The 55,138-nt window shown below is 57.1% G+C and carries 56 protein-coding genes, 1 other RNA gene and 1 riboswitch (2 of these 58 only partly in view); of the genes, 22 read left to right on the top strand and 35 right to left on the bottom strand.

Translation table 11 applies throughout. The features are described 5' to 3' along the window. On the bottom strand, positions 1 to 993 hold the 5' portion of the coding sequence (locus tag KFJ24_RS13035) for an acyl-CoA dehydrogenase family protein (RefSeq protein WP_250831524.1). It extends 147 nt beyond the left edge of the window; only the first 993 of its 1,140 coding nucleotides appear in the window; the start codon lies at positions 991 to 993; its stop codon lies beyond the left edge, outside the window. 141 nt (positions 994 to 1,134) lie between these two features. Then, on the bottom strand, positions 1,135 to 1,815 hold the full coding sequence (gene rpiA, locus KFJ24_RS13030; RefSeq protein WP_250831523.1) for a ribose-5-phosphate isomerase RpiA: 681 nt from the start codon (positions 1,813 to 1,815) through the stop codon (positions 1,135 to 1,137). 136 nt (positions 1,816 to 1,951) lie between these two features. Here rpiA and ilvA point away from each other — a divergent pair, with 136 nt between their 5' ends. Beyond that, positions 1,952 to 3,487, top strand: coding sequence for a threonine ammonia-lyase, biosynthetic (ilvA, locus tag KFJ24_RS13025; protein WP_250831522.1), 1,536 nt, complete (start codon positions 1,952 to 1,954; stop codon positions 3,485 to 3,487). A gap of 193 nt (positions 3,488 to 3,680) precedes the next feature. Beyond that, positions 3,681 to 3,845, top strand: a complete 165-nt coding sequence (locus tag KFJ24_RS13020) for a hypothetical protein (RefSeq protein WP_250831521.1) — start codon at positions 3,681 to 3,683, stop codon at positions 3,843 to 3,845. Here KFJ24_RS13020 and KFJ24_RS13015 read toward each other — a convergent pair. Beyond that, the gene (locus KFJ24_RS13015; RefSeq protein ID WP_250831520.1) at positions 3,815 to 4,462 is read right to left on the bottom strand and encodes a 5-formyltetrahydrofolate cyclo-ligase; all 648 of its coding nucleotides are present in this window, start codon (positions 4,460 to 4,462) and stop codon (positions 3,815 to 3,817) included. The genes KFJ24_RS13020 and KFJ24_RS13015 overlap by 31 nt on opposite strands. A gap of 158 nt (positions 4,463 to 4,620) precedes the next feature. After that, positions 4,621 to 6,303, bottom strand: a complete 1,683-nt coding sequence (locus KFJ24_RS13010) for an AAA family ATPase (protein WP_250831519.1) — start codon at positions 6,301 to 6,303, stop codon at positions 4,621 to 4,623. Positions 6,304 to 6,641: 338 nt separating this feature from the next. Between KFJ24_RS13010 and KFJ24_RS13005 the strand changes: the two genes are divergently transcribed. After that, positions 6,642 to 7,235 carry a recombinase family protein gene (locus KFJ24_RS13005; protein WP_250831518.1) on the top strand — a complete coding sequence of 198 codons (594 nt, stop codon included), beginning with the start codon at positions 6,642 to 6,644 and terminating at the stop codon, positions 7,233 to 7,235. A gap of 165 nt (positions 7,236 to 7,400) precedes the next feature. Here KFJ24_RS13005 and KFJ24_RS13000 read toward each other — a convergent pair whose 3' ends face one another. From KFJ24_RS13000 to KFJ24_RS12975, 7 genes are all read right to left on the bottom strand, one after another. Continuing rightward, positions 7,401 to 8,063: a hypothetical protein gene (locus KFJ24_RS13000; RefSeq protein WP_250831517.1), complete on the bottom strand. Its 663-nt coding sequence runs from the start codon at positions 8,061 to 8,063 to the stop codon at positions 7,401 to 7,403. 541 nt (positions 8,064 to 8,604) lie between these two features. Next, positions 8,605 to 9,024, bottom strand: coding sequence for a DUF6538 domain-containing protein (locus KFJ24_RS18265; RefSeq protein ID WP_350455575.1), 420 nt, complete (start codon positions 9,022 to 9,024; stop codon positions 8,605 to 8,607). Between the two features lie 82 nt (positions 9,025 to 9,106). Continuing rightward, positions 9,107 to 9,286: non-coding RNA, 6S RNA (gene ssrS / locus KFJ24_RS12995), on the bottom strand. Positions 9,287 to 9,361: 75 nt separating this feature from the next. Continuing rightward, positions 9,362 to 9,658, bottom strand: a complete 297-nt coding sequence (locus tag KFJ24_RS12990; protein ID WP_250831516.1) for a cell division protein ZapA — start codon at positions 9,656 to 9,658, stop codon at positions 9,362 to 9,364. Next, complete coding sequence (locus KFJ24_RS12985; protein WP_149598343.1) at positions 9,658 to 9,864, bottom strand: TIGR02449 family protein; 207 nt, start codon at positions 9,862 to 9,864, stop codon at positions 9,658 to 9,660. Before KFJ24_RS12985 ends, KFJ24_RS12990 begins: the two co-directional genes overlap by 1 nt. A 102-nt stretch (positions 9,865 to 9,966) precedes the next feature. Beyond that, complete coding sequence (locus tag KFJ24_RS12980; protein ID WP_250831515.1) at positions 9,967 to 11,241, bottom strand: ABC transporter permease; 1,275 nt, start codon at positions 11,239 to 11,241, stop codon at positions 9,967 to 9,969. Next, positions 11,238 to 11,954, bottom strand: coding sequence for an ABC transporter ATP-binding protein (locus KFJ24_RS12975; protein WP_250831514.1), 717 nt, complete (start codon positions 11,952 to 11,954; stop codon positions 11,238 to 11,240). Before KFJ24_RS12975 ends, KFJ24_RS12980 begins: the two co-directional genes overlap by 4 nt. 67 nt (positions 11,955 to 12,021) lie before the next feature. On the opposite strand from KFJ24_RS12975, the gene KFJ24_RS12970 reads away from it, so the two are divergent. Continuing rightward, a complete protein-coding gene (locus KFJ24_RS12970) occupies positions 12,022 to 12,543 on the top strand; it encodes a DUF3299 domain-containing protein (RefSeq protein ID WP_434968014.1) in 522 nt (173 codons plus the stop codon). 2 nt (positions 12,544 to 12,545) lie between these two features. Here KFJ24_RS12970 and KFJ24_RS12965 read toward each other — a convergent pair whose 3' ends face one another. After that, positions 12,546 to 13,079: a ZrgA family zinc uptake protein gene (locus tag KFJ24_RS12965; protein WP_250831513.1), complete on the bottom strand. Its 534-nt coding sequence runs from the start codon at positions 13,077 to 13,079 to the stop codon at positions 12,546 to 12,548. Positions 13,080 to 13,217: 138 nt separating this feature from the next. Here KFJ24_RS12965 and KFJ24_RS12960 point away from each other — a divergent pair, with 138 nt between their 5' ends. Genes KFJ24_RS12960 through KFJ24_RS12945 form a run of 4 tightly spaced genes read left to right on the top strand, consistent with a single transcriptional unit; the run spans position 13,218 to position 17,664 of the window. Next, entirely contained in the window at positions 13,218 to 13,817 is a 600-nt protein-coding gene (locus KFJ24_RS12960) for a UPF0149 family protein (protein WP_250831512.1), read from the top strand. Between the two features lie 26 nt (positions 13,818 to 13,843). Continuing rightward, positions 13,844 to 15,163, top strand: coding sequence for a Xaa-Pro aminopeptidase (gene pepP, locus KFJ24_RS12955; RefSeq protein WP_250831511.1), 1,320 nt, complete (start codon positions 13,844 to 13,846; stop codon positions 15,161 to 15,163). A 4-nt stretch (positions 15,164 to 15,167) separates the two neighbouring features. Next, positions 15,168 to 16,448 carry a 2-octaprenyl-6-methoxyphenyl hydroxylase gene (ubiH, locus tag KFJ24_RS12950; protein WP_250831510.1) on the top strand — a complete coding sequence of 427 codons (1,281 nt, stop codon included), beginning with the start codon at positions 15,168 to 15,170 and terminating at the stop codon, positions 16,446 to 16,448. Further along, positions 16,441 to 17,664: a UbiH/UbiF/VisC/COQ6 family ubiquinone biosynthesis hydroxylase gene (locus KFJ24_RS12945; protein WP_250831509.1), complete on the top strand. Its 1,224-nt coding sequence runs from the start codon at positions 16,441 to 16,443 to the stop codon at positions 17,662 to 17,664. The genes ubiH and KFJ24_RS12945 overlap by 8 nt, the downstream gene beginning before the upstream one ends. Here the strand turns inward: KFJ24_RS12945 and KFJ24_RS12940 are convergent. From KFJ24_RS12940 to KFJ24_RS12925, 4 genes are all read right to left on the bottom strand, one after another. Next, positions 17,661 to 18,605, bottom strand: a complete 945-nt coding sequence (locus tag KFJ24_RS12940) for an FAD:protein FMN transferase (protein WP_250831508.1) — start codon at positions 18,603 to 18,605, stop codon at positions 17,661 to 17,663. The two genes, KFJ24_RS12945 and KFJ24_RS12940, sit on opposite strands and share 4 nt — an antisense overlap. 62 nt (positions 18,606 to 18,667) lie before the next feature. After that, on the bottom strand, positions 18,668 to 20,020 hold the full coding sequence (locus KFJ24_RS12935; protein ID WP_250831507.1) for a DUF3570 domain-containing protein: 1,353 nt from the start codon (positions 20,018 to 20,020) through the stop codon (positions 18,668 to 18,670). Further along, positions 20,011 to 20,265, bottom strand: coding sequence for a DUF4266 domain-containing protein (locus KFJ24_RS12930; protein ID WP_250831506.1), 255 nt, complete (start codon positions 20,263 to 20,265; stop codon positions 20,011 to 20,013). The genes KFJ24_RS12935 and KFJ24_RS12930 overlap by 10 nt, the downstream gene beginning before the upstream one ends. A 42-nt stretch (positions 20,266 to 20,307) precedes the next feature. Further along, positions 20,308 to 20,832, bottom strand: a complete 525-nt coding sequence (locus KFJ24_RS12925) for a TlpA family protein disulfide reductase (protein ID WP_250831505.1) — start codon at positions 20,830 to 20,832, stop codon at positions 20,308 to 20,310. A gap of 121 nt (positions 20,833 to 20,953) precedes the next feature. Between KFJ24_RS12925 and dsbD the strand changes: the two genes are divergently transcribed. Together dsbD and KFJ24_RS12915 are read left to right on the top strand one after the other, a co-directional pair. Then, positions 20,954 to 22,789: a protein-disulfide reductase DsbD gene (gene dsbD / locus KFJ24_RS12920; protein WP_250831504.1), complete on the top strand. Its 1,836-nt coding sequence runs from the start codon at positions 20,954 to 20,956 to the stop codon at positions 22,787 to 22,789. Between the two features lie 61 nt (positions 22,790 to 22,850). Further along, positions 22,851 to 23,765: a DUF808 domain-containing protein gene (locus KFJ24_RS12915; protein WP_250831503.1), complete on the top strand. Its 915-nt coding sequence runs from the start codon at positions 22,851 to 22,853 to the stop codon at positions 23,763 to 23,765. A gap of 1 nt (position 23,766) precedes the next feature. Here the strand turns inward: KFJ24_RS12915 and KFJ24_RS12910 are convergent, their stop codons facing one another. The 9 genes from KFJ24_RS12910 to ubiE form a co-directional block, all read right to left on the bottom strand. After that, positions 23,767 to 24,486, bottom strand: coding sequence for a 16S rRNA (uracil(1498)-N(3))-methyltransferase (locus KFJ24_RS12910; RefSeq protein ID WP_250831502.1), 720 nt, complete (start codon positions 24,484 to 24,486; stop codon positions 23,767 to 23,769). Continuing rightward, positions 24,483 to 25,268 carry a twin-arginine translocase subunit TatC gene (tatC, locus tag KFJ24_RS12905; protein WP_250831501.1) on the bottom strand — a complete coding sequence of 262 codons (786 nt, stop codon included), beginning with the start codon at positions 25,266 to 25,268 and terminating at the stop codon, positions 24,483 to 24,485. Before tatC ends, KFJ24_RS12910 begins: the two co-directional genes overlap by 4 nt. Then, positions 25,265 to 25,738 carry a Sec-independent protein translocase protein TatB gene (tatB, locus tag KFJ24_RS12900; RefSeq protein WP_250831500.1) on the bottom strand — a complete coding sequence of 158 codons (474 nt, stop codon included), beginning with the start codon at positions 25,736 to 25,738 and terminating at the stop codon, positions 25,265 to 25,267. The genes tatC and tatB overlap by 4 nt, the downstream gene beginning before the upstream one ends. Positions 25,739 to 25,749: 11 nt before the next feature. After that, on the bottom strand, positions 25,750 to 25,995 hold the full coding sequence (gene tatA, locus KFJ24_RS12895; protein WP_284709189.1) for a Sec-independent protein translocase subunit TatA: 246 nt from the start codon (positions 25,993 to 25,995) through the stop codon (positions 25,750 to 25,752). 91 nt (positions 25,996 to 26,086) lie between these two features. Next, on the bottom strand, positions 26,087 to 26,416 hold the full coding sequence (locus tag KFJ24_RS12890; RefSeq protein WP_250832642.1) for a phosphoribosyl-ATP diphosphatase: 330 nt from the start codon (positions 26,414 to 26,416) through the stop codon (positions 26,087 to 26,089). A 10-nt stretch (positions 26,417 to 26,426) separates the two neighbouring features. Further along, positions 26,427 to 26,843, bottom strand: coding sequence for a phosphoribosyl-AMP cyclohydrolase (gene hisI / locus KFJ24_RS12885; RefSeq protein WP_250831498.1), 417 nt, complete (start codon positions 26,841 to 26,843; stop codon positions 26,427 to 26,429). A 27-nt stretch (positions 26,844 to 26,870) separates the two neighbouring features. After that, a complete protein-coding gene (ubiB, locus tag KFJ24_RS12880; protein WP_250831497.1) occupies positions 26,871 to 28,514 on the bottom strand; it encodes a ubiquinone biosynthesis regulatory protein kinase UbiB in 1,644 nt (547 codons plus the stop codon). Continuing rightward, complete coding sequence (locus KFJ24_RS12875) at positions 28,511 to 29,152, bottom strand: ubiquinone biosynthesis accessory factor UbiJ (RefSeq protein WP_250831496.1); 642 nt, start codon at positions 29,150 to 29,152, stop codon at positions 28,511 to 28,513. Before KFJ24_RS12875 ends, ubiB begins: the two co-directional genes overlap by 4 nt. Next, positions 29,152 to 29,943, bottom strand: a complete 792-nt coding sequence (gene ubiE, locus KFJ24_RS12870; protein ID WP_250831495.1) for a bifunctional demethylmenaquinone methyltransferase/2-methoxy-6-polyprenyl-1,4-benzoquinol methylase UbiE — start codon at positions 29,941 to 29,943, stop codon at positions 29,152 to 29,154. The genes KFJ24_RS12875 and ubiE overlap by 1 nt, the downstream gene beginning before the upstream one ends. 126 nt (positions 29,944 to 30,069) lie before the next feature. Between ubiE and KFJ24_RS12865 the strand changes: the two genes are divergently transcribed. Continuing rightward, positions 30,070 to 30,348: a polyhydroxyalkanoic acid system family protein gene (locus tag KFJ24_RS12865; protein ID WP_250831494.1), complete on the top strand. Its 279-nt coding sequence runs from the start codon at positions 30,070 to 30,072 to the stop codon at positions 30,346 to 30,348. An 18-nt stretch (positions 30,349 to 30,366) separates the two neighbouring features. On the opposite strand, the gene KFJ24_RS12860 is transcribed toward KFJ24_RS12865, so the two are convergent. Next, positions 30,367 to 31,116 carry an FFLEELY motif protein gene (locus tag KFJ24_RS12860; protein WP_250831493.1) on the bottom strand — a complete coding sequence of 250 codons (750 nt, stop codon included), beginning with the start codon at positions 31,114 to 31,116 and terminating at the stop codon, positions 30,367 to 30,369. A 73-nt stretch (positions 31,117 to 31,189) separates the two neighbouring features. Next, complete coding sequence (locus KFJ24_RS12855) at positions 31,190 to 32,113, bottom strand: alpha/beta fold hydrolase (RefSeq protein ID WP_250831492.1); 924 nt, start codon at positions 32,111 to 32,113, stop codon at positions 31,190 to 31,192. Positions 32,114 to 32,435: 322 nt separating this feature from the next. Here KFJ24_RS12855 and KFJ24_RS12850 point away from each other — a divergent pair, with 322 nt between their 5' ends. From KFJ24_RS12850 to KFJ24_RS12835, 4 genes are all read left to right on the top strand, one after another. Further along, entirely contained in the window at positions 32,436 to 33,848 is a 1,413-nt protein-coding gene (locus KFJ24_RS12850; protein ID WP_250831491.1) for a WS/DGAT domain-containing protein, read from the top strand. A gap of 171 nt (positions 33,849 to 34,019) precedes the next feature. Further along, positions 34,020 to 35,126: a porin gene (locus tag KFJ24_RS12845; RefSeq protein WP_250831490.1), complete on the top strand. Its 1,107-nt coding sequence runs from the start codon at positions 34,020 to 34,022 to the stop codon at positions 35,124 to 35,126. Between the two features lie 238 nt (positions 35,127 to 35,364). Further along, positions 35,365 to 36,534 carry a nitric oxide-sensing protein NosP gene (gene nosP / locus KFJ24_RS12840; protein WP_434968013.1) on the top strand — a complete coding sequence of 390 codons (1,170 nt, stop codon included), beginning with the start codon at positions 35,365 to 35,367 and terminating at the stop codon, positions 36,532 to 36,534. After that, a complete protein-coding gene (locus KFJ24_RS12835; RefSeq protein WP_250832641.1) occupies positions 36,512 to 38,791 on the top strand; it encodes a hybrid sensor histidine kinase/response regulator in 2,280 nt (759 codons plus the stop codon). Before nosP ends, KFJ24_RS12835 begins: the two co-directional genes overlap by 23 nt. Before the next feature lie 48 nt (positions 38,792 to 38,839). Here KFJ24_RS12835 and KFJ24_RS12830 read toward each other — a convergent pair whose 3' ends face one another. Continuing rightward, positions 38,840 to 39,517 (bottom strand): response regulator, encoded by a 678-nt coding sequence (locus KFJ24_RS12830; RefSeq protein WP_250832640.1) that lies wholly within the window; start codon positions 39,515 to 39,517, stop codon positions 38,840 to 38,842. A 272-nt stretch (positions 39,518 to 39,789) separates the two neighbouring features. On the opposite strand from KFJ24_RS12830, the gene KFJ24_RS12825 reads away from it, so the two are divergent. From KFJ24_RS12825 to KFJ24_RS12815, 3 genes are read left to right on the top strand one after another with little or no spacing between them, the layout of a single operon-like run. Beyond that, complete coding sequence (locus KFJ24_RS12825; protein WP_434968012.1) at positions 39,790 to 40,782, top strand: ABC transporter substrate-binding protein; 993 nt, start codon at positions 39,790 to 39,792, stop codon at positions 40,780 to 40,782. Beyond that, positions 40,779 to 41,570, top strand: coding sequence for an ABC transporter permease (locus tag KFJ24_RS12820; protein WP_250831488.1), 792 nt, complete (start codon positions 40,779 to 40,781; stop codon positions 41,568 to 41,570). The genes KFJ24_RS12825 and KFJ24_RS12820 overlap by 4 nt, the downstream gene beginning before the upstream one ends. Then, positions 41,563 to 42,231 carry an ABC transporter ATP-binding protein gene (locus KFJ24_RS12815; RefSeq protein WP_250831486.1) on the top strand — a complete coding sequence of 223 codons (669 nt, stop codon included), beginning with the start codon at positions 41,563 to 41,565 and terminating at the stop codon, positions 42,229 to 42,231. The genes KFJ24_RS12820 and KFJ24_RS12815 overlap by 8 nt, the downstream gene beginning before the upstream one ends. Before the next feature lie 217 nt (positions 42,232 to 42,448). Here KFJ24_RS12815 and KFJ24_RS12810 read toward each other — a convergent pair whose 3' ends face one another. Genes KFJ24_RS12810 through KFJ24_RS12795 form a run of 4 tightly spaced genes read right to left on the bottom strand, consistent with a single transcriptional unit; the run spans position 42,449 to position 46,158 of the window. Continuing rightward, positions 42,449 to 43,252 carry an ABC transporter permease gene (locus KFJ24_RS12810; protein ID WP_250831485.1) on the bottom strand — a complete coding sequence of 268 codons (804 nt, stop codon included), beginning with the start codon at positions 43,250 to 43,252 and terminating at the stop codon, positions 42,449 to 42,451. Then, positions 43,249 to 43,974 (bottom strand): ABC transporter ATP-binding protein, encoded by a 726-nt coding sequence (locus tag KFJ24_RS12805; RefSeq protein WP_250831484.1) that lies wholly within the window; start codon positions 43,972 to 43,974, stop codon positions 43,249 to 43,251. Before KFJ24_RS12805 ends, KFJ24_RS12810 begins: the two co-directional genes overlap by 4 nt. Next, positions 43,971 to 44,945, bottom strand: a complete 975-nt coding sequence (locus KFJ24_RS12800) for a YVTN family beta-propeller repeat protein (protein WP_250831483.1) — start codon at positions 44,943 to 44,945, stop codon at positions 43,971 to 43,973. The genes KFJ24_RS12805 and KFJ24_RS12800 overlap by 4 nt, the downstream gene beginning before the upstream one ends. Positions 44,946 to 44,982: 37 nt before the next feature. Then, on the bottom strand, positions 44,983 to 46,158 hold the full coding sequence (locus KFJ24_RS12795; protein WP_250831482.1) for an ABC transporter substrate-binding protein: 1,176 nt from the start codon (positions 46,156 to 46,158) through the stop codon (positions 44,983 to 44,985). Positions 46,159 to 46,421: 263 nt separating this feature from the next. Between KFJ24_RS12795 and pedF the strand changes: the two genes are divergently transcribed. The 3 genes from pedF to KFJ24_RS12780 all read left to right on the top strand — a co-directional run bounded on the left by pedF (position 46,422) and on the right by KFJ24_RS12780 (position 49,872). After that, on the top strand, positions 46,422 to 46,850 hold the full coding sequence (gene pedF, locus KFJ24_RS12790) for a cytochrome c-550 PedF (RefSeq protein ID WP_250831481.1): 429 nt from the start codon (positions 46,422 to 46,424) through the stop codon (positions 46,848 to 46,850). 75 nt (positions 46,851 to 46,925) lie between these two features. Further along, positions 46,926 to 47,882: a substrate-binding periplasmic protein gene (locus tag KFJ24_RS12785; protein WP_250831480.1), complete on the top strand. Its 957-nt coding sequence runs from the start codon at positions 46,926 to 46,928 to the stop codon at positions 47,880 to 47,882. Positions 47,883 to 48,096: 214 nt separating this feature from the next. Beyond that, a complete protein-coding gene (locus KFJ24_RS12780; protein ID WP_250831479.1) occupies positions 48,097 to 49,872 on the top strand; it encodes a PQQ-dependent methanol/ethanol family dehydrogenase in 1,776 nt (591 codons plus the stop codon). A 60-nt stretch (positions 49,873 to 49,932) separates the two neighbouring features. Here the strand turns inward: KFJ24_RS12780 and KFJ24_RS12775 are convergent, their stop codons facing one another. Together KFJ24_RS12775 and KFJ24_RS12770 are read right to left on the bottom strand one after the other, a co-directional pair. Then, on the bottom strand, positions 49,933 to 50,718 hold the full coding sequence (locus KFJ24_RS12775) for an ABC transporter ATP-binding protein (protein WP_250831478.1): 786 nt from the start codon (positions 50,716 to 50,718) through the stop codon (positions 49,933 to 49,935). After that, on the bottom strand, positions 50,718 to 51,533 hold the full coding sequence (locus KFJ24_RS12770; RefSeq protein WP_250831477.1) for an ABC transporter permease: 816 nt from the start codon (positions 51,531 to 51,533) through the stop codon (positions 50,718 to 50,720). The genes KFJ24_RS12775 and KFJ24_RS12770 overlap by 1 nt, the downstream gene beginning before the upstream one ends. A 66-nt stretch (positions 51,534 to 51,599) precedes the next feature. Then, a riboswitch (guanidine-I (ykkC/yxkD leader) is annotated at positions 51,600 to 51,713 on the bottom strand. Between the two features lie 489 nt (positions 51,714 to 52,202). Here KFJ24_RS12770 and KFJ24_RS12765 point away from each other — a divergent pair. After that, positions 52,203 to 53,072 carry a bile acid:sodium symporter family protein gene (locus KFJ24_RS12765; RefSeq protein ID WP_250831476.1) on the top strand — a complete coding sequence of 290 codons (870 nt, stop codon included), beginning with the start codon at positions 52,203 to 52,205 and terminating at the stop codon, positions 53,070 to 53,072. A 54-nt stretch (positions 53,073 to 53,126) separates the two neighbouring features. Here KFJ24_RS12765 and uca read toward each other — a convergent pair whose 3' ends face one another. Next, a protein-coding gene (gene uca / locus KFJ24_RS12760; RefSeq protein ID WP_250831475.1) for an urea carboxylase crosses the window boundary here: on the bottom strand, positions 53,127 to 55,138 show its 3' portion. It continues 1,615 nt past the right edge of the window; 2,012 of the gene's 3,627 nt are visible here — the last part of the coding sequence; its start codon lies off the right edge, out of view; its stop codon occupies positions 53,127 to 53,129.

Genomic DNA, 55,138 nt, shown 5'->3' with positions numbered 1-55,138 from the left:
GGTAACTTTCTCGCATACGTCTACCGAGAAGTTTTTTGCCATCGCGACTTCCTTGATCGGGTTCTTGCCCGCTTGCATCAGCGCCGCGCAACGGTAGGTGTATTCCCGGGCCACGTCTATCTGGGTAGCCATGTCCACCAGTTTGTGGCGGGTGATCTGGAAGCCGGCGATGTTCCGGCCAAAGGCCTGGCGCTGCTGGCTATAGTCCAGGGCCGCCTCGTAGGCGAGCTGGGCAGTCATGTAGGCCATGATGGCAAGCATCAGGCGCTCGGCGAGGAAATTGCTCATGATGGCAATGAAACCAGCATTCTCGGCGCCAATCAGGCGCTCGGCGGGAACGCGGCAGTCTTCGAAGAAGAGTTCGGCGGTATCGCTGGCCCACCACCCCATCTTCCGGAGCTTTTTTCCAGTAGAGAAGCCGGGCATGTCCCTGTCTATAAGCAGCAGGCTGATTCCCCCGTGGCCTTCGCCGCCCGTGCGTACTGCAACGGTGTAGTGGTCGGCGCGGGTGCCGCTGGTGATGAAGGTTTTGCTGCCATTGACGGTGTAGTGGTCACCGTCTTTGACGGCTCGCGTTTTAAGGTTGGCGACATCGGAACCACCGCCGGGTTCGGTGACGGCCAGGGCGGCGATTTTTTCTCCGCGCAGGACCGGGGGCACGATCTGTTCACGGACTTCCCTTTTGGCCCACTTGGCGACCGGGGGCAGGCCGATGTCCAGTGAGCCAAGGCTGGCGACAAGTCCGCCGGATGTGGAGCGCATGAGCTCCTCTGAGACAGCCACTTTCAGAAAAATATCGTTTTCACCCGTGCCGCCGAGCATTTCCGGGAAGCCGATGCCAAGGAGGCCTGCATCGCCTGCTTTTTGGTAAAGATCGCGGGGGAACTCGCCTGCTTCTTCCCAGTCGTCAATATAGGGCAACACATGGGTGCTGATGAATTTGCGGGCACTCAGGCGGGCCTGGTCATGAATGTCGTTGAAGTAATCGGACACGGAAAACCTCCCTGTGATCGGAAATCATGGGATGAAGTGTCGCGCATATTATTATACCAAGCAAGCGCTTGGTATGTGGCCTGGCAGGCAGAAAACTGGCCCGAACAGCCAGCTTTCGGTTCCCTGATGCGGGGGCAGAATTCAGCTGCCTTTGCGGGGGATGCTTTCCACGCCCTTGCTGGTGCCCAGAAGCAGCAGGTCTGCGGGGCGGCGTGCGAACAGGCCGTTTGTCACAACACCAACTATGTTGTTCAGCTGCTCTTCCACCAGGAGTGGCCTGGAAATATCCATATTATGGATGTCGATGATGATATTTCCATTGTCGGTAACCACGCCTTCCCGATAGACCGGATCTCCGCCCAGTTTCACAATTTCCCGGCCAACATGGCTGCGGGCCATGGGGATGACTTCCACTGGCAAGGGAAACTGGCCCAGCACGCCGACCATTTTTGATTCGTCAGCAATGCATATAAAAGTCCTGGCGACAGCCGCGACGATCTTCTCGCGGGTCAGTGCGCCGCCGCCGCCCTTGATCAGCTCCAGGCGCTCGTTGGTTTCATCGGCACCGTCCACGTAAAACTCCAGTGAACCTGCGCTGTTCAGGTCGTAGACCGGAATACCATGGCTTTTGAGGCGCTCGGCGGTCGCTTCTGAGCTGGCGACCGCACCATCGAATTCATTTTTCAGGTCCGCGAGCATGTCGATGAAGAAGTTGGCAGTACTTCCGGTACCAACACCAATGATACTGTCGCTCTCAAGCCGCGGTTCGATGTAGTCCATAGCGGCTTTGGCAACTGCTTTTTTGAGTTCGTCCTGGGTCATTTGGAGCTCCGGCGGCAAATCTGGATGAGTTTGGTGTGTATTATAGCGCCTCCGTGCGGTCTGCTTATAGACGGCTGCCGTGCAAACTTTCTACACTGTCGGTTTTTCCAGCCATACACCAACAACCGGAATCACTATGCCGCAACGCTACATCAAGAAGATTCTCGATGCGCGCGTCTATGACGTGGCCATCGAAACGCCTCTGACTGAAGCCCGCAGTCTTTCGAAGCGCTTTGGCAATAACATTCTGCTTAAGCGTGAAGACCTTCAGCCGGTGTTTTCCTTCAAGATTCGCGGTGCGTATAACCGGATAGCCCAGTTGTCTGAGGAGCAGAAGTCCAAGGGCGTAATTTGCGCGTCTGCCGGTAATCACGCTCAGGGTGTGGCGCTGGCGGCCAAGAAACTGGGTATCAAGGCGGTTATTGTGATGCCCCAGACGACCCCGGAGATCAAGGTGCGTTCGGTGCGGGATCACGGTGCAAAGGTGGTGCTGAAGGGGGATGCCTTCGACCAGGCTGCGGATCATGCCCAGGAACTCATTGAGAAGCATGGCTACACTTACATTCCGCCCTTCGACGATCCGGATGTAATTGCCGGCCAGGGTACGGTGGCCATGGAACTGATGTGGCAGTTCAGTAAGCCCATTCATGCCGTATTTATCTGCGTGGGTGGCGGTGGCCTGATTGCCGGTATGGCGGCCTATATCAAGTACCTGCGTCCCGAAATCAAAATCATTGGTGTTGAGCCGGAAGACTCCAATTGCCTGCAGGCAGCCATGAAAGCGGGCAAGCGTGTGGTATTGGATGAAGTTGGCATATTCGCTGATGGTGTGGCGGTGAAGCAGATCGGCAAATACCCCTGGGAGATCTGCAAGGATCACGTGGATGAGGTAATCACCGTATCCACCGACGAAATCTGTGCGGCGATCAAGGATATCTTCGAAGATACCCGTTCCATCTCGGAACCGGCGGGTGCGCTGGGTGTCGCTGGTATCAAGAAATACGTTGAGCGCGAAAAGATCGAGAATGAAAATCTGGTGGCGACACTGAGCGGCGCCAACATGAATTTCGATCGGCTGCGTTATATTTCCGAGCGCACGGAAATCGGTGAGAAACGGGAAGCGATCCTGGCGGTGACCATCCCCGAGAGGCCGGGTGCGTTCAAGGCGTTTATCAACGCCCTGCACAAGCGCAGCATCACCGAGTTCAACTATCGATACGCGGATGCCACCAACGCTACCATTTTCGTGGGCATTCAGATTCAGGCCGGTGGATTGGGCCGGGATGAACTGGTACAGGATCTGCGGGAAAATGGTTACTCGGTGGTGGATCTGACCGATAGTGATATGGCAAAACAGCATATTCGCCATATGGTGGGCGGTCATGCGCCGAGTATTACCAATGAAAAGGTATTTCAGTTTGAGTTCCCGGAGCGCCCGGGCGCACTGCTGAAATTCCTGATGTCTCTGGGTACCCGCTGGAACATCTCAATGTTCCACTACCGCAACCATGGTGCTGCCTATAGTCGGGTATTGCTGGGCGCGCAGGTGAATGACAACGAAGTGAAGGACTTCGAGACGATGCTCGACAAGGTCGGGTTCCGTTATGAGAACATGACCGACAATGAGGCATACCAGTTGTTTCTCGGTGCCGGTAACCATCGGCCTGACTAATGCGAGCCGGGAGTCGTGTCCGGAGGGCCTCCGGATTCGACTCCGAATTCCAGTTAAAATATTACCGAATTGTAACCTGTCAAAAATTGTAAAACTGAAGATGCGTGTTAGTCTTTCGTCTAATTCTTGGAAACAAGAATAGACCGCTGATTTTCCAATAATTTAACAATTTTATCTAAAGGAACTGAGGATCATGGGTGGCAAGCCTGACATTATCAAAGCCATAGTGCTGATTTTTGCTGTTGGCCTTGTTATTACCGGCTTTACTTCCATTCACGCCTCTGAAGACAAACCCCGGATTCAGGATAGCGTCGTGATTGGCGCAGTTCAGGCGGGCAACGACCGTTTAAACCGGTAGCAGTATCGGTCCGTAACCACGCTATGCAGTGGCACATCCCAGGGCTCAATCGGTAAGGCTTTCATCTTCTGGAAGTCATGAGCCAGACCAATCAATTTTGGTGCCAGCCCGGGCCTCAGGCGGCTGAACGCAAAGGTTCGGTCATAGAAGCCTCCTCCCATACCCAGCCGACCGCCATTCTCGTCAAAACCAACCAGCGGAAACAGCACCGCATCCAGTGCCCAGACAGGTCGCTTCAGGCCCTTGCTGAACGCCGGCTCTGGTATGCCAAACCGGTTGGCCTTCAATTCAACGCCATCGAAATAGGGGCTGAAAACCAGCTTTCCGGGATGAATCGGGTGCAGTACGGGCAAGTAAAATTGCACGCCCTTGCGCCGGGCAATGTCCATATACAGATGAGGGTCGATTTCGCCATCGTTGGGCAAGTAGATGGCTATGTGGCGCGCACGGTGCAGATCCGGGTTTTTCAGCAGGTTGAGCGCAAGGTATTCGGCGGCCTGTTGCTGCTCCTCGAACGTCAGTGCCTTCCGTTGTTGCCGTAGGTACTTACGCAGTTGGCTGCGGGAAAGTGTGTCTGGGTGGGATTCGAACGGTTGGGGCTCGATAAACTGGCTCAAAATAAAGCTTCCCGGGCTGCCGTTATCGGATGTGGTCCTTGAACCCAAAGTTCAAGAAAGCTGTTAAATACGCTATTTAAAACAGTCATTTACGGTCGACTCAGTGCCTACTTTGTACCAGTGGTTTGTAATATGAGCAAGTTTCCCAGAGTCTAATTCTAAACTCCGTGTCTTTCCGGGTTGTTTACCCATGCAGAAATATCGCGAACGAAATCCCAAATGTCACCTTCCTCAGGACGCACATAGGTTTCGCTGTCCGTTGAATGGCCTAGAGTGTTGAATGCGTTCAGTAGCCAGTTTCTTTTTCCTCCCTCAGGCGGGATATTAAGGTATCCCAGCCAAGCTTCAACTTCTCCTATTGGAACAACGAAAATCCCATAGTCTGCTAAATTCCTTAGAAATTGTTCGGCTGCCGGTTTCATTTCGCCTTCAAAGTCGCGAATGCCTCCCTTTTTCCAATCAACGCCATGGTCCTCGCAGTATTGGGCGAGTTCGGCGCGAAATTGACACCACGTATTGATAAGTGCCGAACTTATAGAAATCTCCCTGAGCATCTGCTTGAATTCCACTCCCTTTTTAAAGATGTCAAAATCCACGGCAATGGCGGCAGGAATACCCATCTCTCTGAGCGGGCCTGCGATCTTGGCGACAGATTGTTTGCCTATGGCATTCAGAAACAGAGCTTCTGATGAATTGGAGGTTTCAAACTGGGCTAGCCTATCGTTGATTTCTTGATATAAAGCTCTATCGGCGTCAGCTTCACACACGACAGCCCCCTCATGAAACAAAGCACTGAGGACTCCACTTGAGCGCATTAGGGGGGATTTGATGATTTCATTGAGGCGATCATGGCTTAACAAACGGGCGGTCGATACGTCGCCTTTGTGTGTGAGTCGAACAATGTTTACTCTGTCGCTGCCTTGAACACACCCCATTAAAAAGTCGGCGCTGTGAGTTGCGATGAAACTGCACGCATCACGGGACCCTGATACTGCAGCAAGTTCTTTTCCTAATCTTCGTGCCAATGGCGGATGTAGAAAGGCTTCGGGCTCATCAATCAATGGGATTTTGTAGTCCTGTCCCAGAACGGTTGCGAGCATTCCGGTAAAAGCTTTAACGCCGTCTGAGGCATAAATAATTTCGGTGGCATCACGATGAAAATCTCTAGCCCTTTGGTCCAAGGATTGCTCCTCGGCCTCGTCGGCAGGGGGCCTCTTGGACATCCGAGCTCTTAGCTGATTTGCATTAAGCGCGTCGATGGTGAAGTACGTGCCGAAAGCCTCACTAGTGAGGTCCCTGATCTTTGCCCGAGCTTCAGGGTCTGTCCAGAGGGCTGCCAATATATTGGTCGGTGTAGCCAATAAATCGCCTCTGTTGTTTGGTCTGAGGAGCGTAGTTCTAGTTTCGCCATCGAGACGAACCGTGAGAAAGGAAAAATAGAATCTCGTTAGATTCGGAAGCAGTCGTTGGTTCACCCAGGTCTCTAGTTGGTCGATGGGAAGAACTTCCCTTGGCTTTTGACCCTGGTAGGCATTGAGGCGCTGAACAATTATGGAGTTTGCGCCGACCTGCTCATTCTCGTTGGGTGGAGTCTTCTTCCTCTCAATATCCTCTTTGACCGTCTCGTAGGGCGGTACATTAAAGTCTAGGTTTTGAAGTATTTTATTGTTTGTAGACTGGTACGTGTTACAAAACCGTTCAATTTCTTTAAGTATTAAGCTTTTGCCGGAGTTGTTGGGCCCCACGAAAAGAGTGATCCCAGTCGGAACAATGCTGAGGGCTTCTGAATCTCGTGTCGCGCCGAACCGTAGTTCCATCTGACTAATGGGTTTCATCTTCATTCCTTTGTGATTTTCCTGATTTGACGGCGCTGCCGCCGAAAGCCTTCACAATAAATACATGTTCGAACGTATTTGGGTCAAAAATTTCTCTGCAATTATCTAGTTAGTGCTGATTCCAAATTTCCCCCCTAGCCCCTCCCATCGAGTGTCGCTCAATGCTGGACCTTTGCTTCTCAAAGTATTGTGGGAAAGCGCGGATGGGTTAGCTGAGAACGAAATGTACGAAACTTTGTGCGAAGATTCAGACACTGTCCGATATCAAATTTTGATATTTTCGGACACTCTGCGTACTTTATGTACGGAAATTTTAATTTTCGGACAGTCAGTGCGAGGTGTGTATGTGGGTAGGCTTTGCTCGAGTCTCCACCAGGGAGCAGGACCTGAACAATCAACTAGAAGCTCTGCGGCAATCAGGCTGTGAGAAGACCATTCACGGCAAGCATTCAGGTTCATCTGAAGAGAACGATGGCAAGCTGGCGGAGCTAGTAAGCTTTGTTCGGGAGGGGGATGTCGTCGTGGTAACAAAGCTGGATAGGCTAGGGCGTTCATTGAAGATGATCTTGCAGACATTGGAGGACATCCACGACAAAGGGGCCATGCTTAAGACTCTCGACGGTTCCATTGATACCAGCCAGCAGACGCCCTTTTCTAAGGCTATGGTCTCGCTGATAGGGACCTTCGCTGAGCTCGAGCGCAATCTGATCGTTTCCCGAACGACCGAAGGTCGGGAAGCTGCTAAGAAAAAGGGCGTTAAGTTTGGGCGTAAGCCTTCTTTGAGTGAGGAGGAGCAACTGCAAGCTTTGCAAAAGCTCAGAACGGGGCAATCAGTGAGGGCGACGGCCAAAGAATTCGGGGTAACTCGACAGACTTTGTATCGAGTCCTGAAGAGATTTCCCCGGGAAGGAGTCAAAGGTAGGCCAGGGAGCTCCTGAGGCAGGCTGTGTAGTCCTCTTGGGTGGGAAGTCGAACGGTGCACCAACTGAATGTTGTAATGTCAGCGATGGGCGCACCGTTCTTTTCGTGTAGGTTACCTCCAGGTGATGGCCACAGCGGTATCGGCAGTTAGTAATCGCAGAGGTGGTCGACCTCTGTTTCGTCTACCGAGTGCCGAAAAATATGCTTGCGATCTTCCCGTTGCGACTAACAACTTCTAGTTCTTGCAAGCTAGGATCGTAAGAGCCAATGCCGCTAAAGTCGCCATTGCGATCACTTGCTGAAGCGTAAGATAAACTGCCGCAGTTGGAGGATGAATAATCTACCTCAAACACATTGATGCTCTGATCTGGAATGGTAATTTGACCGTTGAACACGCAACCGGTCTGGTCGCTACCAGTAACTGTCCCGTCCGAAGCGATGGTGACAGATGAGGTCAGATACCCCGGCTCGTCCATGGTATAGGTGCCGGAAATATCGGACAGAGTTATCCCTAAGTCGCTGTAAGTGTTTTCCCGTTGAAGTGTGCTATCCGAATAAAATCCAGATGCAGTAGCACGTAGCTCGGCTGTCTCTGAGGATGTAACCGTCCCTGAAATTGAGCCGCTGGTTAGCTCCCAGCTCTCGTTCAGCACGTAGTCTGTCCCTGTGCCTGAGATGACGTCAGGTGATGAAAAGGTAAGGGTGCCGAACGTGAGGTCCTGATCGCTAAATGCTACGGCGAATGCGCCTGAAGGGCTTAGCAAGCTTAATCCCTCTAGGGTTGAGCCGTCAGCAAGCTCTGTTGTTACGTAATATGCGCCTGGCTTGAGCTCGGTCTGTTCCACGGTGGTGGAATCAGAAGTTGAGCTGGAGCCGCCCCCTCCTCCGCACGCAGAGAGCGCTAGGGCTGCGCAAGAAAAAGTAACTCCCATATATGCCCGTTTGGTCCGTAACAACATAAAACTTCCTTTGTAGTGTCTTAGCGTTTTCTGGGTAGTCCCTGACTCGAGGGAGTGGCTGGCCGTTAGGGCTTGCCATGTTCGATTATTGTTAAGTGAGTAACTATTGAACTATAAAAAGGTAGGCTGCTTGTTTCTTTATAGCAAAGCGTTAATTAGTTATTTAACAAATCTTTACGTGATTCTCTGTATAAGTTACAGCGAGTCTTTGCACGGAGGGTTGGGCTTTCGCCTGAGGCGTTGCCTGACTGTTGAGTTACGGAGCAGTTTTTGCTCTGGGTTTTTCCTAGCTGTCCAGCAATTCGCAATGCTCGATCTGCCATGAGGATAAGGAGCTTGTGGTATAGCTCCGAGTCAAGCCGAAGTGCCGTCTCGGAGCGCCGCAGTAGCTCTTCTGCCTCCTCGCCTAGGGTGTTGCGCAGGTTGGCTAAAGAATTTGCTTCGGGTGGAGTCTCAAGGACCATACATGTTCCGTGTCGAGGACGGGGGCTCTACCGTTTTCTCTAGGAATCTCCGACTCGACTATCACTTCTTTCCGTTTGGTGGCGCACTTGGGGTCGCTGAGCTTTGATTCGTACCACTTGTCGGCCATGTGATGAAGCTGGGGTGTCTCAATCTGAAGCTCGCCTCTGTATTGAGCCCAAGCGTTGGCAATTTGTGCATCGACTTTGGCGCTCAGTTCGTGATGACGTATCCGAGCGATTGCCGGGTCTGCGGACTTTAAGCTCTCTTTAATCTCGTGCTTGCCGAAGTAGGGACGTAGTTTCTCTGGGATGCGTTTTCGGTACTGCAAGTTGGATGTCTCGGGGCGTCGATGAAGGCTCGATCGTATGCGGATAACAGTCACGGTGTGTACCAGTCTTTTGTACCAGTTCGGTAGTGGGTAAAGACCGTAAGCAACTGTTTTTAGGTATAACCTATTGAAATTAAAGCTTCCCGGGCTGCCGTTATCGGATGTGGTCCTTGAACCCAAAGTTCAAGGTCGGTGGCCGCTGTGACATATTAGGCTTTCCCCTGCCGGGGACGTGCTCACAATGCCCTGAAGTAGCCACCTGGGTAATGCGCATCGGCTCGAGGACGAATCCGACCAGCGAACAGCCCAGGAAGTTAATCCCATTATACGGGCACAGCCGGGGCTGATTGCAATACCTGTTTCGGAAACTCCTTCGCTCACCTACGGAATCTCAGTGCCCCGACGAATCGCCCAGCGCGGTATCCAGTTTGTTGTCCATGGCCTTGAGAATGGTGCTGGTGGCATTAGACATGGTGTCCCGCTCCAGCATTTCATGGGTGATGTTCAATGCGGCCATGACCGCGATTCGCTCGGTGCCGAATACCTTGCCGCTGGCGCGGATTTCGCGCATCTTGCTGTCGAGGTGCCGGGCGGAGCGAAGCAGGGCTTCGCGTTCCTCCTCAGGGCAGGCAACCAGGTATTCCTTGTCGAGAATCTTCACCTCAACGGTGGTGGGTTGCTGTGACATCAGTGGTGCTCCAGTGCCCGCAGGCGGCCAATCATGGCTTCAATCTTGTTTTTGGCAAGATCATTCTTGTGCATAAGCTGGGCCCGTTCCCGGTTCCAATCATCCTGCAGCTCCCGCAGCGTGGCGTTATCCCGCTCCAGTTTCTGACAGTGCTCGATCAGCTTATCCAGCTTGTCCGCTAATACCTGTACTTCGGACTGTTCCATCACGTGCCCAACATCGGTTGTTGTGGTTGCAAGTAACTATAAGTGTGGACGCTAAGTCGGTCAATTTACAGGCTTGTCATGGCCCGATTAGCGTGACGCCTGTCACTCCTCGCGAGAGTCCCCCAGACCGAGTGAGCGGCTCAGGCGCCAGGCGCCAAACGCCGGCCCCAGAGCGACCAGCAAGGCGGTGACCGGCACGGACGCGAGTAAACCCCATTCAACGGTATTGAGAGGCCTCAGGTGGATTTGCAGGCCATAGGTTTCCAGCAGCCATGGACTTAGCGCGGATACCACGAGGGCGCCAACCGCTATAGCTGCGACGCAGGCCACCAGAGCGAGAGCAACACATTCGATCAGATAAAGAGATGCAATCAGGCCGGGAGAGGCCCCCGTCGCTCTGAGGACTGAGATTTCATGGGCGCGCTGAGCCTGCAGAGTCAGCAGTACGGCCATTAGCCCAATCAGACTGGTAATTACGACGAAGCCGGTAATGCCCAGCAGGGCCCGTTCAAATTGGCCCATGAGTCGCCAGAGTTCGCTCAGTGCAACGCCGGGCAGAACGGCAGAGAGGGGTTCGCCGGAATACTGGTTGATTTCGCGCTGCACCCTGAAGGTCAGGATTTTGCGTTTCAGGCCTGCAAAGGCGGCCGTGATGGCATCTGGGGCGAACGTCCGGCCTTCCGCCTGTTCCGGTGTGAGGGTGCGGCCGGGGATCGCCACACCGGATTCCCAGCCCACATGCATGGCTTCCATTCCTGCAAGGCTGATGTAGACAGCCTGATCCACTGGAGTACCCGTGTCATCAAGAATGCCGGTGACCGTGAAGGGCGTGTCGTCATGATTGGAAAAGCTGGTTTGACCGCCACCGTGGGAAAGCACGGCGCTGTCGCCCACGGAGTGCTGTAGGGCTCTGGCGGCCCCGGCTCCCAATACCACGTCAAAAACCTTATTAAACCACTGGCCCTCGGCCAGGGTCAGTGACTGGCCCCGGCCGAACCGGAAGTGACGCAGGAATTGATCATTCGTGGCGACAACCCGGAAGCCACGGTAGCTGTCCCCCAGGGAAACCGGAATCAGCCAGTCAATTCGCTCGTCCTGGCTCAGATCCTGAAAGGTGGACCAGCGGATGTTGTTGGTGGCATCGCCAATATGAAACACCGTATAAAGCAGAAGGTTCAACTGGCCGCTGCGGGCGCCGATAATCAGATCGGTGTCGCTGATGGTACTGGTGAATGACTGTTTCACTTCCGTCCGCAGATATTGGATGCCCAGCAGCAAGGTGACACTCAGGGTGAGTGTCAGACAGACCAGTGCCAGCACCCGGCGACGATGCCAGAGGCTGGCACTAGCGAGTGATAATGCCAGGCCGGCTTTCATGTCTCTGTCCCCTTCAGGTGAATCTGATGGTGGAAATGTGTCGACAGGGAACGGTCATGGCTGACGAACAGAACTGAAGTGTTCCGCTCCTCGGCCAGTGTGAGCAAAAGGTCCAGAAATCGGTCCCGGTTGTCGCTGTCCAGAGCGGATGTGGGCTCGTCTGCCAGAATGATTTCGGGGGCGCCGATCAATGCCCGGGCGGCGGCAATCCGTTGCTGTTGCCCGATGCTGAGCCGGGTGACCTTGCGCTTCCAGTGATCCGCAGGTATCGCGAGAGCTGTCAGCAACCGTTTCGCCTCCTGGTCTGGACCGGGGTTGGCTGCGTTGCGTCGGGAGCTGGAGAGCCGGCAGGGCAGAGTGACATTGGCTTGTGCCGTCAAATAGGGAACCAGGTTGAATTGCTGGAAGATGACGCCGATGTGATCGGCCCGGAAACGGTCCCGTCCGCTGGCGCCCAGCTCGGGCAGGTCGCTGCCCAGCAATCGGATTATGCCACTGGCAGGTTTCAGCATACCGGCCAGCAGGCTCAGGAACGTGCTTTTCCCGCTGCCGCTGGAACCATGGATAAAGAGATGCTCGCCCGGGCTAAGGTTCAGGTCCGGGAATCGGATCGCCGGTTGCTGGCTACCCCATCGAAAAGAGAGATCGCGGACCTCAATGGCTGGCGAATTGCCCGGGGAACCGTAATCCATAAATTCTGTCTTGCTGGTCATGTTGGTCGCTATCTGCCCGGTGTATGATTGCCTGACTTTCTGTTCCAATTCCGGAGAACGTTTTTCGATGACTCGCTCTGTTTATCATTCCTTCGCAGCGCTACTGCTAGCAGGATCGCTGGCGCTGCTGCTGAGCCTTTCCTTTCACGCCCACGCAGAGCTCCGTGAAATTGACTGGCTGGAAATGATGCCGGCCGAAGATCTTTCGTTGCTGGAAAATATGCCAGAACTGGAACATGAGGGCGATGGTCCGCCGCTGTTACCGGACGAAATCATGACTGGCCGCGTGGTGCCGGAAATGGACGGCGTGGAAGGTCGCATTCCTGGCTTTGTCGTTCCTCTCAAGACCACGGACGACATGCGCATCCTTGAGTTCTTTCTCGTGCCCTACTATGGCGCCTGTATCCACGTGCCGCCTCCGCCGCCCAACCAGATCATCCACGTAAAGTTCGAGGAGGGGTTCACTCTGGAAGCATTGTATGACCCGGTCTGGATTGAAGGAACGTTGGCCATTCAACGCACCGAAAATGATCTCGGAACCTCTTCCTATTCCATGGTAGCGGAGGACGTGGCGCTTTATGAGCAATAAATTCAGCGACCGAGGCTGACGCTGTCCTCGCCATGTTTCAGCCGGGTTGAACCCTGGCCCTCCGGACCTGCCCAGGCGACCTCCAGGTGTTCCAGTCCGGGAAAGCGCGAGGTCAGCGGTGTTGTCAGTGAGTCAGCTTCTTCGAGACCGGGGCAGTCCAGTACCTGGGTTACCTCGAAATCAGCATGCTGGCTGTGTTTGTCCTCATTGTGCTCGTCTGCTCCGGCAACCTCATACTGGGTGGCTGCCGCATGAACCGTGCAGGTTGCCTCCGATGTATTGACCAGAGGTGTCTGTTCCAGCCAGAAGAGTGCGGCGTCTGCCTTCTGGCGCTGGGCCTGCGTCCGGGCATGATGCTCAAAGCCGACGACATTATAGGCCGGTGACAGAAATAGCAGGTCGACCTGGTTGCCACTGATGGCCAGCTGAAGTTCTGCGTGGCCATGCTGATGGGATGCCGGGTTGTCCGCCGCAAGGGTAGTTGTGCTGGCCAAGGCTGAAGTGGCAATGAGAGCGTAAAGTATTCCTGAGCTCATAGCGTTGTCCTGTGGGCTAAAACGATATGTTATAACATATTCTGTTCTGGCGCCTGGAAAAGCAACCGATCAGTGCCTTGAGGGCCCCTGAATGCTAGGATAGAAGCTTCATTCAACAACACAGGATTGTCCTGGTTCATGTCAGAAACCGACACCTCCGGTGCTGCCCGCGCCGCTGAATTCGAGCGCTGGGCCAACGTATTTACTGCCCACAAGGCGTTCAGCCATCCCTCCGAACTCCATGGTTTGCTCTGTGGTCGCTTATCAGCCGGCTCCCGTATTGAAGAACCAGAGTGGCTGGCCATGGTTTGTGAACACATGGGGCTGCCCGAGACCGCCGTCGAGGAATCCGATGACCTGGCGCCGTTTATGAAGAAGGCTTATGACCAGAGCCTCGCACTCTTGAAATCGGCAGACATGAGTTTCCATCCTTTACTGCCTGATGATGATTACGCCATTGGGCAGCGCCTCGAGGCCCTGGTTGCCTGGGTGCGCGGTTTTCTTGAGGGTATGGCATTGTCAGCGGGTGAATCCCTCGGCCAGGCGCCGGATGAGATTCGGGAACTGATCGAAGATATGGTGGCCATCAGCCAGCTCTCGGAAGATGAAGATGCTGATGATGAGAGCGAACAGCAGTTGCTGGAGATCACCGAATATATCCGGCTGGGGGCCTTGGCCGTGTTTACCGAGTTTAATGCCCCGGAAAAGCCGGCTTCTCAATCACCGACCCTGCACTGAGCGGGTCGCACACTGCGGGAGAGTTTATGCCGTCAATGATACCCGTTAAGGAATTTGCAGAGCGCCGTGGCCGGTTGATGGAGCGCATGGCGCCCGAGAGCATCGCCATTATTCCTGCCGCGCCCGAGCGTGTGCGCAACCGGGATGTTCTGCACCCGTTTCGACAGGATAGCGACTTTCAATATCTGACGGGCTTTGGGGAGCCAGAGGCTGTACTGGCCCTGATTCCGGGGCGTGAGCACGGTGAATCGGTGTTGTTTTGCAAAGAGCGCAATCCCGAGAAGGAAATGTGGGATGGTTTCCTGGCAGGACCTGAAGGCGCCATTGAGCGATTTGGTTTGGACGACGCCTTTCCGATTTCTGACATTGACGATATTTTGCCGGGCATGATCGAAGGCCGCAGCCGGGTTTACTACCCGCTGGGCAAAGATGACAGCTTCGATTCCAAGGTCATGGACTGGGTCAAGGTGATCCGCAGCAAGGTTCGCACCGGTGCCCACCCTCCCGGTGAGTTCGTGGCCCTGGAATACATGCTTCATGACTTGCGTCTCTACAAGAGCGCTAATGAAATCAAAGCGATGGCAAAGGCTGGTGAGATCAGTGCCGCCGCACATTGCCGTGCCATGAAACGTGCCCGAAAGGGTGGCCACGAGTACAACCTGGAGGCCGAACTGATCCACACATTTATGGATCATGGTGCCCGTTCCACGGCTTACCCTTCCATCGTGGGTGGAGGCTCCAATGGCTGCATCCTGCACTACATCGAGAACAGCGCCCCCCTGAAGGAAGGCGATCTGGTGCTGATTGATGCCGGTTGTGAGTATGAATGCTATGCCTCTGACATTACCCGGACCTTTCCGGTGAGTGGCAAATTCAACTCCGAACAGCGGGCGCTTTATGAAGTGGTGCTGGCGGCCCAGTATGAAGCAATTGACGCAGTGCGCCCGGGCAACCATTGGAACCATGCCCACGAAGCCGCGCTCAAGGTGCTCACCCAGGGCCTGATCGATCTTGGGCTGCTGTCCGGAACCGTTGACGATGCCATCGACAATGGGGCGTACAAACCGTTTTTCATGCACCGGACTGGTCACTGGCTGGGCATGGATGTTCACGATGTGGGCGATTACAAGGTGGGCGATGCATGGCGTGTGCTTGAGCCCGGCATGACACTGACGGTAGAGCCCGGCCTGTACATTGCGCCAGACAATACCAGCGTGGATGAGAAATGGCGTGGTATCGGTATTCGCATCGAAGACGACGTAGTGGTAACCAAAGAGGGCTGCCGGGTACTGACCGATGGCGTGCCCAAAACGATCACCGAGATCGAAGCACTGATGGCGGACTGATACCGTGACCCGTTCCGATACTGATCTTGTTATTGCTGGTGGTGGTCTGGCCGGGGCGACTCTGGCGCTGGCGCTGTCTCGCGCAGTGCCATCGCTCAGGGTAACTGTGGTTGAGGCTTTCCCATTGTCCGCGGATGCCTTGCCTGAAGACTATCAGCCCAGCTATGACGCGCGCTCCACGGCACTGGCCTGGGGCTCCCGGCTGATTTTCGAGGAGCTGGGGTTATGGTCACGATTATCGGAACATGCAACACCGATTCGGCGTATTCACGTTTCGGACCGCGGACGTTTCGGTGCAACCCGTCTGAACGCAGCGGAACACCAGCAGGAAGCCCTGGGCTATGTAGCGGACAATCGCTGGATGGGGCTCTGCCTGATGCGGGAGTTGCTGGAAACCAATGTTCAGTGGCGGGCGCCGGCCGAAGTGGTGGATATGATGCCTACGCCGGACGGAGTCTGCGTCTCTCTGAAGACTGGGGAAGACATCAGCACCATGACCGCTCAGTGCCTGGTTGTTGCCGACGGAGGCCGTTCCGGTCTGCGGGAAAAGCTGGGCTTCCAGACCCGAAAGCACAACTATGGTCAGAATGCGCTGATAGCCAATGTTTCGACCTCTGACTGTCACCAGTTTACCGCCTTTGAGCGTTTTACCGACGCCGGCCCGATGGCGCTCCTGCCCCATGGCTCTCCTGGCCGCGCCGGCAACCAGTCGGCGCTGGTCTGGACGCTGTCTGATGACGCGCTCCAGGACATTCTTTCCCTGTCTGATGCAGACAAATGCCAACGGCTTCAGGCGCGGTTTGGCTGGCGACTTGGCCGCTTAACCCGCATCGGGGAGTGCAGCCATTACCCGCTGACACTTACCACCGTGGATGAGCCGGTTAGGCCCGGTGTGACTCTGGTGGGGAACGCGGCTCACGCCTTGCACCCGGTGGCGGGACAGGGGTTCAATCTGGCTCTTCGGGGGTTGATGACTTTGGTGGAACAGTTCCGGTTAGCGGTGGAACAGGGGCGGTCGCCGGGCGATCTTCAGGTTTTGCGTCGCTACCAGCAATTGCACCGTCAGGACTGGCAACAGACCGTACAGTTCTCGGATTCCCTGATTCGTATTTTTGGTCAGTCGCTGACGCCATTGGCCGTCGCCCGCGATGCTGGCCTGGTCGGTCTGGATATGCTTCCCGGGGCCAAGCGCTGGTTTGCCCGCAAAGCCATGGGTATTGGCGGGCGTCGGGCTGTCATTACCGGGCCGGGGAGCGTCAACAGGGAGTCGGCAGACCATGAATGACGTCCGGATGTACGACATCCTGGTGGTCGGTGGCGGCATGATTGGTTCCGCCCTTGCTCTGGGCTTGTCCCGGCAGGGGTGGCAGGTAGGCCTGGTGGAAGGCGGCGAGCGAGCGACACTGCTCCAGACCCCGGACCCCGCGAAAGGCGTAGAGGATTTCGAGCCCCGGGTCAGCGCCATCTCTGTCGCCAGTCAGCAGCTGCTGGCCTCTCTGGGGGTCTGGCAGGACGTCATGGATGGGCGCCATTGCGCCTATCAGAAGATGACCGTCTGGGACGGCGAAGGCACTGGCCGCATACATTTTGATGCTGCCGAACTGCGGGCTCGCGCCCTCGGCACTATTGTTGAGAATCGCAGCATCGTCAGGGCTCTTCTGGCCGCTCTGGAAGTCAGTGACGTCGATCTGACTGATGGTGTGAAGGTGACAGGTTGGTGGCAGGAGGGTGAGCAGCGGGGCATTGAGCTGGCCGATGGCGAAAGGCTGGGGGCGGAGCTGGTAGTTGCGGCCGATGGTGCCCATTCCCGGCTACGTCAGTGGGTTGGTCTGCCCACCCGCGAATGGGACTATGATCAGCAGGCGATCGTCTGCACCGTGCGTACGGCCCAGGGTCACGGGTTTACTGCATGGCAGCGGTTTTCTCCCACTGGTCCTCTGGCGTTTCTGCCCCTGTTAACCGAGCAGGGTGACGATCATTTCTGTTCCATTGTCTGGTCCCAGGATACCGACGAGGCCCGGCGGCTGATGGCGCTGGATGACAGGGCATTCACGGCCGAGCTGGAAACAGCCATTGAGCGGGAACTTGGTGCCGTTGAAGCCGTCTCCCGGCGTTTTGCATTTCCGTTACGGCAACGCCATGCCAAGGATTACATCGCATCCGGCTTCGCTCTGGCAGGGGATGCGGCGCACACCATCCATCCGCTGGCCGGGCAGGGAGCAAATCTCGGTTATGGTGATGTCCGGGCCTTGCTTGAGGAGCTTTCCCGGGCGAAAAGGACCGGTCTGAGCCCTGGCCATGACCTTGTATTGGCGCGCTATCAGCGTCGTCGAAAAGGTGAAAACCTGGCTATGATGGCCGCAATGGAAGGCTTTAAGCAGCTGTTTGCCCGCGATGAATTGCCGCTGAGGTGGCTGAGAAATACCGGGATGCGCTGGCTTGACGGTCTCGGGCCGGTGAAGAACCGGATTGCGGCAGAGGCCATGGGACTCGGGCATTAACCGGCTGACCGCTGGACCCAGAAGGCCACGTCCTGCTCTTCCAGGAAGCGCTCGGCGCCTGCTCCCTGGAGCATGGCGAAGGTTGCGAGCATGCCGGCCAGTGTGCAGGTGGGTGCTGCCACGGTGACGCTGTGGGGGGCACCCGGTACCGGCCAGCCTGTGCGCGGGTCGAGTATGTGGCTGTAACGGACGCCATCTTTCAGCAAATACCGACGGCTGTCGCCGCTGGTTGCCAGGGCACCGCCGCGCAGGGACAGGGTTTCGCTGCTGTCGGTCAGCTTCCGGTGATTCTCCACTCCGACAATCCAGGCCTTGCCATTGGCCCTCGGCCCGCTGCATGCCAGGTCTCCGCCGAAATTTACCAGCACCGAACTGCCTTCAGGCAACGATCGTTTGAGGTCCAATAGTACCCTGTCTACCGCGTATTCTTTGCCGATCCCACCGAAGTCGATTTCCATGCCTTTCGGCAGGGTCAGAAGCGGACGCTGCCAGTTAAGTTTGTCCCAGCCGACCAGGTCCAGCAGGGCGTCAGTTTCGTTTTTTTCCGGCAGATGATCACTGCCGTCAAAGCGCCAGGCCCGGCGCAGAACCCCTGAGGTTATGTCGAAGCGACCGTCACTGAGTTCATGGCACTGGGCGGCATAGTCCAGCATCAGGGCCAGCTCATCATCCACGGTAACCGGTTCACCCTTGCTCTGGTTAATCCGGTCGACGGGGTTGCCGGAAACATAACGGGAAAATTTGCGCTCCAGTCGCCAGGTTTCCCGGGCTGCATGGAATAACGCCTGTTCGGCATCTTTTCGCACGACGCCATCCAGCAGGATCTCGCATGGACTGGCCATGGCCTCAAACCGGCCGTGCCAGGAGCGTTGCTGGCCCGTGAGCCGGGGCAGTGGGTGTTTGGCGGGGTTATCTTCGGGGCTGACGGAGATCGTGGTCATGGGTTCCTCAGGCATCCCGCCACCGAAAAGCTGGCGGGATGCACCGGGTAGAGCAGGGTTCATCAGAAACTATAGCTGAGTTGAAGCCACATGGCATTGGTGTCCGGATACAGGTCCTGGCTGGCAAGTTTGCCGAAGCCCTTGTCACCGTCATTGGTCTGGATCAGGTATTCCGCCCGTACTGCCAGTTCCCGGTCTTCGTCAAAGCGATAGCCCCACTTGGCACCGAAGGTCAGTCCGGTCAGTTCGCCCAGCCGGTAATCGGCACTGGCTTCCGACTGGGTCGGTGTTCCACCGTTATACTCGGTCGCCGTCAGGTACCGCTTGTAGAAGTCGGCTTCGGACTGGAGGTAGTACCGGAAATGAGGTTCCAGGTAGCTCTTGTCCATTTTCCAGCGGTACTTGAGATCAACCGTATGGGAGGTGATGCCCCAGTCGTCGACCATGAACCGGTAGGAGCCGTCCATCACGTCCCCGTTTTCCAGCATGTACTTGGTTTGCCAGTAGAGCGTGTGCTTCATACGGGTATCTGGACGGTTTTCATACAGGTAGACCGGGTTACCATCGGATTCGATCAGATTGCCGCCATAGTTGGCGCCGCTTGCGTCGTCGATGATACTCAGGATCTTGTACGGATCCGTAAGATAACCGCTGGAATAGCTGACGCCGTAATTGAATTGCATCAGGGTGCGGCGGTTGATGACCTGGGTTACACCGAACAGCGCATCCACCAGAGTCTTGGTGTCATCGCTCTCACGGGTCGCGGCGAATTCCTGATCGAACTGTGCCTGGGTCTTGTTGGCTTTCAAGGGCATCCTCGACAGGCCTATCGGTGCCCCGCCCACCGGATCCACGATATCGACGCCCAGAGACAGGCCGCCAGTCAGGGTGGTGTTCTTGTTGTTGAGGTACCGGGAGAGGCTGCCGTTTACCGCTGTGGAAAGGTAGTCATACTCTTTTGAACCATAGGCACCAACGGTGTAGGTGTAGTCCCGGTTCAACGGAGCAGTCCAGGAGGCGGAAAGGGCAACGCGGGTATCCTTGAAGCTGTCATCAAGAGGCGCATCACCGGCAGCGACATCATAGCTGCCGCTGCCGGACGGCCGGGTAAAGGTTTGTGGCAGGTCACTGGGTGTTGCGCCGGAGGGCGATGCACCGGTGAGGGTATCGGCAATCAGCTTCAGGTTCAGCTTGCGGTCACCGTCATAATTTCGGGTGGCGCTGATCACCGGTTCTGCGGCCTGCACCCTGTCATCCGTTTCCGAATAGACCAGCAGGGCTGTTTCTACATCCCACTCGCCGGGTTCATCCCTGGCCAGAGTGTCTGTTGCCTGAACGCCGAGCAATGCGCAGGTGGCGGCCGCCAGAGCGCGGCCTACCGGCTTGCCATTCTTTTCATTATTGGTCAGTTGCATCCGCAGCCACCTCCGCCAAAGCCACGCCCGCCACTGGACGCTTCCTTACTGAAATAGATGTGGTCATCAAGACCGGCATCCACGCCTGAGACCGTTAACTGCATATCGGGATCAGCCAACAGGTCGCGTTCCCAGGGCTTGACGCCCAGGTTGCTGCAACCTGCCATTGCCACAGTTGTGACCAGCGTCAGCGCAATGCCGGCCTGCCTGAAGCGGCGACCGGTAAACCAGGTGCTATCGGGCATGTTCTACTCCTTGTGGTGAGGCGGGCGCTCAAAGGCGCCGTATCAGTTCTGTTCTGTCCGCAGCAGACTGCGGATGTCCGCTTCGTACTTGTCCTTGCGGTCATTGTGAAATCCGATGTGCTGGCTGTGGATGAAGCCATTCCGGTCAATCAGATAGGCACTTGGCATACCCATGACCTCGTATGCTTGCGGTGTTTCGCCGTCAGGGTCATACGCCACGGTGAAGTCCGCCGGAATCTTTTCAAGAAACGCTGCAGCTGCCCCGGGGTCCTGATCGAGATTGACCGCAACCACTTCAAATCCCTGGTTCCGATATTTGGCCTGCATGTCATTCATCCAGGGGAACGACTGGCGGCAGGGGCCGCACCAGGATGCCCAGAAATCCAGAAGCACGACTTTGCCGCGCATGTCAGAGAGGCTGATCTGGCCGTTCCTGGTAGGCAGGTTCAGTTCAGGTGCGGGACCGGTGGTTGCAGCCAGAGTGTTAATGCTCAGCAGTGCGGTACCTAAAAAGATTGCAGCGCTTCGGATGAGCCGGCTGTATGCGGGGGTTTCTGACAAGGACATGGGTACTACTCCAGTTGATCACTGAAGCCAGTTTATGAATGTAATCTTAAGGAAGCCTTAAGGGTGGCCAAGGATACTGAAAACAAATGTGTCTGTGGTTGCGGCTCTGGAGAACAGGTGTATGGCCCTCAAGAAACCTCTTGTAATAAGACAGGCGGGCGGGATTCAGCCCGGGATGCTTCTGGGATTTCTGTTACTGCTGGTTTCGTCCCTGCCGGCATTCGCGGCGGCTGGCGATATGGAAGAGGAGTTTCTTCCGGTAGATCAGGCGTTCCGGCCTGATGTCAGCTATAACGAGGGCGTACTGTCGATTGGCTGGCAGATTGCGCCGGGATATTACCTGTATCAGTCCAGGATCTCGGTAGAGGTCGCCGGAAAAAAAGCAGCGGCCGGTGAATTTGCCTCCGTACCGGAGATCAAGGAGGACCCCTGGTTTGGTGAACAGGCCGTCTTCCATAACACTGCGGCATGGCAGATGCCGGTTAAGCTGGGTCAGGCAACCGAGGTGCGTTACCGATACCAGGGTTGCGCTGAAGAGGGTCTGTGTTATTCGCCGCAGACCCGGACTGCGACGGTAACACCCGCCTCGGGCTTTTCCGCTTCCGGGCCTGCCGAAACGGCTGAAGCAGGCTTTGTCAGCCCGGGTAACGCCGCGCCAGAGTCGCCTCCTGCAAGTGAGGCTGAGGGCCTCGCCGGTCTTCTTGACGAAGCCGGACTGGTTGTCATTCTGGGGACCTTTTTCCTGCTAGGGCTGGGGTTGACCTTCACACCCTGTGTCCTGCCTATGGTGCCTATCCTTTCCAGTATCATCGTGGGTCAGAACCAGTCCGCGTCCGCGACAAGAGGCTTTTCCCTGTCACTGGCTTATGTCATGGGCATGGCCGCCACCTATACCGCGCTGGGTATCACCGTTGGTTACCTGGGGGCTCGTGCCAACCTGCAGGCTGCGATGCAACAGCCATGGGTGATTGTTGTTTTTGCCGTGTTGTTTGTCAGTCTGGCCTTGTCCATGTTCGGGCTGTTTGAGCTTCAGTTGCCCGCGAGCCTGCGCGATCGCCTTGACCGTCTCGGCCAGAAATCCAAAGGCGGGCAATGGTTTGGCGTGGCCTTGATGGGGCTGATCTCCGCGTTGGTGGTATCGCCCTGTGTGTCAGCACCTCTTGCCGGGGCTCTTCTTTATATCTCGACCACGGGTGACGCTGTTATCGGTGGCAGTGCGCTGTTTGCCATGGCGCTGGGGATGGGCGTCCCGCTGATCCTTATTGGTACCACAGGTTCCAGGATTCTGCCCAAGGCCGGGCTCTGGATGGAGCGGGTCAAACAGATTTTTGGGGTTGGCCTGCTTGTCGTCGCGCTTGGACTGCTGGAGCGTATCCTGCCAGAGAGTGCGGCGCTGGCTCTTTGGGGTGCTCTATTGCTGTGGTGTGGCATCCAGCTCGGCGCTCTTGACGGTGTTACCAAAGGCTGGGAAGGATCACGCAAGACAGCCGGAGTACTTTTGTCGGTTTGGGGGGTGTTACTGGTGCTGGGCGCGGCCCGGGGTGAGGGCTCGCTCTGGCAGCCACTGGCCGGGTTTGGTATTGCCTCAACCGAAGCCCGGGAGTCGGCCAGCCGTTTTGAAGTAATTGAAGATATCGGCGATCTCGATGTTGCCCTGGGCAGCGGCCGCCCGGTGATGGTGGACGTATATGCTGACTGGTGCATCAGCTGCAAGGTCATGGATGAGGAAGTATTCAACACCCGGGATGTGATGGCCTGGTCGGATCAGGTGCGTTTCATCAAGCTTGATGTCACCGACTTTTCGCCGGCACAAAAGCGCCAGCTTGAAAGTTGGCAGGTTCCCGGGCCCCCGGCAGTGCTGTTCTTTTCCGGGGGTAATGATGTTCCGGAAAATCGCCTGCTTGGTGAGGCGTCGCTCGAGTCTGTGGTCACCGGGCTGAAAAAGCTGGGTTCCTGAGGGTTCCTGTTTCGGATAAACTCGGCCAATCCGGAACCGCTACGCTAAGGACGTCAGCCCCATGGCAGGAAGCAGTCTGCTCGCGCTCATTGATGACATCGCCACCATTCTGGACGATGTCTCTCTGATGACGAAAACCGCCACCAAGAAAACCGCAGGCGTTCTGGGGGATGATCTTGCCCTCAACGCCCAACAGGTCACTGGAGTGAAGCCGGCACGTGAGTTGCCAGTGGTCTGGGCTGTGGCGAAGGGTTCCTTCGTCAATAAGGCGATCCTGGTCCCGGCAGCGTTGGCCATCAGCTTTTTTGTGCCCTGGCTGGTTACGCCGTTGCTCATGCTGGGTGGCGCCTTTCTGTGTTTCGAGGGCTTTGAAAAGCTGGCCCACAAGTTTCTGCATCGCAAGGAAGATCAGGAACACAAGAGTGAACTGAAAGAAGCGCTGAAAAATCCAGATGTTGACTTCAAGGCTCTGGAGGAGCGCAAAATCAAAGGTGCGATTCGCACGGATTTCATTCTTTCTGCAGAAATTATCGCCATCACACTCGGTACCGTGACCGGGGAATCCATCGGCATGCAATTTCTGGTGCTGGCGATTGTGGCCATCATGATTACCGTGAGTGTTTACGGGTTGGTGGCCGGTATTGTGAAGCTGGACGACGGTGGTTTGTATCTGAGCCGGAAGGACAACGAACTGAGCCAGAAGGTTGGGCGGGGAATTCTCTGGCTGGCCCCCTACATGATGAAAACATTATCCATTCTGGGCACGATAGCCATGTTCCTGGTAGGCGGTGGAATCCTTACCCATGGCCTGCCACCGGTTTACGATGCAATTCATCATTTTGCCGAGGGTTTTGGTGGATTGGGCAGTGCCGTGGTTCCCACCCTGGTTAACGGCCTTTTCGGGGTTCTGGCTGGTGCTTTACTGGTAGCGATCGTTACTCCGGTGCAGAAGCTCTGGGCTGAACGATCCGCCTGAATTAAGTGCAGGCGTCGAACAGTCTGCTTATCAGCACTGGTACTGCGGTTTCCACGCGCAGGATGCGTGGTCCGAGATGGACGGCCTCGCAGCCTGCCTCTTCGAGTTTTCCGACCTCATAGGGCGTAAATCCGCCTTCCGGCCCGATACACAGGGCCGCTGGCTCGCTCAGTTGCGTTGGGCATGGAGTGCTGGTGCCCGGGTGGGCAACCAGAGCTCTTTTCCCGGAGAGTAATGCGGGTAGCTCATCCTCGACGAATGGTTTGAACAGCTTGCGGATATGAACCTCTGGCATGACGGTATCTCTGGCTTGCTCCAGGCCCAGGGTGAGGTTTTCCCGCAGGTTGTCATCGGATAGCCAGGGTGTTTGCCAGAAGCTTTTTTCCACTTTGTAACTGTTGATCAGCCATATATCTTTCGCACCCAACGTTGCGCAGGTCTGAAGAACACGACGGAACATCTTGGGGCGGGGCATGGCCATTATCAGCGTGAGGGGCAGGGCCGGCGGAGGAGCCTGGTCGAACGCTACTGCCAGCTCAGCCTCGGAATCGGTCAGGCGGAGCACTTCACCCGTGCCAATATTGCCGTTAACGCACCCCACCGGAACGTGGTCACCGGTATTCACTCTGACGACGGATTGCAGGTGGGTTAGCCGGCGCCCTGTAAGCAGCACCCGGTCCGGACTGGTGAAATCCTCTTCAAACAGTAGCGCCAGATTCATTCGCCGGACGGCTCTTCCGGTTCCGGTTCGTTCACTTCCCGTTTGGCCAGGCGGCCGAAGATGATGCCGAATTCAAACAGGATCCACATGGGCACGGCCAGCAGGGTCTGGGAAATGATGTCCGGCGGAGTCAGCAGCATACCGATAATGAAGCAGGCAACCACGACATAGGGACGTTTGGCCGCCAGGTCGGACGGCGTGGTCGCACCGGTGAGGATCAGCAGAACCGTAGCAATGGGGATTTCGAAAGCGACACCGAACGCAAAAAACATTTTCAGTACGAAGTTCAGGTAACTGGTGATGTCCGGCAGCTCAACAATACCTTCGGGCCCGATCGCGGTGAAAAAGCCAAACACCAGCGGGAAAACCACGTAATACGCAAATGCAGCCCCCAGATAAAAGAGGATGACCGAGGTGAACAGCAATGGGAAGGCGAGGCGCTTCTCATGTGCGTACAGGCCCGGGGCAATGAAGCTCCAGAGTTGGTAAAGAATAATGGGAATGGCGGCAAAGACCGCCAACACCAGAGCCAGCTTCAGGGGAGCGAAGAAAGGCGAAGTGACGTCGGTGGCAATCATGGTCTGCCCGACTGGCAACAACTCCCTGATCGGCTGCGACAGCCAGAGGTAGAGCTCATTGGCGAAGGGGTAGATTGCCGCGAAGCAGATCACCACTGCCAGAACCATTTTGAGCAAACGGTTACGGAGTTCCAGCAAATGCTCGATCAAGGGCATTTCCGGGTGTGTCGAGGTAGCTTGATTACCGTCTGGGCTGGAAGTCATGAACGATTATCCGACCGGGGTTCGGGCTGATCTTCGCCTTTGGCCCCGGTTTTGTTTTCCGGTGCTGCGGTTGTATCGGCCTGAGCGTTGCCGGTAACCTCGTTTTCCTGCGTGTCACTGTCATCGGATGTCTGGTCAGCCATCCGGCGGGTCGCCGGTGCAGGGCGAGGTTTGCTGGTTTCGCTTTCGGGCATGATCATGTGTTCGTATTTCTTGGCTTCGTCCAGAGCCCCGCGGACAGTTTTCTGAACGTCATCAAGACCGACATCACCCGCTTTGCGGAGCTCCTCGCGAAGCTCTTCTGCCTTGAGCTGGCGGTCCAGTTCCGAGGTGAACTGGCCAACCATGCGCCGGGCACCGCCGACCCACCGTCCGGCAGCGCGCGCTGCCGTCGGCAATCGTTCGGGACCTAGCACCAAGAGTGCAATGACGCCACAAATCAGTAGCTCAAGAAAGCCGATATCAAACATTCAGCCTGGTCTCAGCTGTGGGACTTGTCCCGTGGCTTTTCTTCCGCCTTGGCCTGCTGCTGGCTCTGGCTCTGCGACTCGGTATCCTCGTCCAGGGACTCCGGGTCCGCGGTCTTGCTGTCTTCATCACTCATGGACTTTTTGAAGCCCCGAATGGCACCGCCAAGATCGCTGCCGATGTTGCGCAGTTTCTTGGTTCCGAACAACAGGATGACAATGCCGAGTACGATAAGAAGTTGCCAGATACTGATACCCATCACGGGATCCTCGTTTTAATGTTTCTGTTTTAATACATTGTACGTTATCAGAACGGGTTGGCGGAAACCCCCGGAAGGGGTACCTCACCCATCAGTCGCTCCGGGAAGCTTTTTCTTCCAGCCCTGAAAGGTCAAAACGCCGTGCAAGTTCGTCCAGGACCTCTGTCGGACTGAGGCCAAGCCGGGACAGCATGACCATGCTGTGAAACCAGAGATCAGCGGTTTCATAAACCACCTCTGCGGTATCGCCGGAGTGCTCTGCATCCTTGGCCGCCAGCAGGGTTTCGGTGCATTCCTCGCCCACTTTCTCCAGGATCTTGTTCAGGCCCTTGGCATGAAGGCTGGCTACGTAAGATTTGTCGGGATCCGCTTGCTTCCGTTCTTCCAGTACCTGTGCCAGGCGTTCGAGTACGTCACTCACCTTGTGCTCCTCAGTTGCTGCCATAAATGGTGTCAGGATCCTTGATGACAGGTTCGACACTGACCCATTGCCCGTCTTTCAGAGTCCGGTAAAAGCAGCTGCGCCGGCCAGTGTGGCATGCGATGCCGCCTTTCTGTTCTACCTTCAGCAGTATTACATCCTCGTCGCAGTCCACGCGAATCTCTTTGATCACCTGTTGATGGCCGGAGGTTTCGCCCTTGCGCCAGAGTTTTCCGCGGGAACGCGACCAGTACACGGCCTGCCCTTCTTCAGCGGTCAGGCGAAGAGATTCCCGGTTCATCCAGGCCATCATCAGGATATCGCCGGTGACGGCGTCCTGAGCAATAGCGGGAACCAGTCCATCAGCAGTCCATCGGATGGCTTCAAGCCAGTCAGGGTTATCGACATTATCGGACAAGTTTTGCATTTTTATGAATCCTGAACTCTTTATCATTTATCGGCTGCCGCGCAGCACCAGTCCACCAGCTGCCGCAAGCAGTGCCCAGCTCCAGAGCGGAACGGTTTCCACCCACATCCTGGCCTCTGGCTGAGTGCCAAGGATAGCGGCGCCTGCCAGCGCCAGCGCGATCAGCCCACGTCGCCAGCGGCGGTCCGTCCGAACCTGCTGCTCCCGCAAAAGCTCCAGCGTTGCATGGTTTTGCTGCTCCGTGGGTCCCGCATGTCGAAGTTGCAACAAGGCATCATGGACCAATTGTGGCATTTCCGGCGATTGTTCAAGCCAGGAGGGCAGGTGGGACTGCAGTGACTTGATCAGCCCTGATGGTCCGATGCGTTTGCGCATCCAGCTTTCGAGGAAAGGCTGGGCAGTGCTCCACAAATCCAGTTCCGGATAAAGCTGCCGGCCCAACCCCTCTACGTTGAGCAGAGTTTTCTGCAGCAGTACCAGCTGCGGTTGGACCTCCATATTGAACCGGCGGGCGGTCTGGAAGAGGCGCAGCAGGAAGTGACCAAAGGAAATGTCCTTCAGTGGTTTCTCGAATATCGGCTCGCACACAGTGCGGATGGCTGCTTCGAATTCGTTCACCCGGGTATCCGGCGGCACCCAGCCAGACTGGATATGCAACTGTGCAACCTGCCGGTAGTCCCGGCGGAAAAAGGCTAGCAGATTGCGGGCAAGGTAGCTCTGGTCATCCGGTGCCAGGGTACCGACAATGCCGAAATCGATGGCAATGTATTTCGGATCACTGGGGTTGGATACGTCCACAAAAATATTGCCGGGGTGCATGTCGGCATGGAAAAAGCTGTCCCGGAAGACCTGTGTGAAAAAGATTTCCACGCCTTTCTCAGCCAGCACCTTCATGTTGACCCCCGCCGCCTTCAGGGCCGGTATATCGGCAATGGGGATGCCGTGAATACGCTCCATCACAAGAACAGGCTTGCGCGTGTAATCCCAGTCAATGAACGGGATATAAATCAGTGAGGAATTTTCGAAGTTCCTGCGTAACTGGCTTGCGTTGGCGGCCTCGCGCTGCAGGTCGAGCTCATCATGGATGGTGGAGTCATAATCTGCGACCACGTCCACGGGGTGCAGACGTTTGCCCTCGGACCAGTACTTTTCCAGCAGGCCGGCCATCAGGTACATCAGTGCCAGATCCTGGCGAATGACTTTTTCAATGCCCGGGCGAAGAACCTTGACCACTACCTCCTGGCCGCTGATCAGAGTGGCTGCGTGCACCTGGGCCACTGAGGCCGAGGCCATGGGGTCCGGGCTGAACTCTTTGAACAGGTCCGAAACAGGCGCGCCGAGGGACTTCTCGATAATGCCGCGGGCAACATCACTCGGGAATGGCGGAACCCGGTCCTGCAGGTTTTTCAGGGATTCGGCCATATCATCCGGCAACAGGTCGCGACGGGTAGACAGAATCTGGCCGAACTTGACGAACACCGGCCCCAGCTCTTCCAGGGCCAGCCTAAGGCGGTCACCGCGGCTGAGCTTGGGTTGCGGGAACAGGTGCCAGGGCGCCAGCAGGAAAAATATCTTGAGCGCAGCTGGCAGCTCCGCCAGTGGCAAAAACGTGTCCAGCCGATAACGGCAGAATACCCAGGCAATTCGGAACAGGCGTTGCAGGCGGGTCACAGGTTCTCCGGTTCGTCAGTGTTACCGCGGTTTTCAATCTGGTTCAGGCGCGCTTCCAGGCGCTCGGTGCGGAGGTTCAGGTCGTCGATGTCCTCAAAGGTGGCCTCCAGTTCGCGGCGGCCGGGCAACACGCGGCTTTCCTCGTGCACATATTCTTCGATGTTGGCGTTCAGCGAATGGAAGGCCTGTCGGCTCCATTTCACGGCACTGCGGACGCGCTTTCCGAGAAAGTGTGCCGGTACATCGCCAAGGTGCGCAGCCATGGCCGCCTCCCAGTCCGGATCCAGCTGGTTGAGTGCCCGCTGGAGCTGATGGGCAAGGGCCGTGTCGCCGGTAACTGCGAGCCGCCCATCACTGAATATCCGGTCGTCTCCGGTGGCCAGTGCGGCGAACGCTATGGGTTTTCCACTGATTTCCAGCGCTGGCGCCTCGGCCGGTTGACTGCTGACCTGAACCCGCTCACCAACCCGGGACAGAGCGTAGCTGAGAGGGAACGGTGCGGTAATGCTGAACTGTACCGGGCACTGCAGTGCGCCCAGCAGTGCCTGCTGGCCAGCCGGATCCAGTTCGAGGGCCCGGTTGAGCGCACCCTCGACGATAGCTGTCACAGCGGAAAGCAGGGTTGGACCGGGAAACATCAGGGTTTGATTCCCACGTGCAGTGCGACGATGCCGCCGGTCATATTGTAATACTTGCAGTTGACCAGTCCGGCATTCTCCATCATGCCCTTCAGGGTTTCCTGATCCGGATGCATACGGATGGACTCGGCCAGGTATTTGTAGCTTTCGCTGTCACCGGCAAACAGCTGGCCCATCAGGGGCAGCGCGCTAAATGAATAGGTGTCGTAAGCCTTGCTCAGCAACGGATTGGTCGGCTTGGAGAATTCCAGGATCATCAGCTTGCCGCCGGGCTTTAGCACTCGCATCATGTCACGGAGGGCCTGATCCTTGTCAGTGACGTTCCGCAGGCCGAAGGCAATGGATACCGCATTGAAATTGCTGTCCGGGAAGGGCAAGTGTTCGGCGTCTGCCTGCACATATTCGATGTTGCCGGCATAACCGCGATCAGTCAGGCGGCTACGACCGACCTGCAGCATTGAGGCGTTGATATCGGCCAGCACGACCTTGCCACCCGGTCCTACCAGATCGGAAAACTTCATGGTCAGGTCGCCGGTACCACCGGCAATGTCCAGTACCTGGTGGCCGGGGCGAACACCGGAGAGTTCAATGGTAAAGCGCTTCCAGAGGCGATGAATGCCCATGGACATCAGGTCGTTCATGAGGTCGTACTTGCCGGCCACACTATGGAATACTTCGGCCACCTGGCCCGCCTTCTGGCTTTTTGGCACGTTACGGAAGCCAAAATCGGTGACGTCGTCCTGGCCCTGACTGGATTGGGCCTTGCTGGCTGGCGTTTGTTGCTCGCTCATGTGAGAAGTCCTGTCTGAATCTGAACTTCGTATTCTAACGGTTGCCGGGGTTGCTACAAGGGTGGCTACAAGTTTAATACCGCCTTACACTGTAAAACCGGCAATTTTGCGAGAGAAAACTGATTTATGTCCGTAATTGATATACACCGTCCCCATACCCTCGACAAGGAACATGCCCGGGGAGTTGCAGAAACCCTGGCCCAGGACCTGTCCCGGCAGTTTGATGTGAATTACGAGTGGCAAGGGGATGTGTTGCGCTTCAAACGCAGTGGCGTGAAGGGGCAGCTAACCATCGATCATGCGGATCTGCACGTTCACCTGGAGCTGGGCATGTTGCTGAGACCCTTCAAGTCAAAGATCGAGCACGAAATTCACTCCCAGCTGGATCAGATCATCAAGGTCTGATGGGCCGAGACGGCCCTTTCAGAGGTCGCCCGGAAGACGGAACGGATCCGGGTGACCGTTCAGAATATTCGCCATTACCTGCCTTTCCCGTGTTACAAGTCGCTCAATCAGATGTTCTACATTGTCCATGTTCCGGAAAGCGGTATAGCCCCGGTGCAGGAAATTGTGCAAGTCGCTCAGGTCGGCCATCTCTGCGGGCGCTCTGCTCATGGTTAACAGCCAGCCCAGCGTGCGGTTGCGGACATAACGGTCAAGCTGTCCGCCAACGTCAGCCACCAGGTCAATCTGTCGCTCTCGCTGTGCCAGTCGCTGGCTGCAACGGTATGCGTCACAGTAATGTGCGGTCGGCAGGTCGGTGGTGGATATGCCCTGCTCATGGAACAGCTCTGTCAGCTCAAGGTCCAGCTGCTGGGTGATCAGGTTGAGCTCTACGAGTCCCGCGAAAGTGTCCAGTAAATTGTCCGGTAACCACTTGACCATCTTGGGAAAAATTCGATCGATGTTGTCGTCCCTGCGGGTCATCCCGGCAGGGGCGTAAAGGTCGGTCAGCAGGAATTCCAGGCCGGTATGGTAGCCAGGGTGCTGGTGTAGATCCTGGTGGGTGGCTTTCAGGCGCCTGGCTTGCCAGTCCGATACTTCGAAGGTGTTCTCCCGCAACGAATGAACTGCCTTGTGTTGACGGAAATCGTGGTAGTCGAGCAGCAGTTGCTGCAGCCGTCGGGCGCTGTCGGAATTGACTTGGGTAGCGACAAGGCGCTCGCGATACATCTTGGCTGGCTCCGTTAAACCATAAGAGAAAGACTGACCAGTTTAACGGAGGTTGGCGGATGGTGCAGTAAGACTAACCCTGAGCAGTGGCAGGAAGCGTGTCGAAACCTGGTACCCACTCCTTGCTGTCAAGGGTGATGAAGTGGCTCGGAGCCTCAGTTTCCACGATGCGCATGGTCGTCGGGCTATGCCGGGCGCTGGCCAGCATGGCGTTGCGATCCAGGATTCTGTCCACAGCCGGAATCAGGAAGGTGCCGTAACGAACCTGGTTATAGATACTGGTATCGGTCCGGGTCATCCAGTCCATGATGTCCTCAATATTGCGGACAATGGTCAGGTGATCCCTGGTGGCAGAGAACAACTTTCCGAGCAACTGCTTCTTGCGTGGATTCATTTTCCCGAAGAATGTCTGGCCATAGGCCGAAGACGGCGCACTGTTGATCAGGCGAATCAGCCACGGCCACATGCCATGGCTTACCGGCTCCAGCAGAGTTGTGACCAGACCATGAAGTTTTGCCTGGGGCAGAACCGGCGCTTCCAGTACCAGTTCCACCTCTTCGAAAAGCTCGGGGCGTTGTTTGATCGCCTCCAGAATGACGGCGCCGCCACGGGAATGTCCATGGACACGCACATTGCGTGTGGTCGGAAGATTCGACAGCGCCTGGTTCAGGATGCAGGCATCGTATTCAATGGTGCCTGCCAGGCTCTTGATCGATACTTCCCAGTCCGGAGTTTCGGGCGTGACCCCATTGACCGGGATATGGTAATTACTGCAGGTCAGCAGGATAAGTTCAGTGGTAGGCGCTTCATAGGCCTGGGTGAAGTAGCAGTGATTTTCGAGAAAGCCATGCACCCCCACAACGGTCTGCTCGGCCTGGCCGCTATGATTACGAACCGAGACGGCGCCATGGCCAACACGATACACTCTCCCGGAGAACATCTCTGAGTAGGCGCTTTCGATTGGCTTGATCAGTTTGCGAACGTGGCTCGATTTCATGATGGCTCTCCTCCCGGCACTGCAACGGCCTGTTATTACTATTGGGTATGCCGGAAACGCTGTTTTACTCCGAACCGGTCAGGCAGTTATTGGCGCTGGTGACTGTATTTACGGTCAACCGGGGCCAATGGATGACGGTCCGAATGCTTCTAATAACCATTGCATTAAGGCTTATAACCAGTATAGGGCCGGATTGTTACTTGCGTGTAATTTTTTGTAACTTTGTGCGCTGGCGTCGTATATGGAGCCGGTGTGGCTTGTCTGGCACAATGCGGAGTTCGGTTTTGCCTTACCTTCACCACACACCCGGGGACGTTCAGGTTTGAGTCACGAGCAATCGCACCTCCTGCTGCCTGCGGATTCAGCCTGGCTGGCTCTGGAACGACCAGAGAATCCAATGACCATTACGGTCATGTTGCGGGTGGATGGCCTTACCGCGCCCCGCTTCCGGGAATTCCTGAGGGTGTACTGGATGGCGTGGGAGCGTTTCCGGTGCATGCCGGTAAAGCGCGCCCCGGCTTGGTGGTGGGAGCCGGATCCTGTGTTTGATCTCAAGCATCACCTTGATGTCGTCATTGATCGCTTTTCGCAGGAAGAGCTGCAGGAATGGGTGTCTGCTCGCCTGAACCAGCCTCTGGCGCTTTACCGCCCCCGCTGGAAATTCTGGCTCGCGCCCAATGCAGAGGGTGGAGCCGCGTTGCTCTTGCGTATGCATCACTGTTACGCCGACGGACTCTCCCTTCTGGGCCTGTTTGATCGCCTGTGCCCGCCTTCGCCTCAGCAGCACCCTGCCATCTACGGTGCTGCGGAAACGGAAGAGTTTTCCCGGTGGTATGCCACCGCTCAGGCCTGGCTGGGGAAGCTGGTGGCGGGTGAAACGAACCTGGACGAGTCGGCGACCGATGCAGCAGAACTCGACGCTGCAGGCGCCAATCAGTGGCATCAGGCCGGGCGCGCGCTGGAAGGGGTTGCCCAGAAAAGCCTCAGGCTGGTGCATGAGGTCAGTGATTTTCTGATCGAACCGGAAGACAGTGCATCGGATCTGAAGCGGCCCTTACTCGGCCGGCGCCAGTGTCGCTGGTCTCAGCCGGTACCCCTGGACAAGTTCCGGACCGTTGCCAGCGCCACCAATGTCACCATCAATGATGTTTTGCTCAGCTGTGTCGCGGCTGCCGTGCGTGTCCGGATGGGTCTGGAAGGCGATGAGTTGGAGGAGGCCGTTCTCCATGCTGCGGTCCCTGTGGATATTCGGGCAAGGTTACCGGAAGATCTGCAGCCGGAGCCTGGCTCCCTCGGTAACTTCTTCGGCACGGTCTTCGTGCCACTGCCGGTGGATGGCGAAAGCCCGTTGGAGAGGTTGTACCGGGTCAAACATGAAACCCGGCGCCTGAAGAAGAGCTGGCAGCCAGGTATTGCCTGGGGCCTGGCGGCCAGCGCCTCTGTGATCCCGGAACCCTGGCGCCAGCCCGTGGCTGACATGTTTTACCGTAAGGCCAGTGCGGTGGTCTCTAACGTTCCGGGCACACCGGAAACCCGTTATATTGCTGGCTGTCGCATTACCGAGCAGATGTTCTGGGTGCCCCAGGCGGGCGATATCGGGCTCGGTGTCAGTATTGTCAGTTACGCAGGCCAGATCCAGTTTGGCGTGGTTGCGGACGAGGCGATCATGACCGACCCCGAGAGCTTTCTTGCGGATTGTCTGCAGGAACTGGAACAGTTTCCGGGCTGGTCGTAGTCCCAAAGTTCTGTTTGCAGTGCCTCCCAAATGAGCAGAAAACCTGCTCCCTTGACGCATTTCCCCCTTCTTTCCCTTAGCCGACCATGGAATTCAGGCAACAGATCACGCCTGGGGCTGCCGGATAACCCGGTACCCCCATCCCAGATTTCCATAACAACCGGGGGAACTATGAAAAACAACAATATCAGAAAGTCAGGGCTGGCCATCGCAATGGCAGCTGCGATGGGTACCAGCGTCGGCGTGAACGCGGCGGTTGAACTCTATAACCAGGATGGCACTTCCTTTTCTGTTGATGGCTATTTCAACGCATTCTATGTGAATCGCGACGACAAGGTTTCCGACACCCGCAATTCGGATGTCAAAATGGGTTTCCTGCCCAACACCATCGGCTTTAACTTCAGCAAGAAAGTGGGCGACCTGACCATGGGCGGCCGCTCCTCGTTCTGGTCAACGATCAACGATAGCCTGCAATCTCCGACCGACACTGCCATCGACGTCCGTCAGCTCTACGCCACTGTTGACGGATCCTTTGGCCAGGTGCTGATCGGTAAGGACTTCGGCCTGTATGCCCGTTCCAACATTTTCCTCGATGAGATACTGATGGGCTTTGGCTCCCCGGGCGCTCCGACCGGGGTCTCCTTCGGTAACATCCGCACCGGTTATCCCTACCCGAACCCGTCTGCGCAGATCACTTACCGCACCCCTGATATGGCCGGCCTGAAGGCAGCGGCCGGTATCTTCGAACCTGCCAACACGACGCCGGGCGCACAGTCTGAACAGTCTGCACCGCGACTCGAGGCTGAAGTTACCTACAGCGCGGACCTTAGTGGGGTTGCTTTGACCGGTTGGGTTAATGGCCGCTCGCAGAAGTCCGAAAATGCTACCACCTCGGTTGATTCAACGGGCCTGGGATACGGTGTTCGTGCCGCTGTCGCCGGTGTCTCCCTATCGGCCTCTGGTTTCACGTCCGAAGGCGATGTGCCCGTTCTGATTTCCGACACTGCTGCACCTCTGGCGGAAGAGGATGCGGACGGGTACCTGGTCCAGGGCTCATACACTCTGGGTGCTAACCGGTTTGTTCTGTCCTATGGCGAAACGGATTCCGATCAGGGCGACTTCGAAACTGAAAGCACCTCTGTGGCGGTGTTCCACGATGTAAACAGCAACTTCAAGCTGGTGGCCGAGTACAACATGTTTGAGCAAACCACCAAGTCGACCGGTGCTGACGCCGCCGACAGCGACACCATCGCCCTCGGCGCTATCGTCACTTTCTAAGCGTTTACTGGCGGCTGAATGGCAGGGTAGTGTTCACGCCACCCTGATTGTCTAAGACTAAAGTGTCGGTTTCCCGGAGAGGAAACCGGCCGCGCCACCAGACATTGATTCAGAGGGTTTTTAATCAATGGCTTACGATCATTTTGGCGCACCCATTAAAAGCACTGAAGTCGCATTGGCTACGTTTTCGGATGCCGTAAAATCGGTTAAAAGCTATCCGTATCCGGAGCCTGCCTCTATGAAGTCAGCGACGACGATGCCCGCCGTCAGGGTTGCAAGCTCCAGCGTTCGCGATCCGATGCTGGCTGCCACCAACCTCGCAAGTCAGCTCAACCACGAACATCTTGGTTGTGTCCTGTTTTTCTGTTCTGCCGAGTATGACCTCGAGAGGCTCGGTCCTGCCCTTGAGCATGTTTTTCAGGGGGCTCGGGTTTGTGGCTGTACATCAGCAGGCGAGATTACCCCGGAGGGTTACGGCCGTGGATGCATCACTGCGATCGGCTTCGACAAGCGCTATTTTGCAATTGATTGCGCACTGATTCGCGAGCTGGACCAGTTTTCGCTGCAGGATGCCCAGGGCGTGATAGACGGCTTGCTTGCTACTTGCCGGGACGCGCGACTGGCGCCGGTGAAAGGCAATACCTTTGCCATCACCTTGCTTGACGGACTTTCCAGCCGTGAGGAGCTCGTGCTGGCCACGCTAAACGCTGCCCTGGGGAGCATACCTCAGTTCGGAGGCTCGGCCGGTGATGATGAGCGGCTGGCAAACACCCATGTTTTCTATGACGGCCGGTTTCATACCGGCGCGGCGACGGTGTTGCTGGTGAATACCCCTCTGGACTTCCGGGTATTTTCAACCCACCACATGGTTGAGCGAAGTCAGAAGCTGGTGGTTACCGATGCCTGCCCCGAGAGCCGTACGGTATATGAGCTCAATGCCGAACCCGCAGCCGATGCCTATGCGCGTGCGGTCGGCGTGGAGGTAGACGCCCTCGACCGCAAAGTGTTTGCGCTACGGCCCCTGGGGGTAAAAATCGGTGGCCATTATTTTGTCAGATCGATCCAGCGGGTAAATCCCGACAAGAGCCTGACCTTTTATTGTGCGGTAGAGACCGGGATCGTGATGACGGCCATGGAACCGGAATCACTCCTCGACAGTGTACGCACGCAGATTGAAGCGTCAGAGCGCGTTGTGGGGCCGCCATTGGTGACCATAGGCTGTGACTGTTTCCTGCGTCGCCTGGAGGCGGAGCTGACCGGCGAAGTGGAGTCCGTGTCCGAATTCCTGCGGCACCACAAGGTTATCGGGTTCAACACCTACGGTGAGCAGTTCGACGGTATGCATATCAATCAGACTTTTACGGGGGTGGTCATTGGCCAGCCTGATGTCCGCTCCGGACAATCCTGAGGCTCTCACCGACGAGCTCAAAGACCAGCGAATTGCGGAGCTGGAGGCGGAAAACGAACGCCTGCGGAAGATTCGCGATGCCTTGATTGTCCGTGTGGAATCCGGCTCCGCCCATAAGCCCGAGCCCTATGCGGCATTTGAGCACTCGGTGGTGCTGGCAGAGCAGGTGCGCGAGCGTACGGACGCGTTGAATCAGGCCATGGATGAGCTCAAGGGCAGTAACAAAGCCCTGAATCGTGCCCGGGAAGAGGCTGAAACCACCCGCCAGCGTCTCAGCGACGCGATCGAAAGTATTGCCGACGGATTTGTGCTGTTCGATCACCAGCATCGGCTAATCCAGAGCAACACCCGTTTCCGCAGCTACTGGCGCCAGGCTGGTCTGGAGCCGCCTGCCCCCGGTACTTCCATTGTCGATGTAAAAACACAGGCACTGACCTCCGGCCTTATATTGGAGGAGCATGGCCACCCGGACTCTGAAGGCGTGGTGTTCCTGCTGTCTAACGACCGCTGGGTGCAAATGACCGAGCGGCCAACCCGGGAGGGCGGACTGGTGGTGCTGTATTCTGACATCACCGACGTCAAGAACAGCGAAATGGCACGCCGCATCAAGGCGCTGGAAGAGAGCGAGCGCTGGATCAGGGTGGTTACCGACCACGTGCCCGCGCTGATCGCCTATGTCGGTGCCGATATGACCGTGCAATTCTGCAACAAGGTCTATGAGGCCTGGTATGGCCGCAACGGCGAAACACCTCTGGGTAAATCCCTGGAGGAGGTTCATTCGTCCGAGTTCTACCGTCGTTTATTGCCCCAGGTCGAGCAAACACTGGCGGGTAACAGTGTTACCTTCGAGTTCGAGGAGACCGGAGAGGCAGGTGATGTGCGTTACATGCTTCGCTCGTACGTACCGAATTACGACGAAGAAGGCGTCATTACCGGTTTCTTTGTCCTGATCCGTGACATCACCGACCGCCGCAAGACCGCACTGGCGCTCGAACAGGCCTATGACAACCTGGAGCGCCGGGTGAAGGAGCGAACGGCGGCATTAACCGGGCTGAACAACCAGCTACGTCAGGAAATTACCGAGCGAGCGGCTGTGGAAGCCCGGCTCAGAGACGCCAAGCTTGAGGCTGAACGGGCAAACCTGTCCAAGACCAAGTTCCTGGCTGCGGTCAGCCATGATTTGCTGCAACCGTTGAATGCGGCGCGCTTGTTCACCAGTGCCTTGCTGGAGCAGTCGTTCGGCGCCAGGGCCGAGGGGCTCGTCCGATCCGTGAGCAGGTCCCTGGATGATGTGGAAAATCTGCTGGGTACCCTGGTGGATATTTCCAAGTTGGACGCCGGGGTGATCAAGCCTGATGTGACGGCCTTTGACCTCCGGGATCTGCTTAACAACATCGCCCGGGAATTCAGGCAGATGGCGGTAGCGGAAGGGCTGGAGCTTGATTTTGTCTCCTCATCCGCGGTGGTTGAATCCGATTCCCAATTGCTGGCCCGGATACTTCGCAACTTTCTCACCAATGCCATTCGTTATACCGGTTCCGGCCGCATTCTGTTTGGCTGTCGTCGCCGCGCCGACCACGTGCTGTTGCAGGTATGGGACACCGGGCCGGGCATTCCGGAAGATAAGCTCACCGAAATCTTTCAGGAATTCAAACGTGCCCGTCCTGCTGGTTCGCAGCCGGACAAGGGTCTGGGCCTGGGGCTTGCGATTGTGGACAAGATCTCACGAATGCTGGGACATGAAGTAAGGGTTTCATCCATTGAGGGCAAGGGGTCGGTGTTCAGCGTCCGGGTGCCGCTTGGTCGGCTGCAGCCCAGGCTCCCGGGTACTGACGATAAGCCGCTTGCCTCGCTGGACAGTGGTCTGGATGGCGCACGAATCTGGGTGATCGACAATGACCTCGCCATTTGCAAAGGGATGCTTACGTTGCTGGAAGGTTGGGACTGCCAGGTGATTACGGCAGTCTCCCTGGCGGATCTGGAGCGGCAACTGAACCCTGCCGAAAGCCCTGTGGATCTGATTCTGGCAGACTACCATCTCGATCACGATGAAACCGGTGTCGATGTTGTGGCCAGTATCAATGAGCGTCGGCAGTATCCCGCGCCGGTCATTATGATTACTGCCAATTACACCAACGAACTGAAGCAGCACATACGGGGACTGGGCTACTCGTTAATGAACAAACCCGTTAAGCCGCTCAAGCTTCGTAGTATGTTGAGTCATCTGATCAACGGATCTGGTCGGATCAGGCGCTGAATAGCCGGCATGAGTCCCGGTTATTCAGGCCCGCAGGTTTTGCGTTTGTTACCGTTTCAAATACTGGCTGAAATCCACGTCGCTGGCGGAGAGAATCGCCTGAACGCGGTTATGAACGCCCAGTTTGCGCAGAATGGCTGAAACATGCGCCTTGACCGTAGTCTCTGCAATGTTGAGGTTGTAGGCGATCTGCTTATTGGACTCGCCCTTGGACATGCGCTCCAGAACCAGCAGCTGGCGGCGGGTCAGGGAGTTGAGCAGCTCTGGCGAAATCGGATTGTCATCGTTACGGTTTCGGCGACTGGAGCTTTGCTTGCCGGTACGAATGATGTCTGATGGCAGGTAGACATTGCCATTCAGAATTTGCTGGATCGCCTCGGTCATCTGGGCCCGTGGGGATGACTTGGTGATGAAACCCACAGCGCCATACGTGATGGCTTGCAGCACCACTTGCTTGTCTTCCTCCGCCGAAACAATCACAACGGGAATGGTCGGAGCCTCGTTACGAAGGGTGATCAACCCGTTCAGCCCGTGCATGCCCGGCATGTTCAGGTCCAGAAGGATCAGGTCCAGGTCATCGTTCCCCCTGGTAATCTCAAGCGCACTGTCCAGGTCGTCCGTCTCAATGATCTCACTGCCTGCGAAGCCGGAAGCGATTACGCTACTGATGGCTTCCCGGAACAGCGGGTGGTCATCGGCGATCAGGATCTTGTAAGCCGGCTCCATGAAAGTGTCTACCTGTTTATTCTCATTGTCGGGGATCGTTTCCGAGCCATGATAGCTGTTTTCGGAAGAGAGTGCGGCATCGAGCTCGTCAAGCATGGCAGCCTCCTTTGCAGAGGGTAGTCGGCGCAGCGAAGTGACGCCGGGCCTCGGGTTATTATTGTGATGGTTTCATTACACTCCATACCGGACTTCGGTTGAATGCGACCATCGCACCAAAAAACAGGCACCAAAGTACTATTCTTGCGTGCCACCGGGGTTCGTATCGTGGAGGAATGAACCTACAACAAAGAAAATCGGGCCTATCCGCATTTGCCGCTTGGCTTGCGCTGGTTCTGATACAGCTTTCTGGCTCGATGGTCCTGGCCGATCAGAAGCAATTCTTGCCGGAGCTGTCGATCAGCGTGCTGCAGTCTGGCACCGCGCATTGGGAACTCGATCATATCGTGCACCAGCAACTGGATCGCAAGCATGGCTACCGACTGTCTCTGAGGCCGGTTGCCAACCTGCCAGCATCACATCTTGCGATTACCAGTGGATCGGTGAATGGTGCGGTAGCAGATCTGTTGTGGGTCCAGTCCCGGTATCAGGCCGGCCGTCCGTATCTCTACCTGCCATTTTCATCCCGGATCGGTGACATTGTGGTGCCCGAGGACTCTGCTGTGCATGACGTGTCCGACCTGGAGGGGTTGCGTATCGGGGTCGCTGGCGGGCCAGACAGCAAGGGCTGGATCCTGCTGCAAAAAGTGGCTGCCGGCCAGGGTATCGACCTGACAGGATCGGCGCGGGTTCAGTATGCCGCGCCACCATTGCTGAGTCAGGCGCTTAAACGGGGGCAGGTGGATGTCATCGTCACATACTGGCACTTCGCCGCCCGTCTGAAGGGGCAGGGTGGCTGGCGTTCAGCCTTCGGTATGGCCGATTTGCTCGCAGCCATGGGCCTGGATCGCAACCTGCCCGTGCTGGGGTATGTGTTTCCGGAAAACTGGGCGGGCGAACACGGCGGGCTCGTAGACCGGTTTGCCCGTTCAGTCGCTGAGGCCAAGGCAGAGCTTGCGCTGCAGCCGTCGGCCTGGAAGCGATTGCGACCTCTCATGCGAAATCCGGAGGATTCGGTTTTCGGTGCCCTGCGAGCGGGCTTCGTTGCGGGAACACCTGAGCCCCTGACCGACGGTCGTGTCGCGGACTTGCAGGACCTGCTGGAGCTGACAGGGGTAGGTGCCGGCCAGGTCATGCCAGAGCGTCTGTTCTACCGGAGCCAGCCATGACCATCTTTGGAGGTGCGCCGGAACGGGGGCGGCCTCCGACCTGGAGTTACTGGGTGGTATTGCCCTCGGTCCTGGTGCTGTGGGCCCTGACGTCGTGGCTCATCCAGTCACCGCTGCTACCTTCGCCGGGCACCGTACTTGATACCCTCGTACGGGAAGCCAGTTCCGGTGATCTCTGGTATCACCTGGGGGCCACCCTGCGCCGTGTTTTGCTGGCGTTTTTCCTGGCCATGTTGCTCGGCACCCTGATCGGGCTGGCAATGGGGCGATCGGCCACCACCAATGCCCTGTTTGATCCCCTGCTGGTTCTGCTGCTCAACCTGCCGGCGCTGGTTACCATCATCCTGATGTATGTCTGGTTTGGTCTGGTGGAAGTTGCTGCGGTGATGGCGGTCGTCATCAACAAGGTTCCCAACGTTGCCGTGACGGTTCGTGAAGGGGCCCGTAGCCTGGACTTCCGGCTGGAAGAAATGGCAACCGTCTACCGATTCTCCCGATGGCAGAGGTTCCGGCACGTCTGGGTGCCCCAGCTGTTTCCCTACCTGATGGTGGCCACCCGTGGCGGACTGGCCCTGATCTGGAAAATTGTCCTGGTCGTCGAACTTCTGGGCCGCTCCAGTGGGGTGGGGTTTCAGCTCCATATGGCGTTCCAGATCTTCGACGTGGCGTCCATCCTTGCCTACAGCCTGGCGTTTATTGCAGTTGTCCAACTGATAGAACTGGCCATTCTGCAACCATTGGAGCGCCGATCCAGCCGCTGGCGTCGACCAGAGGTGGCCTGTGCTTGAGCTGCGCATCGCCGGCCGCGATTTCGGCAAGCCGGTACTGGGAGAAGTCTTTGCCACCATAGAACGGGGCGATCGTATCTGCCTGCTTGGTCCCTCCGGCATTGGCAAAACCACATTGCTGAATGCCATAGCGGGACTGGATTCGACGGTGCCGGATAGTGCCCTCATTGGCCGTGAACGGTTGCGGATTGGATACCTGTTCCAGGAACACCGATTGCTACCCTGGCGCAGCCTGCGCGCCAACCTTGAACTGGTGGGGGTATCGGCGCGCGAGGCTGAGGACTATCTGGTCCGGGTTGGTCTGGCTGGCTACAGTCATTATCTGCCCGATCAACTCTCCCTCGGCATGGCCCGGCGAGCGGCGCTGGCCCGTTGTCTGGCCGTTAAACCCGAATTGCTGTTGCTCGACGAACCCTTTGCGTCTCTTGATCCGGTCATGGCGGACGGACTCAAAGCGCTGATTGCCGAGATACTGGACGCCAGTCCCGGCATGGCGATGATCTGCGTAACCCATGATGGTGGTGATGCCGCAACCCTGGCCAATCGCCTGTGGTACCTTGATGGTAAGCCAGCGCGGCTGCAATGGGATGACGCGATTGAAGAACCCGGCCTTGTTAATGGTCTCTTGGGAAAACTGAGAAATCTCGAACCGACCGGTTAACTGACCAAGTCAGAGCAGCCGCCGGGTATCACCTTCCAAAACACGCCTCAAGACGTCCTGTTCGGCTTGGGCTCCGCCCCTCAGCGCTAATTGCTCCTGCGTCGCACTGAGGGTCCTGGGCAGGCCGTCCATGGCCTGCCCGTGAAGAGCTCTCGCTCTTCACCCCTGGCTCCGCACAGTTTTGGAAGGTGATACCCGGTGGCTGAGCCTCCCAGAGTCAGGCCGGCTTGGTCCCCAATATTTTGGTCCTCTGTGGTCGGAATCCGGCAGTGGCCAACATCACCAGCACCACAGTCACCCCGGTTGTCACTCCCAAAGCAAAAGGATTCCACTCCAGATACAGCGAAAACCGGATCGCTTCCACCGCATGGGTAAACGGGTTGAATTGGCAAACCCAGTAAAGCCATGGGCTGGCCTCCTTCATCCGCCACAGCGGATACAGCGCCGATGACATAAAGAACATCGGGAAGATGACGAAATTCATCACCCCGGCAAAGTTCTCAAGCTGCTTGATCCAGGTGGCAATCAGCAAGCCCAGCGCCCCCAGCATCAGACTGGCCAACACCAGGGCCGGCAGCACGGCCAGATAGCCCCAGAGCGGTGGTTCCACATCCACCAGCAGAGCCAGCAACAGAAACACATACACCTGGCCCACCGACACCACGCCCATGGCCAGCAGTTTGGTTACCAGCAGGAATGGCCTGGGCAGGGGGCTCATGAGCAGTACCCGCATGCTGCCCAGTTCCCGGTCATACACCATGGAAAGTGCACCCTGCATACTGTTGAACAGGATAATCATCCCGCAGAGCCCGGGAGCAATGTAGGTCTCGTAGGTAATGTAGGTTTCATAGGGGGGAATGATGGAGATACCGAGCACCGCCCGGAAACCGGCGGCAAACACCACGAGCCAGAGCAGGGGGCGCACCAGAGCGCTGGCAAACCGGGTTCTCTGTTGCCAGAACCGCAGCCATTCCCGGGTCTGGATGCCAACAAAACAGTGCCAGTAATGAGCCGGTTTCATGACGCTGCTCCGGTCAGGGATTCGAAGGTTTCTGCCAGATCCCGGGTACCTTCGGCTTCGCAGATTGCCCGGCCGGAACCATCGGCCAATAACTGGCCCTGATGCAGAATCAGCACCCTGTCCTCCTGGCGGACCTCTTCAATCAGGTGGGTCGCCCAGAGCACGGTCAGGCCGTCCTCCTCACAGAGCGTGCGCACATGATCGCTGAGTGCCTTCCGGCTGGCCACATCCAGGCCGACAGTCGGCTCATCCAGCAACAACAGCGAGGGCTGGTGCAGCAGGGCGCGGGCGATTTCCACCCGGCGGCGATGGCCGCCATTGAGCTTGCGCACCGCATCGTTGGCCCGGTCGAGCAAACCAAAACGCTCCAGCTCACGATCACCCCGGGCACGGGTTTCCCTGCGCGACAACCCATGCAGCGCACCGTGATACATCAGGTTCTGTCGCACCGTAAGGTCCAGGTCCAGAGCATTTTGCTGGAATACGACGCCAATCCGTCGCATGGCCTCGGCCGGTTGGTTTGCCAGGGACTGCCCGGCCATCAGGATGTCACCCTGCTGCAATGCCAGCAGCCGGGTCAGCAAGCCAAACAGGGTGGATTTGCCCGCGCCATTGGGACCCAGCAGGGCATGGAATTGACCGGAGGTCAGGCTAAAACTGACTTCCTTGAGCACGGGCTTGTCGCCATAGCGAAAGCTGATGTTGCGGGCTTCTATCGTCATGAAGTCGGATCTATGACCACACCCCAGGGGTAGCGGCCTACTTTGATGGATTTGATGACTTTCATATCTTCGATATCGATGATCGAGACATCACCGGAGACACCATTAGTGGTATAGAGGTGTTTTTCGTCTTTATCCAGGTCCAGTTGCCAGACCCGGGCGCCGACCAGCAGATAATCCAGCACTTCATAGCTTTGAGCGTCCACGACCGCAACGTGGTTGGACGGGCCCAGGGCCACGAAGGCGTACCTGCCATCGGAAGTCAGCTCAATGCCCACCGGTTGTACCCGGTCCTGGTTGACTCCGGGTACCTTGAACGTCATCTGATGGATCTGTTCCAGCTTATCGACGTCGATAATGTGCACGGTGCCGCCAATTTCAGCAGACGCCCATGCAATCTTGCTGTCCTTGCTGAACTCCACATGCCTCGGCCGCTGGCCAACAACAATGTTTTTCTCGATCTTAAAAGTTTCGGTGTTGATCCAGTGCAGCATGCTCGTGGTTTCGCTGGTATTCACCGCCCACTTGCCATCCGGGCTGACCGCCATGCCTTCGGGCTCGATGCCAACGTCAATCTGGGCCAGGACATCTTTGTTGGTCACATCCACCACGGTCACGATGGCGTCATCTTCGTTCGAGATATACAGGTGCCTGTTGTTCGGGTGCAGCGCAAACTGCTCAGGATCCTCACCCGAGGGCAGGGTATCAATAATCCTGCGGGTGGCCAGGTCCATCACCTGAACGGTATCGTCATCGCTGGCGCAGATATACAGCCTGGTATAGTCCTTCGAGAGCAGAATGCCCCGAGGCCGGGCACCTACCTCAATGGTATCCACGACTGTCTGCGACTCCGTATCGATGATCGAAAGCGTGTTGTCCTTTTCGTTGGAGACGTAGGCAAGGCTCGCCAGTGCCGGTGTAGACAGGCCAATCAGTGCACTCAGGGTGATATGTTTCAATGCGGTTCTCACGGACTTTCTCCTTGTTATTTCGAGCCTGCTCGGCGTCTCACTCGTTGATACGGCATTCACTCTCAGGCTTGTCGAAGCCGAGGGTATCCATTTGGGTGTTGGGGTGCAGAAAACCTTCAAAGGGTGCCCGGGCCACCAGGCCACGAGGGTGAATCAGCGGTATGGGTTGTCGCAGCTGAGCGTTCCAGTCCCGGTAGGTCAGCTTGCGCCCCTTGAATGCTGCCAGCTGGAATTTGTCACTGAACAAAAACGCGCGAATGGCTGCAGCATTGGCTTTGCCGGTCCGGGTGACGGCAGTGCCGATGGAGCGAACCGCCGTCCAGGCGGCGTAATCCTCGCTGTTCATGTCGCGGCCAGCCAGTTTCCGGAAGCGGCTCTGCAGTTGCGCTGCGCCCCAGCTTTCCACCACGCGATGCCAGGCGACCGGTGACATACCCTGGGTGCCCACAACCGGGCGCGGCAACCAGGTGTTGAATGGCACATACTCGCCAAAATCGCCCCGGACATCGGCGACCACCACCGCATCGTAATCGTCGCCCTGGGTAAATAAAGGCAGTTCTTTAGATGCCGTGCGGCGCAGGTCGGCGTCAAAGGTCCAGGCTTTGTCTTCCACAATGTCCAGACCAAAGCGCCTGGCGGAGCGACGGAAGGCACCGGCCCAGGCCTGGTCTGCTTCGGTTGGCCCGGTAATCAGAAAGACTTCGTTCCAGCGACGCTGATTGAGCCACTGGCCAAGGGCATCGGTGAGCATGGCGTAGCTGGGCATTGTGTGCAGCAGGTTCGGGTAACAGCTGGTGGTGCGCAGGTGGCCATCCTTCGCGCCAGCGTTAAAGATAAGCGTGGTTGCTCCGGCTCTGTCGATCATGGTTTCGAGAGTGTTGGCGGGGGCCCTGATCACGAACAGCTCAATGCCTTTCTTCTGCATTGCCTCAAACGCGTCTAGGGCGGCTTGCTCTGAGTCCGTGGTCTCGCTCTCGAAAAGGTACTTCTGGTCCAGGAATTTGCCGGTGGTGTTGTTGTCGGCGATGGCGAGTTCGGCCCCACGGAGGCCAGCGTCTTCAGGTTCCGGAATAACGTTGGACAGTACCGGGCCCTGATCGGGTATCCATTGAATATAGCCAATGGTCACCTCAACCGGCTGCGCAGCCAGTGTCGCCGACAAAAAGGCTGCTGAAATCAGAACGGCAAGTCTCCGCAGGCAGCGGCGATACATAGGAACTCCTGATTTTTGTTTTCTTTCCCACCGAGCTTAGAGAAGGCGGCCAGGCGCTGAAATATTCAGAAAGTCGCAATCAGACAGTACTAAAGGAGGAGATTTTGCGGGCAACACCTCCAATCTACTACCAAGGAACTAGGTCAAATCCTCCAAAGTGGCATTCGGATTGGGCGGCGGGCTTCCTAAACTTGAGGTCAGCAAGTTGGCACCTGATAAATCCAATAGCCAGCGCACCGGGAATCAACACAGAGGTAGCAACAATGACAACGTCCTTTTCATTCAAAGTATTGGTCACTGCCACCTTGTTAGGTGCAGCCGGCCTGGTCCTGGCCCATGGGAATGTTACTCCCCAGGAAGTTGATACCGGCAATCTGCCAGAACTCGGTGACGAGGTTCTGATCGAAAATCCCTTCCGCGAAGGCAATTCGCACGGTGACGTGAACGCACAGGCCGTTGAAGTGGGAGAGAGCGCGTACGCTGGCAATTGCGCCGGCTGCCATGGCATCCGGGCCATGTCCGGTGGCCTCACTCCGGATTTGAGGGAGCTGACCGAGTGGGACGATGAGTACTTCATCAACCGTGTCCGTAATGGCACCGACCGAGGCATGCCGTCCTGGAAAAAGACCCTGGATCAAAATGCCATGTGGGCGATCAAAGCCTATGTCGAGTCGCTGCCAAAGCCCGAGTAATGTGTCGGACGAATGAGATGAAGGTCTGTTCCCGGGCCGGCCTTGTGCCGGCCTGAGGCCGTTGGGGAGAAAACAATGAAAGCGATAGCCGGTATTTTCACACTGCTTCTGTGTCTTCAGGTGGCAACTGCCCAGGAAATGAACGATGGCGATCCCATACTGAATCGGCCAGCGGACCGCACCTACGATATTATTCTTGAGTCGGGCTATCTGAAGGTCGGTGTCTACGAAAACTTCCCGCCATACTCCTACGCCGTAGACGGTGAGCCCCGGGGCATTGATGTGGAGCTCGGCAAGCGTATCGCCCGTGAAATAGGGGTGGACTTTAAGGTTCACTGGATTGTGCCGGACGAGAATCTCGGCGATGACCTGAGGAACAATGTCTGGAAAGGTCATTACCTCGCCAAACAGCGCCTGGCCGACATCATGATGCGTGTGCCCTACGACAAGGAGTACGCCTACATGCAGGACTCCACGGGTGAGTACATTAACGAGCAGGTCGTTCTTTTCGGACCCTACCAGCAGGAGCGCTGGCAGATCGCTTTCAACCCGGGAAAGCTGGATTCGGTGGATACCGTTGCGGTGTTTCAGTACCACCCCATTGGTGTAGAGATTGATACCCTGCCGGACTTCTATCTGACCTCGGGGCTTCGCGGAAGAATGCGGGATCAGGTTCAGCATTTCGCCAGTGTGAGGGAGGCTTTTCGCGCCATGCGCGAGGGGGATGTCAGTGCGGTGATGGGAATGCGGGCTGAAATTGACCATGAACTCGCCAAGCCTGAAAACCGCCAGTTCAGGGCGGCAGGCAACGGCTTCCCCGGTATTGGTAAACAGGTGTGGGATGTCGGCATGGCCGTCAAATCCAATCACCGGCAGCTTGGGTACGCCGTGGAGTCTATCGTCGGCGATCTGGTGAAGTCCGGGGAGCTGGATGCCGTCTTTGCTGACCTGGATCTGCGATATGGCGTGCCCCAGTATTACCGGGAATTTCTCAGCGAAGAGGCGATTGCCCGCGCTGAGGGGGCGTTATGATTCCCGACTCCGGACAGTTTTTTTAAAGACTATGGAAAAAGCCCGCGACGTTCTCGCGGGCTTTTTTGTTTGAGGTAGTACTACCAAGTGATGAGAAAACCTGTTCCGCGGGGTAATTGTTGGTTTTTCTTACAAAGCGAAGAATCGATGTTAGAGACGGGAAAGTTCCCGGTTCGCCGAGAAACCGAAAACAAGAGAATTGGAGAGCGCAACCATGAGATCGAACAAGTTCGGGATTCGCATTGCCGCCAGCGCCTTGGCACTGGCGGTGTCATACGGGGCCCATGCGGTCACCGATGAAGACATCATGAACGATGCCAACACGCCGGAAGATATTGTCAGCTACGGCATGGGTACCCAGGGGCAGAGGTACAGCACCCTGGAAGATTTGAATGCCAGCAATATCCAGTACCTGCAGCCGGTATGGGCCTTTTCCTTTGGCAGCGAAAAAATGCGCGGCCAGGAGTCCCAGCCGATGGTGAAGGACGGTGTGATGTATGTAACCGCCTCCTATTCCCGTGTTTACGCCATTGATGTCAGGACCGGCGAGGAAATCTGGCAGTACGATGCCCGTCTGCCGGATGGCATTATGCCGTGCTGCGACGTGGTCAACCGCGGTGTTGCCCTGTACGACGACAAAGTAATCTTCGGTACCCTTGATGCCAAACTGGTAGCCCTGAACAAGGACACCGGTAAGCCAATGTGGATCAAGAAAGTGGCGGACTATCAGGCCGGTTACGCCATTACCGCTGCGCCCATCGTGGTTAAGGGCAAGCTGATTACCGGCGTATCGGGCGGTGAGTTCGGAATTGTCGGTAAGGTCGAAGCCTACGACGCCAATACCGGTGAGCTGGTCTGGACGCGCCCGACCGTTGAAGGTCACATGGGCTATGTCTACAAGGATGGCAAGGCCGTCGAGAATGGCATTTCAGGTGGCAAAGCCGGCGTAACCTGGCCTGGCGACATGTGGAAGAATGGCGGCGCAGCGACCTGGCTGGGCGGCACCTATGATCCGGATACCGACTCTCTGTTCTTTGGCACCGGCAACCCGGCGCCCTGGAACTCGCACCTGCGTCCTGGTGACAACCTGTTCTCATCCTCCCGTCTGGCCATTGATCCGGATGACGGCAGCATCAAGTGGCATTTCCAGACCACACCCCACGACGGCTGGGACTACGATGGTGTGAACGAGCTGATTTCTTTCGACTACAAGGAAAACGGCAAGACTATCAAGGCTGCGGCCACCGCTGACCGGAACGGCTTCATGTACGTTCTGAACCGGGAAAACGGTGACTTCATCCGTGGCTTCCCGTTCGTCGACAAGATCACCTGGGCGTCCGGCCTGGATCCGAAGACCGGTCGTCCGATCTTTACAGACAACGGTCGTCCGGGTGACCCCAGCGTCACCGAAGGTACCAAGGGTAACCCTGTCGTCGCGCAGCCTGCATTCCTGGGCGGCAAGAACTGGATGCCCATGGCCTACAGCCAGGACACCGGCCTGTTCTACGTTCCGTCCAACGAGTGGTCCATGGAAATCTGGAACGAGCCCGTCTCCTACAAGAAGGGCGCTGCGTTCCTGGGTGCCGGATTCACCATCAAACCGGCGAACGATGATTACATTGGTGTACTCCGTGCCATGGATCCGAAGACCGGCAAGGAAGTGTGGCGTCATGAGAACACCGCACCTCTGTGGGGTGGTGTAATGGCTACTGCGGGTAATCTGGTCTTCACCGGCACACCGGAAGGCTACCTGAAAGCGTTTGATGCCAAAACTGGCGAGGAACTCTACAAGTTCAACACGGGCTCCGGCGTGGTCGGCACTCCGATAACCTGGACTATGGACGGCGAACAGTATGTTTCCGTGGCTTCTGGCTGGGGTGGTGCGGTACCACTCTGGGGTGGCGAAGTGGCCAGGGTGGTGAAAGATTTCAACCAGGGCGGTATGGTCTGGACCTTCAAGCTGCCGAAGGATCGTGTTGCCAGCAACTGATCCGGGCTATAAATGAAAAGGTCGCCTGCGGGCGACCTTTTTTGATGGGTGTTGTCCGGGTCATGCGGCCTGGTTACGGGCTGTCTCACGGACTGACTGGTTGATGTCGTCGAGCAGCTTGCGATCCGTATGACCAATCGGCAGGTCGTAGGTAATGGTTGCGCCAAACGCCTGCGGGTCGTGTGGGTCGTTGCGAACCTTGTCGAAGACCAGCAGTCGTGTGCCCAGGTAGAAGCCTTCCTTGAGATCGTGGGTCACCATGAAAATGGTCGTGCCTGTTTCCTGCCAAAGCTTCAGCAACAGCTCATGCATGTCGCCGCGAATACCGGGATCAAGGGCGCCGAAGGGTTCATCCAGCAACAGGACACGGGGGCGCATGATCAGCGACTGTGCGATTGCGAGTCGTTGCTGCATACCGCCGGAAAGTTCGTGGGGCCATTTGTGGGCGGATGGACTCAGTCCGACTGAATCCAGCATGGCGTCCACTCTTTCCAGCGCCTCCCGCCGAGCACTGCCGAACAGCTTGCCCAGCAAGGGTTTCTGCTCCAGCTCCAACCCCAGCAGCACATTCTGGCGAACCGTTAGATGTGGAAACACTGAGTAGCGCTGGAATACGATGCCCCGATTGCGATCGGGTTCGCCCGGGAATACCTCACCATCCAGAAGAAACTCGCCTCGGCTGGCGCTTTCCTGACCGAGAAGCATCTTCAGGAAGGTGGACTTGCCGCAGCCGGAAGCGCCCACGAGGGTGCAGAATTCTCCCTGTTTCACCTCCAGGTTCAGGTTCTCCAGTACGACCTGGTCGCCATATTCCTTCCAGAGTTTGTTGACGGTAATGAAGCTCATCAGTGGCCTCCTGCGTTGTACCATGGGAACAGCCTGCGATTGGTAAAGCGCAGACACTGGTCGATGACGATGGCGAGGATAGTAATCCAGATAACGTAAGGCAGGATGACATCCATGGCGAGATAGCGGCGTACCAGGAAGATCCGGTAACCCAGGCCTTCGGTTGAGGCGATGGCTTCTGCCGCAATCAGGAACAGCCAGGCTGGTCCAAGACTCAGTCGCACCGCGTCGATCAGCCGGGGCATCACCTGGGGCAGGGCCATGCGGGTAATGACCTGCCAGGAGTTTGCGCCCAGTGTCTGTATCTTGATCAGTTGCTCGGTGGGCAGCTCCCGCACACGCTGGGCAACATCCCGCATCATGATCGGAGCAGTGCCGATTACAATCAGCATCACCTTGGACAGTTCGCCGAGTCCGAAAACAATGAAAAGTATAGGCAGTATCGCCAGGGGTGGCACCATGGACAGTGCGGAGACCAGTGGAGCCATGTTGGCGCGGACCATTGGCAGCACCCCGTTGAGAAGGCCCACGAACAGCGCCAGCAGGGCGGCAATGCCAACGCCCATGCCAAGACGCGCAAGGCTGGAGGTGGTGTCCTGCCACATCAGGAAATCACCACTGCGTCGGTCCTCCTGGAACGCCATGCGGTCGACGGCAGCCGTCATCTGTTCAAGACCGGGTAGCAGTTTGTCGTTGGGGTTTTCAGCCAGTCGTTCCTGAGAGGCGAGGCTGTAAACCAGCATGATAAGCAGGAAGGGCAGCAGGCCCAGCAGGGTCGCTGAGACTCGCCCTGGATGGCGGTTAATCAGTCGCATAAGACTTCTCCTCTGGCCACACAACACGGCTTGGTGATCGCAGACAACGCAATCGCGTGCGATTCAGTCTCCCGGGCTTTTGTCCCGCCGTGTAACCTCCCAGAGGTCGGTAACTCTCGGACCAGTCACCCGGGCAGGTGGTGAAGATCTGCCTGGATCGGAACCCTAGTCACCCATTTTTTCCGTCGTGTGCGCCGCACGGTTTGCGGTGTTGCTGTGAACGGATAATGGTTTTGAAAACCGTCTGGCCTGACCGTTGCAGGGGCCGTGCCACCTTTGCAGAATCGCCGGGTAAGGTGCCGTTCAGGGCATTGTCTGGAAAAAACCCTGCACCATGGGGGGGCGCGAATATTTGGGGCGCACTGTTACTGCGCCTTGCGCGCCAACCGGTCCTGCGCCGGCGTCCAAAGCGTCAAGACTGAAATCCCGATGCAGAGAATCAAGCATTCAGGCGAAATTCCCATTTAGCTGATCCTGAAAACTTGGTGGGCAAAGCTGCCAGGCAAGGTCTCGCCCGTAAGACTGTCAAATCGTTTACATTCTACTGCCGATCTTTCGACTAGACTGCTAGGCTTGTGCCGCTGGGCATGATAAACGTCAAGTCATCATGTCGTCGCTTTCCGGGCCGGGGCCTGGTCTCAACAAACAACAATAACGAGGAGTTTCAACGTGGAGTCCAGTCCGCTGATTTCGATCGGCTTGCCAATCTCTCTGTTCATCATCATGGTTGGCATTGGTCTGACCCTGACTCTTCGGGATTTCGGCCAGGTAACGCGCAACCCCCGAAGCATCGTAGTAGGCACCATTGCCCAGATCCTGCTGATGCCCCTGGTTGCCTTTGCCATTGCCGCCACCCTGGGGCTGGTACCGGCGCTGGCGGTAGGGCTGGTCATCATTGCGGCTTGTCCCGGTGGCACCACGTCTAATCTCTTCGTGCTCCTTGCGCGTGGCCATATAGCCCTGTCCATCCTGCTGACGGTGTCGGCCAGCCTGATTACCATAGTTACACTGCCTTTTTTCACCAACTACGCCCTGCAGATGCACTTTGGCGAGGCCGCGAATATCTCCTTGCCGGTCGGCAAGACCATCGCCATGCTGTTGGTGATCGTGCTGCTGCCGGTAGCCATTGGCATGTTTATCCGCACGAGGGCGCCAGCGAAAGCGCAAAAAGCCGAGGGTGTTGTCAGTATCTTCGGTGGCGTGGTGCTGTTGTTTCTGATTATTGCCCTGTTATGGGGATCACGGGAACGGTTGCCTGAATTGTTGTCACAGGCAGGACCGGCTGCCTTCCTGCTGAACCTGTTTGGTGTTGCCATCGGTCTGGGCGTTAGTCGTCTGGCAGGATTGTCCCAGCGAGAGTCCCTGGCGATTGCCGTGGAACTCGGTATCAAGAACGGCACCATTGCCCTGATGGTTGCGCTTACCCTGCTCGAATCCAGTGAGATGTCGATACCAGCCGTGGTTTATAGTGTGCTGATGTATGGCTTCGGCTGCATACTGATTGCCATGGGCCGACGACTGGTTCCGGTTCCCCGGTAACCGCCAGAGCTGCCGCTGAAAAGCGGCGCCTGTTGTTTGCTCTGGCTGTTGGTATCACTCGATTATTTCTTCGACAATCACCACCGGTGTGCCTGGCGAAACAGCCTGGCCTGCTTCCCGGCGCACGTCGACCACGCGACCACTCACCGGGCTCAGCAATTCAATTTCCATCTTCATCGACTCGATGATCGCCACCGGTCGCTGGGCCTCGATGGTGTCGCCGGCTTTCACCAGGCACTCCCATAGATTGCCTGCTACGTGACTTTCCACGGCATGCTGGCCTTCGGGCAGGTTGGTGATGTCGTCTTCGCCAGTGTCCTCCATTGGCGCTTCGGAGCTGAAGTTGATCTGGCCGGATTCGATCCAGCGTTGCAGCTCCTCATCAAAGGCGTGCTGGCGCTTGCCAGTGAACTCGCGGATTTCGTCGTCGTTATCCGCGAGGAAGCTCTCGTAATCCTTCAGGTTAAACCGGGTCTCCTCGACCCGGATCGGGTAATCACCGTTCGGGAAGTCGCGTCGGATCTGTTGCAGCTCGTCCGCACTCACCTCGTAGAAGCGAACCTGGTCGAAGAAACGCAGCAGCCAGGGCTTGCCCTCTTCGAAGAACTCGGTGGTGCGGTAACGATTCCACATCTGCAGGGTACGGCCGACAAACTGGTAACCACCCGGGCCCTCCATGCCGTAGATGCACAGGTAGGCACCGCCGATGCCAACGGAGTTCTCGGCTGTCCAGGTCCGGGCCGGATTGTACTTGGTGGTGACCAGGCGGTGGCGAGGATCCAGAGGTGTTGCCACCGGCGCGCCCAGGTAAACATCGCCAAGGCCCATTACCAGGTAAGTCGCCTCAAACAGTGTCCTTTTGACCTCGTCGATACTTTCGAGGCCGTTGATGCGACGAATGAATTCCAGGTTGCTCGGGCACCAGGGCGCGTCTTTGCGCACCGACTGCATGTACTTCTGGATGGCGGTGTGACAGGCCTCGTCATCCCAGGAGAGGGGCAGATGCACGATACGGGCGGGCACGTCCCACTCCGGCTGCTGTTCCAGCTCCTTCTCGGCACTGATCAGCAGGTCCAGCAGGACGCGCTGGTTCAGTTTCTGGCTGTCGTAATGGACCTGGAGGGAGCGGATGCCGGGTGTAAGTTCCAGGATGGCATCATGATGCTGCTCCCGGAGCCAGAGCATCAGTGCATGGGCCCGGAAGCGCAGGCGGATGTCCAGCTCCATGGGGCCATATTCCACCAGCACATAATTGTCGCCAGCGGCACGATAGATCACGCCGGTTTCGTGTTGCTCGCTGCTCAGTGATGCCAGAATGGGCGTGTCCGGCTGGATGGGCTCAATGCTTGCGGTTGCTGCCGTGAGTGTGGAAACGGATTCGTCCAGTGCGTGCCGCAGGGCCACGGCCTGATCCTGGCTGACCGGCACAAACTGCACCTTGTCGCCGGCCTTGAGCTGGCCCAGCTTCCACAGGTCGGCGCTGATGACCGTCACCGGGCAGACGAAGCCTCCCAGGCTCGGGCCATCCGGGCCAAGAATCACAGGCATGTCTCCGGTGAAGTCCACCGTACCCACCGCATAGGCGTTGTCATGGATGTTGGACGGATGCATGCCCGCCTCGCCACCGTCACTGCGCGCCCATTCCGGTTTCGGCCCGATCAGGCGCACGCCGGTTCGGCTGGAGTTGTAGTGAATCTCCCACTCGCTGTCGAAGAAGGTTTCGATGTCCTGCTCGGTGAAATAATCCGGCGCTCCATGGGGGCCATAGGTGACGTGCAACTGCCAGGTCTTACCGATGGCAGGCTTCAGGTCTGCGGGCATGGCCGAGGCTGCGACCGATTCGGCATCCGGCAGAGCGAGTACATCGCCGGCTCGCAAGGCGCGGCCGCAATGGCCGCCAAACTGACCCAGGGTGAAGGTGCTGCAGGAGGTCAGGTATTCCGGGCAGTCCAGGCCGCCACGGAATAACACATAGGCCCGGGCACCGCCTTCGCTCGTGGCGCCCAGCTTTAGGGTGCCACCGGCGGGCACATCCAGCACCTGCCAGAAGGCAATGGGTTCATCGT

The organism is Marinobacter sediminum (genome assembly GCF_023657445.1).
Classification (GTDB): domain Bacteria; phylum Pseudomonadota; class Gammaproteobacteria; order Pseudomonadales; family Oleiphilaceae; genus Marinobacter; species Marinobacter sediminum_A.
Note: the sequence above shows the minus strand (reverse complement) of the source record. Positions and strands in the feature narration are given on the sequence as shown.

What these genes read in the sequence shown, in the direction of transcription:
- ubiE (WP_250831495.1), bottom strand. Translation starts at nt 29,943, where the DNA reads ATGAGCGAGCAACAAACGCCAGCCAGCAAGGCCCAATCCAGTCAGGGC.
- KFJ24_RS12925 (WP_250831505.1), bottom strand. Translation starts at nt 20,832, where the DNA reads ATGTCCTTGTCAGAAACCCCCGCATACAGCCGGCTCATCCGAAGCGCT.
- rpiA (WP_250831523.1), bottom strand. Translation starts at nt 1,815, where the DNA reads ATGACCCAGGACGAACTCAAAAAAGCAGTTGCCAAAGCCGCTATGGAC.
- tatA (WP_284709189.1), bottom strand. Translation starts at nt 25,995, where the DNA reads ATGGGTATCAGTATCTGGCAACTTCTTATCGTACTCGGCATTGTCATC.
- KFJ24_RS12910 (WP_250831502.1), bottom strand. Translation starts at nt 24,486, where the DNA reads ATGAATCTGGCGCTACTGTTTGAAGAGGATTTCACCAGTCCGGACCGG.
- KFJ24_RS12935 (WP_250831507.1), bottom strand. Translation starts at nt 20,020, where the DNA reads ATGCAACTGACCAATAATGAAAAGAATGGCAAGCCGGTAGGCCGCGCT.
- tatC (WP_250831501.1), bottom strand. Translation starts at nt 25,268, where the DNA reads ATGACTTCCAGCCCAGACGGTAATCAAGCTACCTCGACACACCCGGAA.
- dsbD (WP_250831504.1), top strand. Translation starts at nt 20,954, where the DNA reads ATGGCCCTCAAGAAACCTCTTGTAATAAGACAGGCGGGCGGGATTCAG.
- KFJ24_RS12860 (WP_250831493.1), bottom strand. Translation starts at nt 31,116, where the DNA reads ATGTATCGCGAGCGCCTTGTCGCTACCCAAGTCAATTCCGACAGCGCC.
- KFJ24_RS12835 (WP_250832641.1), top strand. Translation starts at nt 36,512, where the DNA reads ATGTCCGCTCCGGACAATCCTGAGGCTCTCACCGACGAGCTCAAAGAC.
- tatB (WP_250831500.1), bottom strand. Translation starts at nt 25,738, where the DNA reads ATGTTTGATATCGGCTTTCTTGAGCTACTGATTTGTGGCGTCATTGCA.
- KFJ24_RS12820 (WP_250831488.1), top strand. Translation starts at nt 40,779, where the DNA reads ATGACCATCTTTGGAGGTGCGCCGGAACGGGGGCGGCCTCCGACCTGG.
- pedF (WP_250831481.1), top strand. Translation starts at nt 46,422, where the DNA reads ATGACAACGTCCTTTTCATTCAAAGTATTGGTCACTGCCACCTTGTTA.
- KFJ24_RS12960 (WP_250831512.1), top strand. Translation starts at nt 13,218, where the DNA reads ATGTCAGAAACCGACACCTCCGGTGCTGCCCGCGCCGCTGAATTCGAG.
- pepP (WP_250831511.1), top strand. Translation starts at nt 13,844, where the DNA reads ATGCCGTCAATGATACCCGTTAAGGAATTTGCAGAGCGCCGTGGCCGG.
- KFJ24_RS12970 (WP_434968014.1), top strand. Translation starts at nt 12,022, where the DNA reads ATGACTCGCTCTGTTTATCATTCCTTCGCAGCGCTACTGCTAGCAGGA.
- KFJ24_RS12985 (WP_149598343.1), bottom strand. Translation starts at nt 9,864, where the DNA reads ATGGAACAGTCCGAAGTACAGGTATTAGCGGACAAGCTGGATAAGCTG.
- KFJ24_RS13005 (WP_250831518.1), top strand. Translation starts at nt 6,642, where the DNA reads ATGTGGGTAGGCTTTGCTCGAGTCTCCACCAGGGAGCAGGACCTGAAC.
- KFJ24_RS13010 (WP_250831519.1), bottom strand. Translation starts at nt 6,303, where the DNA reads ATGAAGATGAAACCCATTAGTCAGATGGAACTACGGTTCGGCGCGACA.
- KFJ24_RS12810 (WP_250831485.1), bottom strand. Translation starts at nt 43,252, where the DNA reads ATGAAACCGGCTCATTACTGGCACTGTTTTGTTGGCATCCAGACCCGG.
- KFJ24_RS12855 (WP_250831492.1), bottom strand. Translation starts at nt 32,113, where the DNA reads ATGAAATCGAGCCACGTTCGCAAACTGATCAAGCCAATCGAAAGCGCC.
- KFJ24_RS12825 (WP_434968012.1), top strand. Translation starts at nt 39,790, where the DNA reads ATGAACCTACAACAAAGAAAATCGGGCCTATCCGCATTTGCCGCTTGG.
- KFJ24_RS12965 (WP_250831513.1), bottom strand. Translation starts at nt 13,079, where the DNA reads ATGAGCTCAGGAATACTTTACGCTCTCATTGCCACTTCAGCCTTGGCC.
- nosP (WP_434968013.1), top strand. Translation starts at nt 35,365, where the DNA reads ATGAAGTCAGCGACGACGATGCCCGCCGTCAGGGTTGCAAGCTCCAGC.
- KFJ24_RS12830 (WP_250832640.1), bottom strand. Translation starts at nt 39,517, where the DNA reads ATGGAGCCGGCTTACAAGATCCTGATCGCCGATGACCACCCGCTGTTC.
- KFJ24_RS12795 (WP_250831482.1), bottom strand. Translation starts at nt 46,158, where the DNA reads ATGTATCGCCGCTGCCTGCGGAGACTTGCCGTTCTGATTTCAGCAGCC.
- KFJ24_RS12945 (WP_250831509.1), top strand. Translation starts at nt 16,441, where the DNA reads ATGAATGACGTCCGGATGTACGACATCCTGGTGGTCGGTGGCGGCATG.
- KFJ24_RS12805 (WP_250831484.1), bottom strand. Translation starts at nt 43,974, where the DNA reads ATGACGATAGAAGCCCGCAACATCAGCTTTCGCTATGGCGACAAGCCC.
- KFJ24_RS12930 (WP_250831506.1), bottom strand. Translation starts at nt 20,265, where the DNA reads ATGCCCGATAGCACCTGGTTTACCGGTCGCCGCTTCAGGCAGGCCGGC.
- KFJ24_RS12780 (WP_250831479.1), top strand. Translation starts at nt 48,097, where the DNA reads ATGAGATCGAACAAGTTCGGGATTCGCATTGCCGCCAGCGCCTTGGCA.
- KFJ24_RS12975 (WP_250831514.1), bottom strand. Translation starts at nt 11,954, where the DNA reads ATGACCAGCAAGACAGAATTTATGGATTACGGTTCCCCGGGCAATTCG.
- KFJ24_RS12875 (WP_250831496.1), bottom strand. Translation starts at nt 29,152, where the DNA reads ATGTTTCCCGGTCCAACCCTGCTTTCCGCTGTGACAGCTATCGTCGAG.
- KFJ24_RS12915 (WP_250831503.1), top strand. Translation starts at nt 22,851, where the DNA reads ATGGCAGGAAGCAGTCTGCTCGCGCTCATTGATGACATCGCCACCATT.
- KFJ24_RS12990 (WP_250831516.1), bottom strand. Translation starts at nt 9,658, where the DNA reads ATGTCACAGCAACCCACCACCGTTGAGGTGAAGATTCTCGACAAGGAA.
- KFJ24_RS12865 (WP_250831494.1), top strand. Translation starts at nt 30,070, where the DNA reads ATGTCCGTAATTGATATACACCGTCCCCATACCCTCGACAAGGAACAT.
- KFJ24_RS12770 (WP_250831477.1), bottom strand. Translation starts at nt 51,533, where the DNA reads ATGCGACTGATTAACCGCCATCCAGGGCGAGTCTCAGCGACCCTGCTG.
- KFJ24_RS12845 (WP_250831490.1), top strand. Translation starts at nt 34,020, where the DNA reads ATGAAAAACAACAATATCAGAAAGTCAGGGCTGGCCATCGCAATGGCA.
- KFJ24_RS12775 (WP_250831478.1), bottom strand. Translation starts at nt 50,718, where the DNA reads ATGAGCTTCATTACCGTCAACAAACTCTGGAAGGAATATGGCGACCAG.
- KFJ24_RS12785 (WP_250831480.1), top strand. Translation starts at nt 46,926, where the DNA reads ATGAAAGCGATAGCCGGTATTTTCACACTGCTTCTGTGTCTTCAGGTG.
- hisI (WP_250831498.1), bottom strand. Translation starts at nt 26,843, where the DNA reads ATGCAAAACTTGTCCGATAATGTCGATAACCCTGACTGGCTTGAAGCC.
- KFJ24_RS12940 (WP_250831508.1), bottom strand. Translation starts at nt 18,605, where the DNA reads ATGACCACGATCTCCGTCAGCCCCGAAGATAACCCCGCCAAACACCCA.
- ilvA (WP_250831522.1), top strand. Translation starts at nt 1,952, where the DNA reads ATGCCGCAACGCTACATCAAGAAGATTCTCGATGCGCGCGTCTATGAC.
- KFJ24_RS13020 (WP_250831521.1), top strand. Translation starts at nt 3,681, where the DNA reads ATGGGTGGCAAGCCTGACATTATCAAAGCCATAGTGCTGATTTTTGCT.
- KFJ24_RS12980 (WP_250831515.1), bottom strand. Translation starts at nt 11,241, where the DNA reads ATGAAAGCCGGCCTGGCATTATCACTCGCTAGTGCCAGCCTCTGGCAT.